Genomic DNA, 57671 nt, shown 5'->3' on the forward strand with positions numbered 1-57671 from the left:
CCCCGACCCTTCTTGTCCGTATCTTGGGACATGAAGGCGACGCCATTGACCACAGCTGGCCACCCGATAGCGTCCCACACACCCCACGACGCCGCGATGACGATCATGACGTCGAAGGACAAGTTGGGGATCGAGAACAGAATGAGACCAGTGACGAGACGCCACGCACACCACGAGCACAAAATCGAACGAATAGTGAAACGGTTGTTGATCCAGCCGCCCGGCACATAGAGGAACATCGCGATGCCGAGCCACCCCATCAGGATGCCGAATTGGTCGATCCTGATTCCGAGAGTCTCCGTAAGAGGGACGATAAGTGACCCCTTGAAAGCCTCGAATGCCGAATAGATCAGCTGACCCGCCAGTACCACCGTGAGGAACGGCACCGCCCTCGCGCCTCGCAAAAACACTGGGAGTCGGCTACCTTTTCCCGATTCAGATACGTTCGGGTCAGCTAAGGGAACAGTTGTCTCCATGGCTTTCCACTTTTTAATGTGCCGCGACAGTGCCGACCAGCAGATCTGGGACGTCGGATATCACTCCATCGACTCCCCAATTGAACAATTGGTTCGCACGATCAGCGCGGTTGACCGTCCACGCGTTGACTCGAAAACCAGCGTCCTTGAACTGCGCAACACTCCGCTCGGTAAGTGCAGAATCCTCGGGGTGGATGTAAGTGGCTCCCACAAGCTCCAGCATGGAACGCCAATCGTCATAGAGCGCCGCCGTCTCATAAAGACATGCCACGTCCCATTGCGGAGCCGCTTCCTTGAACTTGGATAACAGCACATGGTTGAACGAGCTCACAATCACCTGACGTCCAGGCTTGAGTCTTTCAAGCTCTGCGATCACGGAATCGCGTAACTGAAGCGAACTGCGAGCTCCCTCCTCGTTCGACTTGATTTCAATATTGGCGTTGACACCAGTCTCATTCATGAAGTCGATAAGGTCCGCTAACCGCGGCAGCGGCTCCCCGATGAACTGGGGCGAAAACCATCTGCCAGCGTCAATGGCAGGTAGATCCGAGGCGGTCAACTCATTATAACGACCGCGGCAATTCGTGGTTCGATCCAAGGAGCTATCGTGGATGAGTACCGCGGTACCGTCACCAATGATATCAACATCGGTCTCGATCCACTTGATACCAGCTTCCACAGCGGCTCGGAAAGCTGACATCGTATTCTCAGGCGCACGAGAACTCAATCCTCGGTGCGCAATAACTCGTTGAGTAGACATACAAGATTTCCTTGCGCATAGTAGTTGTGCCAACGTCGGCGGCACAACTGTAGCAGAACCTTGCGAAACACCATGCCGGGAAAACATTCCCAGCACGGTTCTCAACACAGATATGTCATCGTCACTTCTGGAAGCCGATGTCCTCTGCGCGCACGGTCTGGAAGGTGGAGGCACCGAAGTTCGCCAGGTTCTTCGGAACAGCAGTAAGGGACATACGTCGGTACAGTGGCAAAGTCATGACGTCATCCCAAATGGTCTTGTCAGCCTGGTTAGCCAACTCGCGGCGCTTTGAGACATCAGACTCGGTGTCGATCTTCGAAATGAGTTTCTCAACTTCTGGATCGAGGAGCTGAGAGAAGTTGGACTGCGACGGCTGCTTGGACCCCTCCGCAGCAGCGCCATAGATCTGGCGGATGTTAGCCATCGGGTACGCGGTGCCCCAGGTGAAGGCGATGACGTCGAAGGAGTGGCTGCTCAAGGTCTGGATGAAGGAATCACTCGGGGTGTTGACCAGATTGACCTTCACGCCGATCTTCGCCATGTCCTGCTTGAACAGCGCACCCTCGTTCTCGGAGGTGGGGACGCCAGTCAACTTAGCGTAATTAATGGTCAGAGTCTTGCCATCCTTGACGCGGTAGTCACCCTGCTTCTTCCAGCCGGCCTCGTCCAGACCCTTCTTAGCAGCTTCAGGATCGTAGTTGTAACCCGCAGAGTTATCCCGGTAGCCGGCCTGACCCGGCATAAACAAGTGGTTGCCCAGCATCAGAGTGTCAGGACTAACCGGCAGGCCCGCAAGGTCCGACTTGGCGATAGCGGGACGGTTGATGCCCTTGACGATAGCCTGACGCACCTTCTTATCGGACAACATCGTCGACTTGGTGTTGAAGGTGAAATGGCGCCTCTGCAACGAACCAGCCTGACGCATCTCGACATCTGGACGCTTCTGGGCAGTCCGATAGCCATCCTTAGTGGTGATGTTTGAGGCGGCGTCAATCTCCTTGTTAGCGAACGCCTTGGTCTGGGTGGCGCTATCCATCGCCTTGAAACTGACGGTATCGAGCTTCGACTTGTCGCCCCACCACTTGCCATTGCGCTTGACGGTCAGAGTCTTGGACGCCTCATCGACTTTCATCGGGATAAACGGGCCAGTGAGCCAGTCGGGGTTTAGCGTCTTCCACCCGTCGTTGAAGGTGTGGGGATCCTTGACGCCCTCCTTCGGCAGCACCGTGCTGAGGACAGTCGTCCAGTCGGGGTAGGTGGTCTTAAACGTCAGGACGACATCAGTGTCCTTGGCGCCTTTCTCCACCGAAGAAATCTGGTTGAAACCGTCGGTGCTGGCCGGCAGAAAGTCCGGAGCGAACCCGCTATTCGCCTTCCAGGTAGCCCGGTAATCGGTGTAGTCAATGGTGCGACCCGAGTTCCACTTAGCCTTCGGGTTGAGGTGCAAGGTCACGACCTGCTTACCACCCTTGGTCTCCACGTCCGTCGAGAAGATGTAATTCGGGTTCGGCTTCGGGGTGCCGTCTTCGGTGATATCGAAGTTGGTGGCACCCACGAACCGCCATATCGTTGTGCCCAAGTCAGCGGTGTCGCCGTTGACGTTCAGGGGGTTCCACTCCGTCGGCAGCTGCTCGATGGCCAGACGCAGCGTTCCGCCGTCCTTGAGTTGACCGCGGTCAACCACGTTGAGTTGAGCCATCGGGGCCGACTCCGATGTCACCCCCGACTGCTTACTTCCGCCAGACTGGTTCTTCTGTCCGCACCCGGTGAGTGCCATAACCAACACGGCCAGCACTGCCACCGGGGTCACGATTGCCTTGCGCAAGATGTCCTCCAGTGAAGTGAATGGCAGGACGCTCCTGCCATCATCCGGCCTCTGCGTCGAAAACCGGACATCACACCCTACGAAACCACCGTGAAGATCATCAAACCACCCTCAGCAAGGCAATCCGCCCCAACATCGTCGAGGAAGAACATTGGAGGGCCCGGCAACCTATGCCGAGCCCCTCCACAATCCATCAGATCTTGACGTAGCCGAAATCCTCAGCGCGGGTGGTTTGGAAAGTCGCGGCGCCGTAGTTCGTGAGGTTCTTCGGGGTTCCGGTGAACAGGAAAGACACAATCCGGTCAGCAGCCGAATATTGGCGCACCGCCGACCAGACACCAATCGCAACACTGTCGATCATGCCGATAGTCGTTCGGCAAATCACTAGACGAACCGACACACCGATGTGGGTGCCAATATAGGGAGTTGATCGCGTCACCATGTGGGGTCCAGCCCCAGTTCCAGTGGAGGAAGACCATCTTCAACCATCGCTCGTACCGCACCCATGTCGGGGTTGATGTTGTAGTTGGTCAGTGACTGATTGATCGCCTTCAAATTCGTCTGGTTGAAGGCGTTGCGCGGATCCAAGGCATACGAGGCGAGCAAGTATGCGACAACACGACGTAATTAATGAGGCGACGCACCACGTATTTGAGCACAATCGTCCTTTCTCACAGTGTGCATTGCCTGTGGCAAGCGGGCCACCGGCGAGTGTGACGACGTTCCACGCGGCAAGACTTGCCGCCACACACAGGTGTGAGGTCATCACGGCACGCGAGCCGCACGGTGTGCGTGATCACACACCTCGCCCCCGCGAGCGTCTGTTGAGATTAAATAAGTGAGGTAGGTCGTCTCTGGAATTGTGCTGTCCGTTGATAGACGACGGGAGGGATGGGAAACACTGTGTTTCCCATCCCTCCCGTCGTCAAGCGGTCGTATCTATGACGAGAAGAGGTCAGCGTTTGGTAACGCTGCCACCAGCTTTCTCGATTTTTTCCTGAGCCGACTTTGACCAGGCGTCAACCACAAGGTCAACCTTGACGGTCAACTCGCCGGTTCCGAGAACCTTGACGAGTTCGTTGTCACGCACCGCACCAACGGAGACCAGGTCGTCAACAGTAATCTTGCCGCCCTTGGGGAACAGAGCCTCGACCTTATCCAGGTTCACGACCTGGTACTCGGTGCGGAACGGGTTGTGGAACCCGCCCAGCTTCGGGGCCTGCATATGAATCGGCATCTGGCCGCCGGCGAAGAACTCGGGCACGTTCTTGCGTGCACCGGTACCCTTGGTACCGCGACCAGCGGTCTTACCCTTGGAACCCTCACCACGACCAACGCGGGTCTTGGCCTTGTGGGCACCAGGAGCGGGCTTGAGGTCATGGAGCTCAATAGCCATGTCAGTCCACCTCTTCCATGGTGACGAGGTGACGAACGGTCCGGACCATGCCGCGGAACTCCGGGCGGTCCTCCTTGATGACCGTGTCACCGATGCGCTTCAGTCCGAGGCTGCGCAGGGTCTCACGATGATTTGGCTTGGTAGCGATGCCAGACTTGATCTGGGTGATCTTCAGCTTGCTCATCAGTTAACACCCGCCTTTTCCTCCATGCGGGCAGCAGCGGCGGCCTCGTCGGCCTCCTTGCGCGCACGCAGCATGGCTGCTGGGGCGATGTCCTCAACGGACTTACCGCGGCGACGGGCGACCTCTTCGGGCTCCTCGAGCTGCTGCAACGCGTCGACGGTGGCGTGAACCACGTTGATCGCATTGGAAGACCCGAGGGACTTGGCGAGCACGTCGTGCACGCCGGCACACTCGAGAACAGCTCGGGCCGAGCCACCGGCAATAACACCGGTACCAGGGGAAGCCGGACGCAGCATCACGACACCGGCGGCCTTCTCACCGATCACCGGATGGGTGATAGTACGACCGACCAGCGGCACCTTGAAGAAATGCTTCTTGGCTTCCTCAACGGCCTTGGCGATAGCTGCGGGCACCTCTTTAGCCTTGCCGTAGCCGACGCCTACGCTGCCCTCACCGTCACCCACGACGACGAGCGCCGTGAAGCTAAAGCGACGGCCGCCCTGGACCACCTTGGCGACGCGGTTAATGGCCACGACGCGCTCGAGATATTCGTTCTGATTGCGGTTGCGATCGTTCTGGCCACGACGGTTGTCACGGCCACGACGCTCACCACCTGCACCGCCACCGCGGCGCTGGGTTCCACTCATCGTTGCTCACTTGCCTTTCGTGGGTCAGAAGTCGAGACCGGCCTCGCGGGCCGCATCGGCCAGCGCGGCGATCCGCCCGTGGTACTGGTTTCCGGCCTTGTCGAACACGACCTTGGTAATGCCAGCAGCCTTGGCGCGCTCACCAATGATGGTGCCGACGCGGGCCGCCTTCGCGGTCTTGTCTCCGGACATCTCGCGCAGCTCGGCCTCCATAGTGGAAGCCGACACCAGAGTGTTGCCGGCAACATCGTCGATAACCTGAACGAAGACATGCTTCGACGAACGGGTCACGACCATGCGAGGACGCTCGACGGTCCCGAAGATCTTCTTGCGACCACGGGCCTGGCGACGAGCACGTGCCTTGGCGCGGTCGGACAGGCTCTTGCGAACAGTCAGGGTGCTTGCCATGTCACTTACCTGCCTTTCCAACCTTGCGACGGACGTTCTCGCCCTCGTAACGCACGCCCTTGCCCTTGTAGGGCTCCGGCTTGCGGATCTTGCGGATGTTGGCCGCGGTCTCTCCCACGACCTGCTTGTCAATGCCCTGAACCGAGAACTTTGTGGGGTTCTCGACGGCGAAGGTGATTCCCTCCGGGGCGTCGACGATCACCGGGTGTGAGAAACCGAGATTGAACTCGAGCTGCTTGGGGCCCTTGGACAGCACGCGGTAACCCACGCCCTGGATCTCCAGCTTCTTCTCGTAGCCCTCGGTCACACCAATGACCATATTGTTGATGAGGGTGCGAGTCAGCCCGTGCAATGAGCGATTCTCACGCTCATCGTCGGGACGCTCAACGAGGATCGCGCCCTCATCATTCTTGCTCACGGTGATGGGTTCGCGAACGGTGAAGTTCAGGGTTCCCTTGGGACCCTTCACCTCCACGTACTGCCCATCAAGCTTCACCTCGACACCGGACGGGACGGCGATGGGAAGCCTGCCAATGCGCGACATTGATTACTCCTATCTGTCTCGTCGACGGTCACCACACGTAGGCGAGGACTTCCCCGCCCACGGACTTCTCATGGGCCTGCTTGTCAGTGAGTAGCCCCTGAGAAGTGGAGATGATAGCGATGCCCAGGCCGCCGAGTACCTTCGGCAGGGCGGTGGACTTGGCGTAAACGCGAAGTCCGGGCTTGCTGATACGACGGACGCCAGCGATCGAACGCTCGCGGTTCTCGCCGTACTTGAGGGTGAGGGTCAGGGTCTTGCCGACCTCGCCCTCCTTGGGTTCGTTGACCTTATAGTCGGCGATGTAGCCCTCGGACTTGAGGATACCGGCGATTCCCGCCTTAATCTTCGAGTGAGGCATCGACGTCTGGTCGTGGTACGCCTGGTTGGCGTTGCGCAGACGGGTCAGCATGTCTGCGATGGGGTCAGTCATGGTCATGGCTGGTTTGGCCTCTTTCTCACAACGGTTTCCCTGAATGCCGCCTCCGTGGGGACCGGCTCGGGACCTTCTGTGTTGTTCAGGTAGGTATGGGGCGGGTTACCAACCCGCCGGGGCCTTATCGGGCCCGTGGATCAGCATCCTTAGACGGACGCGCGGTCACCAAGAAGACTTGGTGACACCCGGGAGCTGACCGGCGTGGGCCATCTCACGCAGGCAGATTCGGCATAGACCGAATTTGCGGTACACCGAGTGCGGACGACCGCAGCGCTGGCAACGGGTGTAAGCACGGACACCGAACTTGGGCTTGCGGGCCGCCTTGACCTTCAGAGCTGTCTTGGCCATCAGATCCTCACTTCTTCTTCTTCTTGGCGTAGTAGGCGGGACCGCGCTTGGTCTTCGCCTTCTTCGGATCATCCTTCGCCTTGAACGGGAATCCCAGGTGTTTGAGCAGGGCCTTGCCCTCCTCGTTGGTCTGCGCGGTGGTCACGAAAGTGATGTCCATGCCACGGATGCGGTCGATCTTGTCCTGGTCAATCTCGAGGAACATAACCTGCTCGGACAGGCCGAAGGTGTAGTTACCCTTGCCGTCGAACTGGTTCGAGTTGAGACCACGGAAGTCGCGGATGCGCGGCAGGGCCAGGGTCAGCAGACGGTCGGCAAACTCCCACATGCGGTCCCCGCGAAGGGTGACGTGGCAGCCGATCGGCTGTCCCTCGCGCAGCTTGAACTGAGCGATGGACTTGCGAGCCTTAGTAACCTGCGGCTTCTGACCGGTGATGGCGGTGATGTCGCGAATAGCACCATCCATAACCTTGGAGTCGTGAGCGGCATCACCGACGCCCATATTCACCACGATCTTTTCGAGACCGGGGATGAGCATCGGGTTACGGTAGCCGAACTCCTCCTGCATGGCAGCGCGAATCTGCTCGCGGTACTGCTTCTTCAGACGAGGCATCTCGTGCGCGATAGCGTCGGTGCTCACTTGGCCTCCTCCTTCTTGAGGTAGCGGACGCTGCGCTGGGCGGCGTACTCAGAGCCGTCGGGGCGACGCTTGGTGACGTCCACGCGACGGTAACCGACGCGAGTCACGACGTCCTTGCCGTCGATCTTGGTCACGAGCTGAACGTTCGAAACGTGGATCGGAGCCTCAGACGAGATGATGCCGCCCTTAGTGGTGCCGCCCTGTGGGGGGGGCATGTCGCGACGATGATGCTTACGAATGTTCACACCCTCGACGACGACGCGCTCACGGGCCGGGTCCACCGAGAGGACCTCGCCGATGGCACCCTTGTCGTTGCCAGCGATGACCTTGACGCGGTCACCCTTCTTGATCTTGAGCGACTTCATTCAGATCACCTCCGGGGCAAGCGAGACGATGCGCATGAACTTCTTCTCACGCAGCTCGCGGGCGATGGGGCCGAAGATACGGGTACCACGAGGCTCCCCGTCTCCCTTAAGGAGGACGGCAGCGTTCTCGTCGAACTTGATGTAGGACCCGTCCGGACGGCGGTGCGACTTGACGGTCCGAACGACGACGGCCTTGACGACCTCGCCCTTCTTCACGTTTCCGCCGGGGATGGCATCCTTGACGGTGCACACGATGGTGTCACCGAGGTAGGCGTAGCGACGCTTCGATCCACCGAGAACACGGATGCAAAGAAGCTCCTTCGCACCAGTGTTGTCGGCGACCTTGAGTCGCGTCTCCTGCTGGATCATGTCTTCTCCTTTGTCCCACTGGTTCCCTCCCGGGCCTGGTAGGACTGTTGAACACGAACCCCCTGGATTTTGCCAGAGGGTAACCCGCACCTCAGGGGGTACGCGGCTGTCATCCGCGAGAGGTCCCGCCACCCTCGGGCGGCGCACGGTAACCTTCGACTCCGCAGAGTCGGGGCTCCGCACTGTGCTTAAAGGTGGGCACAGTCGCAGGACAACTTCAGCAGTTTAACTCTCGTCGCGACAAATTGCCAGTCGTCGCGTTGACTCATCAAAGATGGCCGCGTGGGTCGTGACGTGGATGGGGCCAACCCTCAAGAGCCACCACCCCCAGCATCTGGGCAGACGTGCAGGTCGTCAATATCCAGAACCGGTAACGAACCATAACGCACACGCAAGCGGCTGGCAGACAAGGTGAAACGTTGGTTTGAGATTGATCCTCTGGGCTGTGGTTGGCTCCTCCAACGCTAGCCCGCCTTAACCTAACTACGAAACGCAAGCCAAGGCGCTTACTCCCCCTGTCCCCACACACAACAAGGCGACCCACCCTTTCGGATGGGTCGCCTTGACGTCAGTGTGGTGATCGCCTCACCAACCAATCACTTAGCCTTCTCGATGATCTCGACGAGGCGCCAGCGCTTGGTGGCCGACAGCGGACGGGTCTCCATGATCCGAACGCGGTCACCCATACCGGCCTCGTTGTTCTCATCATGGGCCTTCAGACGCACGGACTTTGTCATGACCTTGCCGTACAGCGGGTGCTTGACGCGATCCTCAACCATGACGGTGATCGTCTTGTTCATCTTGTCGGACACGACGAGTCCCTCACGGACCTTGCGGCGGGTCGTCCGCTCAGCGGTGTTCTCGCTCATGCTCAGGCCTCCTTAGTGGAATCGGGATCGTCGACGATATTGAGGTTGCGCTCCTGGAGCACGGTGTACACCCGGGCAATATCCTTGCGGACCTCACGCAGGCGAGCCGTATTCTCGAGCTGACCGGTGGCCGACTGGAAACGCAGCCCGAACAGCTCCTCCTTCAGTTCACGAACCTTGTTGCGCAACTCTTCACCGGAAAGCTGGCGCAGCTCAGCAGCAGAAAGCTTCGGCATCAGTTGTCACCACCTTCACGGGAGATGAAACGAGCCTTCATCGGCAGCTTGTGGATGGCCAGACGCATGGCCTCGCGGGCCACGTCCTCCGGCACACCCGACAGTTCGAAGAGAACTCGTCCAGGCTTGATGTTGGCGATCCACCACTCAGGCGTGCCCTTACCGGAACCCATGCGGGACTCGGCAGGGTGCTTGGTCATCGGGCGGTCCGGGTAGACGTTGATCCACACCTTTCCACCACGCTTGATGTAGCGGGTCATGGCAATACGGGCAGCCTCGATCTGACGGTTAGTCAGGTACCCACCCTCGGTGGCCTGAATGCCATAGTCACCAAAGGCCAACTGGGTGCCACCCTTAGCAGCGCCGGTCCGCTTGGGATGGTGCTGCTTACGGTACTTCACTCGACGAGGAATCAACATGTCAGGCTCCTGCGTTCTCGGTCTGCGGGGCCGGAGTCTCAGCAGACTGCTTGGCGGCCTCGGCGCGACGCCGTCCACCGCGACGGTCAGGACGATCGCCCCGGCCACGACGGTTTCCACCGCGTCCACCACGACCGCCCTGGGCAGCCTGGCGAGCAGCCTTCTGGGCAGCGCGCTCCGCGCGAGTGCCGGTGACGTCGCCCTTATAAATCCACACCTTGACGCCAATGCGGCCGAAGGTGGTGCGGGCCTCGAAGAAGCCGTAGTCGATGTCAGCGCGCAGGGTGTGCAGCGGCACACGGCCTTCGCGATAGCCCTCGGAACGGCTCATCTCAGCGCCCCCCAGACGTCCGGAGCACTTGATACGAATACCAAGAGCGCCGGCGTTCATGGCGGACTGCTGAGCCTTGCGCATGGCGCGACGGAAAGCGACACGGGCAGCAAGCTGCTCGGCGATTCCCTGTGCGACCAGCTGAGCGTCAGTCTCAGGGCTCTTGACCTCGAGGATATTCAGCTGGATCTGCTTGCCGGTGAGCTTTTCGAGCTCACCGCGCACGCGCTCGGCCTCCGCGCCATTGCGCCCGATAACGATGCCCGGGCGAGCGGCGTAAAGGAAAATGGTCACGCGCTCGGAGCGACGCTCGATCTCGATGGACGAAAGACCGGCGCGCTCCAGATTCTTGTGGAGCCACTCTCGGATCTTGACATCCTCACCCACGAGCTCGGCGTACTGCTTCTCGGCGTACCAGCGGGTCTTGTGATCGGTCGTCACACCGAGACGGAAACCATGGGGATTGATTTTCTGGCCCATGTCAGGCTCCCTTCTCGGTCTCGGACTTGGCTGCAGCTGCTGGACGTCCCGACTTGGCCTTCTTACGGGCCTGACGGGCTTCCTTGGGCTCAACAACCACGGTGATGTGAGCGGAGCGCTTCAGAATCCGGCTAGCGGATCCCTTGGCGCGAGGACGGATGCGGCGCATGGTGATGCCCTCGTCGACAAAGGCCTGCGAAATGTACAGGTCGTCGGCACGCAGGCCCTCGGTCTGCTCGGCGTTGGCCATGGCTGAGGCAATAACCTTGCGAATCGGCTCGGCCGCGGCCTGCGGCTGGAACTTCAGCATGGTCACTGCATCAACGGCGTCCATACCGCGAACCAGGTTGATAACACGACGGCACTTGCTGGCGCTCATCCGGACGTGACGCGCAATAGCGTACGAGCCGGGTCGATCGCCGAGCAGGGCGGCGCGACGGCTGGGCCTCTCAGTTTTGCTCATGAATCAGATCCCTCTCGTCAGCGCCTGCGCGCCTTCTTATCGTCCTTCACGTGACCCTTGAAGGTCCTGGTCGGGGCGAACTCTCCGAGCTTGTGCCCAACCATCGATTCGGTCACGAAAACCGGGACGTGCTTGCGGCCGTCATGCACGCCGATGGTGTGCCCGATCATGTCGGGGGTGACCATGGAGCGACGCGACCAGGTCTTAATGACGTTGTGTGTGCCCGCCTCGTTCTGGGCAGTGACCTTCTTGGCCAGATGCTCGTCGACGAAGGGGCCCTTCTTCAGACTGCGTGGCATGTCTCAGACTCCCAATCAGCGCTTCTTGCCGGACTTGCGGCGACGCACGATGAGACGGCTGCTCGCCTTTTTCTTGTTACGGGTGCGACCCTCGGGCTTACCCCAAGGGCTCACTGGGTGACGACCGCCGGAGGTACGGCCCTCGCCACCACCGTGCGGGTGGTCGATCGGGTTCATGACCACACCGCGAACGGTCGGGCGAATGCCCTTCCAGCGGTTACGGCCAGCCTTACCCCAGTTGATGTTGATCTGCTCGGCATTACCGACCTCACCGATGGTGGCGCGGCAGCGAATGTCGACCATGCGCATCTCACCTGAGGGAAGACGCACAGTGGCGTATTTACCCTCGCGAGCGACCAACTGCACCGACGCCCCGGCGGAGCGACCCATCTTGGCGCCACCGCCCGGACGCAGCTCCACAGCGTGAACCGTGGTACCGACCGGAATGTTGCGCAGCGGCAGGTTATTACCCGGCTTGATGTCAGCCTCAGGGCCGGACACCACGACGGTTCCCTGGCCAACACCGTCAGGGGCGATGATGTAACGCTTCTCGCCGTCGGCGTAGTGGAGCAGAGCGATACGAGCGGTGCGGTTCGGGTCATACTCAATGTGAGCAACCTTGGCCGGCACGCCGTCCTTGTCGTAACGCTTGAAATCAATGATGCGGTAGGCCTGCTTATGTCCACCACCAATGTGACGGGTGGTAATGCGGCCTGTGTTGTTGCGACCACCCGTCTTGGGCTTGGCAACGAGCAGGGACTTCTCAGGAGTCGAGCGGGTGAGCTCGACGAAGTCCGACACGCTCGAGCCGCGACGGCCCGGAGTGGTGGGCTTGTACTTGCGGATACCCATTGGTACTTCGTTCCTTCTCTCGCGGCTCAGGCGACCGGGCCGGTGAAGATGTCGATGCGATCACCCTCGGCAACAGTCACGATGGCGCGCTTGGTGTCGGGACGCTTACCCACGCCAGTGCGAGTGCGGCGTACCTTCCCCTTGCGATTCATCGTGTTCACCGAGGTGACCTTCACACCGAAGATCTGCTCGATCGCAATTTTGATCTCGGTCTTATTAGCAGTCGGCTTGACCACGAACGTGTAGGTGTTCTGGTCGAGCAGACCGTAGCTCTTCTCGGAGACGACCGGGGCGAGGATGATGTCCCGGGGATCTCGGATCTTCAGCTCGCTCACTTGGCGTCCTCCTTCTCGGAGTCGGACTTAACGGCGTTGACGAAGCCAGCGGCCTCAGCAGCCGCGGCGGAACGGAACCACACCTCAGCGATGGTGCGCCCGTACCACGGAGATGACGGCTCGTGGAACTTCATGGAGTCCTCGTTGCCCTTGATGTCGAAACCAGCCGGCGGGTTGTCACCACGGAAGGAGTCCTCACCGTAGGGGTGCTGATCGGCAACATTGGTCTCAGGGACCTCAGGTTCAGCGGACAAGGCCTGGGTATTAGCGCTGCGGGCACCGACGAAAGCGTCGAGGCCAGCCTGGCTGAACACGATGGTCCGGGCGTTGACGACGTCATAGGTGTTGAGCTGATCGGCAGCCAGAACGTGAACCTCGGAGAGGTTACGCACCGATAACCAGTCGATTTCGTCGCTGCGGTCCAGGACGACGAGCACCTTACGAAGCTCAGCCAGACCGGACAGCACAGCCTTGGCCTGCTTAGTCGAGGGCTTGTCACCGTCAACCAGCGAGGTCACGACGAAGATGCGGTTGTCGCGAGCCATATCAGACAGGGCCCCACGCAAAGCAGCGCCCACCATCTTCTTAGGGGTGCGCTGAGCGTAGGAACGCGGCTGCGGACCGTGAACGGTGCCGCCACCGACCCACTGCGGTGCACGAGTCGAACCCTGACGAGCACGACCGGTGCCCTTCTGGCGCCACGGCTTCTTGCCGCCGCCAGAGACCTGGCCACGGGTCTTCGTAGCGTGGGTGCCCTGACGAGCAGCCGCAAGCTGGGCGACGACGACCTGATGAATCAGCGGAATGTTGGTATTCACGTCGAAGAGGTCACCGGGAAGCTCGGCCGATCCGGCCTTCTTACCCTTGACGTCAAGGACGTCGATGGTCTTGGTCTCGTTCATGCGGCATCCCCATTCTTGGCGGCCTTCTTGGCGGCACTGCGGACGACGAGCAGGGAACCCTTCGGGCCGGGAACCGCGCCGCGGACCAGCATGATCCCGCGCTCGGCGTCGACGGAGTGAACCTGCAGGTTCTGGACAGTCACGCGCTCGACACCCATGCGGCCGGCCATGCGGAGGCCCTTAATGACCTTGCCTGGCGTCGAGCAGCCGCCGATGGAGCCTGGCGAGCGGTGCTTGCGGTGCACACCGTGGGTAGCACGCAAACCACCGAAACCGTGACGCTTCATGACGCCAGCGGTGCCCTTGCCCTTGCTGGTGCCGGTGACGTCGACGAAATCGGACTCGGAGAACACGTCAGCAGCGATCTCCTGGCCCAGGGTGTATTCGGAGGCGTCGGCGGTGCGCAACTCGACGAGGTGACGTCGAGGGGTCACACCAGCCTTCTCGAAGTGGCCAGCCTCCGGCTTGGTGACGTTCTTCGCCTTGACGGCCCCGTAGCCAAGCTGGACGGCGGAGTAGCCATCAGTCTCGGGCGTGCGCACCTGAGTGACGACACACGGTCCGGCTTGGATGACGGTCACGGGAACGAGCCTATTGTGCTCGTCCCACAGCTGGGTCATGCCGAGCTTGGTGCCCAGCACGCCCTTGACAGTGCGTTCATTGGTCATGGTGCTCAACCTCACGGAAGCTTGATCTCGATGTCGACACCAGCCGGCAGGTCAAGACGCATCAGCGAATCGACTGTCTTTGGGGTCGGCTCGAGAATGTCGATGAGCCGCTTGTGGGTGCGCATCTCGAAGTGCTCGCGGCTGTCCTTGTACTTGTGGGGCGAACGGATCACACAGAACACGTTCTTCTCGGTCGGCAGCGGCACCGGGCCGGCGACCTTAGCGCCCGTGCGGGTCACCGTGTCGACGATCTTGCGCGCCGACGAGTCGATGACCTCGTGGTCGTAGGCCCGCAGCCTGATGCGGATCTTTTGTCCCGCCACAGTTGTTCCTTCTACTCGTCTCTGCCGCGTCCAAGATTCCCTGACGTGGGAGTCCGGTACGCCCAGAGGGTTCCGGCGTGAGGAGCGAACTCCTCATTGGTCCCAACCTCACGATCCCGCAGATCCGGAAACCGCAAGGTCACGTCGCTCCCCTCCGACCCACGCGCTCGGGTGTGTCGCGCATCGCAAACCGCAGAACACCACCGCTCACTAGCCGTCGAGGACCCCGTGAACACTGTGGATTTGTCGGCAGTCATCCGATACTGACCCGCTTCCATGGGCCCGGCAGCGGACTCACCTTGGTGGTGACACCTCTACCGTATGGCTGCAGTGGCCGGGCCCGACCTCGAAAGATCATTGGGCGGGGCGCACTACAACCCCGTTCGGAGCAACTTCTACAGTGTGTCACCGACAAACCAGCAAGGCAAATCAGGACCGTCAGACCCCAACAACGACTCGGCAATTGAATGGTGTTCAATTGTTATCCGGTTGCCAACGCCGAGGAGTCGCCAATGTCATCGCAAAACCCCACAACTGTGGCCTGGTGGAGTGTGCGCATGAGAGCCACTGGGACCCTCGATGACGAGCCCTATCACGTCAGCGGAGCCGAGTCACTCGTTGCACCGGGAATGATCGAGCAGACCGTGGCCGGTCTAACACAACGTGCCCTTGCGCCGGGGCATACCGTCAAAGCCCGGCAGGTGCGAGTCAGTCTGGATCAACTCGACGTCGAGCCCACCATCATTCCTGCTCTTCCCACTGAGCTTAAGGAATGTCCTGATCCCGTGGCGGCTCGCCAGTACTTTGTCGACGTCTTATCCCGCTTCGTCCCCCATCCTGCCGAAGCACTGCGTGTTCTCACCGAAGGCCCAACCATGCGAGGAGCTGCCATGGTTGAAGCGGGAACTGACCGTCGGTTAGAGGCCGACCCTCTGCGTGGGGTGCGAGTTACGAAGTTCGGAGATCTCACCGAATCGGCCCCGGGAGCGTCTTTGGCACACAAGAAACACCATCATGAAGCCGTGTTGTTGGCTAGCAAAGTCGCAGCCGCACCAGGAGTACTGGCGGAATTCTGCATTTCCGACGACCCCCATTACACCCGCGGCTACGTTTGTGTCGACGGGGTCTACACGACGGTGACCAACGTCAAAGCTGACGGCGACCCCAATGGTGGACGCGTCATCCTCGTCGATACGGCACGTGCCGACCCGACCACGATCACCACGTGGCTCGAAAACCACCCCGTTCTTATCGGCCCTGCCACGGCCAGCAGCCAGAAAGCGACCTCCTGGCATGGTCACCTCTGCGGCCGTCTCAACGCATGGCGCGCTGCTGGCCTCGAGCGCCGTCCCCGCACCTTCTGTTCTGCCCAGGATCCTGACGCCGTCACAACCGACGGGCCTGCCTTGCTGTTCTCCTCATCGGACTACCTCGGCCTGTCGACCGAGCCTAAGGTTCAGCAGGCTATGAACAACACTGTCAGAAGGCTCGGGAGTAGTTCGGGTGGCTCTCGCCTCACGACGGGCACTTCCGTAGCTCACCACCAGGCTGAACATGAGATCGCCGCATGGTTGGGATACCCGCAGGCCGTGTTCATGGCCAGCGGCTACCAGGCCAACATCGCGACCATACAGTTGCTTGCCGACCCTCACGTCACCGTCATTTCCGATGCTGAGAACCATGCCAGCCTGATCGACGGGTGCCGCTTGGCGCGAGCGCGCACCGTCGTCGTCCCCCACGCCGACCTCGACGCTATCGACACAGCCCTTGATTGCGTCACGACCGACAGGGCGCTCGTACTCACCGAAGGCGTCTACTCCATGGGCGGCGACGTCGCCCCTGTCGGCGAGCTCGTCGAGATTGCCCACCGCCATGGTGCTCTGGTTGTCGTCGACGATGCTCATGGGATTGGTACGGTCGGGCCTACTGGCCGCGGCGCGACCGAAGAACTCCCGGCATCACAACGACCCGACGTCTTGTTGGGAACAGCAAGCAAAGCTCTCGGAGTCGAGGGTGGTTTCGCATGCGTCGACGAGACTCTGGCTACCCTGATGCGCAACTGCGCACGAGGGTACGTGTTTTCCAGCGCCCCTTCCCCTGTCGTCGCGGCAGGCGTGGCCGCAGCCGTGGAGTACCTACGAACTGACACACGTCGGGTCTGTAGTCTTCAAGCTAACGTCGCCCAGGCACGTCTCCTCCTGGCCGAAGCTGACCTCATCCCGCCCTCGGCCGCCCATGATCGCGGCCCGATTATCCGGATCCCCGTGGGACCGGAATCTCGTGCTGTCGCAGCTCAGGAAGAGCTGGCTCGTCGCGGCCTCATGGTCGGTGCAATCCGCTACCCCGCAGTCGCGAGGGGCGACGCCATCCTGCGTATTTGTCTCACGGCACGTCACACTGACGAGCACATTCGGATTCTCGTCACGTCCCTCCGCGAAGTCCTTGACGGTGCTCTCAGCGACGCACCACGGTGACGTTCTTCGGGAGGTCGTAATACTGATGAAGGCGGGCCTCGGTGGATCCACGGCGGCCCGCATAGTCGGGCAACCAGTCTGGGGCGGGCAGCGCCTTCGGGACGACGACTGTGTCGCGCTCCCCACGGCGTGCCGCGTCTACCTGGGCGTTGACCGGTCGCCAGACGCTACCGTTGAGTGTTGCTCCCTCGAGCATCTCCCACGCTCCCAATGGGCCGGTACCCAGACATGACGCGGTAGTAACCATGGCCAGGACCGTCGCGAGTTGCGTCTCCGATGCCGCCATAACTCGCGCGCCAGATTCCGAGGCTGGAACACAGCTGTCGCCCTGGGCTGTGCTACCCCGCATCAGCCCGACTGCAGCCCATGCCCATATCAGCGCGCTCACGGTAAAAACCACGAGGCCGAGGAAGGACGTTCGTCCCCCTGGAGAACCTTGAATCAACGGCAGCGCATCATAACCAAACGCCGCGCCCGTCGACACCCCCACCATGCCGCATCCCGGTAAGCGAGCAACCATCACTGTGAGCACTACAAGGATCACCATCACGATGCCGAAGCACACCCCGCTCAGCACTCCGGTGGCCGAGAAGTACAGTCGAATATCTCCCACGAGCTTTCGTTGCGCGAGTACCGTAATAATTCGCAGGCTGGCCGCGGCCAGCCCGACAGACGCCACACAGAACAGGGTGAGCAGGATACCGATAGCGCGACGGTGGAATCCGCGCTTCATGACTACCAGACACATAGCGATGACTGACAGCATGATCGCAAAGAACACGACCGGGTAATTGCTGAGCGAATGACTGACGGAGTCGACGATGAATGACACTCGTTTGGGAACCTCCCCGGTTGATTTCGGGTACGGGTATGGGTCTCCCACTCGGTGACGACGTGCCCACAAACCCGGCATTCCCATTCTCGCGGCATTTCCCACAGCCGCCACGATCAGAGCCACCGCCCACCGAGTAGTCCATTTCCCAGCAGGTGTGATGAGAGCCATGGCAACAATTGCCCCGACGATTCCCGGCGCATTCAATTCATGGTGAATGCTTGCTACACATGACAGCACCACCGCTATCCACAAAACCCAGCCGTGGTCGACATTCGGCCCCCGCTGGGACCACAACAGAAGGATAGAGACGATACCGAGCGCTAGACCCCACATATAGCCGATGTTCGCGGCAATGAACATGATCGTGTCCCCACCCATATGTGGCTCGAACCCAATCACGGCCATTGGTGCGAGAAATGCACCGACGCCTGCTAAAAGGTCGGCACCGGGAGATACTACTGCCCGTAGATCTCGAATGAGGGCTCGCACCATGAGCTATAGTGCCAGCGACGCCGACACAGACGAGAGTATGAGGGGAACGCGAATCCATCCCCCCATCGCCATGGCGAGCTGCACCATCATGTCCGAGAAACGACCATTGCGCTCTACCAGATCGTAGACGGTGAGCCGCGCAAAATCCGCCCAGTCAATACGCCCGCCGGGAGTGCCAGATCGGGTGGCGAAATACAAATCATCGATATCCCACACAGGCGTTCGCCACACCAACGCCCAATAACAGGTGACGAGCGCCCAGAACCACACTATTGGGCGTCGCAGAAGTGGATGGCGCCGCAGCGCAACCCTCGTCTCCCTGTGTTCAGTCATTACTTCTGGTCTATCTCAGCCTCGAACCTTTGCATACGACGAAGAGTCGACTCCTTGCCCAGAATCTCCATCGCCTCGAACAGCGGCGGGGACACCCGCGAACCAGTCACAGCCACCCGAACCGGCGCAAAGGCTAGGCGGGGCTTGATGCCCATCTCGTCGCACAGTCGGGCGCGCAAGGCAGCTTGGATAGCGTCAGCGGAAAAATCGTCAAGTCCCTTGAGTACCTCAACAGCGGCATGCTGGATGTCGTCGGCTCCCGCCTTGAGCTTGGCCACGGAATCCTCATCGAAGACCAAGGCGTCGTCGTCAGTCAGCAGGAAGGCCAGCTTGGGCAGGGCCTCGGACAACAACGTTAATCTTTCCCGAACTAGCGGCATCGCGGCGTGGATGACACAGCGATCCTCCTGGGTCAGATCACGACCCAGAACGTGTCGCGCCTGACACATCTGGTCGGCGTAGTCGAGCACACGATCGGTGAGGACCTCAGCGTCAAGGCTGCGAATGTACTGACCGTTGAGCCAGTCCAATTTAGTGACGTCGAAGACCGGGCCGCCTGTAGAAACGTTCCCCCAATCGAACCGGGATACGAAGGAATCAAAGTCCTCCATTTCCTGGCCCTCAGCGACCGTCGGGTAAGCCAGCAATTGAAGGAAATTACGCAACGCCTCAGGCAGATAGCCTTGCTCACGGAACCACATCAGCCGAGCAGCCGGGTTCTTACGCTTAGAAATTTTGGATTTATCAGTATTACGCAGCAGGGGCATATGAGCGAACTTCGGCGCTTCCCATCCCAGCCACTTGTAAAGCAATAGATGCTTGGGCGTTGACGAAATCCATTCCTCACCGCGCACGACGGTATCGATACCCATCAGATGATCGTCGACGACGACGGCCATGTGATAGGTCGGGAACCCGTCAGCTTTGAGGATCACCTGATCGTCAGGACGAGGAGCGCGCACCGTGCCCCGGATAAGGTCATCAAACTCCAGATCGACATCCTCAGGAATAAGCATCCGAACCACCGGGGTCTCGGTGAAACCTGGCAGCTTAGCTCTTTCCTCTTTCGACATCCCCAGACACATCCGGTCGTAACCAGTCTCCGGCGACTTCGCTGCAGCACGCTCCTCACGCAACTGCTTGAGCCTCTCCTGGGAGCACCAGCAACGATAGGCGTGACCGGACTCGATGAGCTTCTCAACGAGCGGTTTGTACGTGTCTAACCGCTCAGACTGCTTGTACGGCTCATACGGGCCACCGACGAGCGGGGACTCGTCAGGAGATAACCCCAGCCACTCGAGTGTCTGATAAATCTGATCTTCCGAATCCGCCACCAGACGAGTGCGATCGGTGTCCTCGATGCGCAGCACAAACTGGCCACCGGTGCGTTGTGCCCATGCCTTGTCGAACAAGGCCATATAGGCCGTACCGACGTGAGGATCACCAGTGGGCGAGGGGGCAACGCGCGTGCGCGCGGGATGCAAATCAGTCATGATGACACGAAGTCTATCGGGATCCGCTGACAGACTCCGGTAAAGTTCCCGCCATGGCAGAACCTACTGGAAACCCGGCTGAGTCCAGCTCGGACTTCATTCATCAGGTTGTTCGCGCGGACATCCAACAGGACACCTACGGCGGGCGCGTCCAGACCCGGTTCCCACCTGAGCCTAACGGCTACCTCCACATTGGCCACGCGAAGGCCATCGTCACCGATTTCGGCGTTGCCGAGGATTTCGGCGGCACCTGCAACCTGAGACTTGATGATACTAATCCAGGCACCGAGGAAACCGAGTATGTCGAGTCGATCATTGCAGACATTGAGTGGTTAGGCTACTCCCCGGCCCACGTTGTCCACGCGTCGGACTATTTCGAGCAGCTTTACGAGTGGGCGAAATACCTCGTACGTGAGGGACTGGCCTACGTTGACGACCAGTCCCCCGAAACTATCCGTGAGCAACGCGGCGGCTACGGTAAGCCGGGCATTGAAAGTCCCTATCGCAACCGTCCTGCCGAAGAATCCCTTAACCTGTTGAGGCGGATGCGTGCCGGGGAATTCCCCGACGGTTCCCGCTGCCTGCGTGCCCGCATCGATATGCAGGCCGAAAATATGTGGCTGCGCGACCCAGTCATGTACCGGATCCGCCACCAAGCCCACCACTCCACCGGTACCGAGTGGTGCATCTACCCCACGTATGACTGGGCACATGGTCAGTCTGACGCTATTGAGGGCGTGACTCACTCGTTGTGCTCCCTAGAATTCAACAGTCATCGTCCGCTCTACGACTGGTTCCTTTCCCACTTGCCTCTGGACGGCCCTGCCCCCAAGCAGCGCGAATTTGCCCGTCTCGAGTTGACCCACACCATCACCTCGAAGCGCCGGCTCAAGTCCCTAGTAACCAACAACATCGTTGACGGATGGGATGATCCGCGCATGCCCACCCTGCGCGGTATGCGTCGCCGTGGATACCCAGCAGCCGCCATTCGAGCCTTCTGCCAGGCCGTCGGCACTACCAAGAACAACTCGGTCAAGGCCATTGAGGAGTTTGAGTCCTTCGTGCGCCGCGAGCTCAACGCCACCGCTCAGCGGCGCATGGCTGTGTTGCACCCCCTCAAGCTTGTCCTTGACGGCTGGCCGACTGACGACGACGGCAACCCGGTGGTGGAATGGTTCCAGCTGGTCAATAATCCGGAGAATCCTGACGACGGCACCCGTCGCGTCCCCTTCACCGGAGAGCTCTGGATTGAGGCCGATGATTTCCGCGAGGACCCTCCCCGCAAATTCTTCCGCCTCTCCCCCGGACATGAGGTGCGCCTGCGCGGCGCCTATCTGGTGACAGCCACCGACGTCGTCAAAAATCCTGACGGAACTATTGCTGAGGTTCACGCCAGTTACGACCCGCAATCGCGCGGCGGAACCGCCCCTGACGGCCGCAAAGTGAAGTCGACGATGCACTGGGTTTCGGCTGGCCATGCCATTCCCGTGACAGCCAACCTGTACGACCGCTTATTCAGCGCTGAGATTCCTGGGTCGCAGACCGGGGAAGCCCTTGACGATCTCAACCCACATTCCCGCGAAACACTCACCGAGGTCATGGCCGAACCGGCCCTGGCCAATGTGGCTCCGGGCGAGGTAGTGCAATTCGAGAGACTGGGATACTTCGCTGCAGATCACGACACCGCCGTGTTCCATCGCACCGTCGGTCTGCGTGACGAATGGGCCCAGCTACAAAAGCGCCAGGCCTGACCAGACAGTGTTGCCGACAAAAATCCATCGATTTGTTCCCCAACGCTCACCTCATTCGGTAACGATGGTGTCGCTTCCCAACCCGTTGGAAAGACGCCATCTATGCATGACAACCCCCTTGGTACGAACCTGTCGCGCCGCGCCCTGCTGGCCGGCTCGCTGGGAGCTGGACTCACCATGACAGCAGTTGACCGCTCCCTCGCATCACCGACCTCCACAGTTTCAGACTCCACGTTCAGCACGGCGGCGCTAACAGTGTTGGCGACGACCGATATCCACGGTCATGTCTTCGACTGGGATTACTTCGCTGACGCTGCCTTTCCGCCTTCGGATAAGGGGCGTTCCTCGGCTCCCTTGGGTGTAAGCCGCGTGGCCACGATCGCGAAACAGGTCCGCGCGGAGCAAGGCGCCGACTCTGTCGTCATGCTCGACAACGGCGACACCATCCAGGGCACCCCGCTGACATACCTTTCAGCGAAGCAACCCGAAAAGCTCGGTCACGATGAGGTCATGGCTCGCGCCTTCAACCTGGTAGGATATGACGCTGCAAATATCGGCAATCATGAGTTCAATTACGGGGTCGCAGAACTGTTCCGCTACCACAACGACCTCAAGGCCCCGCTGCTATGCGCCAACGTCATTGATGTCAAAACCGGCAAGCCCCTCACCCAGGGCAGCCTCATGCTGACCAAAAACGTTGCCGGTCACGAGGTGAAGGTTGGCATAGTCGCGGTCACTACCCCGGCTCAATGGTGTGGGACAAGGCAAACCTGGTCGGCAAGGTCGATATCGCTGATCCAGTCAAGTCCGCCGCTCGATACTCAGTACGTCTTCGCAAAGATGGTGCCGACGTCGTCGTCGTGCTCATTCATGCCGGGCTCTCCGAGGTTCAGGCTGCCCCGGTTTACCACGGGTTGCCCGAGAATAACGCCACCGTGTTGGCAAAGTCTGTTCCCGAGGTTGACCTGGTTGTCATCGGTCACACCCATCAGGACGACCCCGTTGAGATTGTTGACGGCATCTCAGGGCACAAGGTCGTCATCACTCAGCCCGACTACTGGGCTCGTTCGGTATCTCAAGTGACGATTCCGCTGAATTTCTCCGCCACCAAGGCCACGATCCGCCACGATCAGATCACGGTCAGGCCGCGTTACACCCGCGATGTTGAGGAGGACACAGAGTTCGCCTCCGACTCCCAACTACAGACCGACCACAAGGCCACCGTCAGGTACGTCAACTCAGTTGTTGCCACCTCGACGGAGACGCTGACAACTGAGCGTTCGATGGTCGAAGACACCCCGATCCTCGACTTCATCGGCAAGGTCGAGGCCGACACCGTTGCCAAGGCGATCAAGGGCGGCACATATAACGGCATCCCGGTCATCGCCCAGGTGTCACCGTTCTCCCGCACTGCGGCCTTCCCGAAAGGTGACGTCAAGATCAAGGACATCGCCGGGCTGTACGTCTTTGACAACACGTTGGCCGGAATCCTGCTTACCGGTAAGCAGCTCAAGGACTACCTGGAGTACTCCGCGAAGTACTTCAAGCAGGTCAAGAAAGGGGCCGCCGTCAATCCGGCTCCGGCCAGCGAAGGCGGCGACACTCAGGCCGATTACCAGGGCAAGCCGGTATGGGATTACAACTATGACGCCGTTACTGGGGTCACGTACTCCATCGATATTTCCCGGCCGGTCGGCGCGCGTATCCTGGGCTTGTCGTGGCAGGGTAGGCCGGTCGCTCATGACCAGAGGTTCGTGCTGGCCATCAATAACTATCGCATGAGCGGTGGCGGGGATTACCCGCACGTGACCGAAGCTCCAGTCGTCTGGGACGAGATCCTCGAGATTCGCCAGCTACTCATCGATACTGCCATGGCAATGAAGACGATCGATCCGAAGGACTTTTTCGATCGCAACTGGTTCCTCACCACGACCGGCGAGACATGGCCAAGCAGCGGCAAGCCAGGTGACGGCGGCACATCTGGTGGGTCCCAACCGGGATCTGGCTCTCCCAATCATCCGACAACCCTGCCCGGCACTGGCGTCTGACTACGTGTGAACATTGTTAAGCCTCGGCCCACCTCAAAGGTAGGCCGAGGCTCTTCTTATCCGGGCAACGTGGAAGAGTGCGATCATGGCAGGTAAAGACCGCACGTCGTCGATACTGGAAGGATGTAGCGCTGACTACCCAAATCGTCCCGTGGGTTCCTAAGCATGGGTACCCGGCTCGGCTGGCCAACCGGAGTTGGCCGGCGAAAGTACTGCGCCGTGCCAGCATCGTTGGCCTCATCTTTGCCCTGTTCGGTCTATGGACGGCTTTAACGCCCTCACTGGTTCCCCGGACGTGGTGGATGGTTGCGGTCAATGTGTGGTTATCAACACTCTTTGCATACGGGATCGGCGGATTCATTGGCCGAATCTCGCGATGGTTAGCAGAGATCACTCGGTTACATGTGACAGTGTCGACCAGCGCCGTGCGAGGGATTCGACGTAGTTGGTATGCAATCCTCACCCTTATATCGCTCGGAATGTTCATATGGTGCACCCGACAGCAACGTTCTGTATCCGACGCTGTCGGGCTGCCACGTAAGGTGTGGTTCGCGCAGACGGTCGGGGTATTGACGGGCCTCGTCTTCTTCGTCACAACAGTGCTACTTATGCGTTTCATCGCTCACGGCATCCGAACTCTGTACACCGGTGTGCACCGTTTCATCGCCCAGCCAGTTCTCGCCGTCGTTGTCGTTGCTTTAAGCGTGGCTTTACTGCTCTGGGCGACCAATAACGTCATCGTGAGAACCACCGCCAACGGCGTCGCCCATGTCATGGCACAGACGAATGCCCAAACAGCAGCCGGACGCACCCCGCCGACGTCTCCCCTGAGGTCTGGCTCCCCGGCTTCCCTCCAGACCTGGGACGGACTGGGCCGAGAAGGCAAAGACGTCGTCACCGACGGGCCGAGCGCCGCCATGATCAGCGATGTCATGGGGAAACCGGCGAAGGAGCCAATCCGGGTATATGCCGGACTCAATGCCCAACGTGATTACACCGCGGAGGCTCGTGGCGTGCTCGCTGAGCTCATTCGCACCGGAGCGTTTCACCGTAAGGTGCTCGTCATTCAGAACGGCACGGGTTCCGGCTGGGTGGAGGAATGGTCAGTGTCTGCGGTCGAATATTTGACCCGCGGCGACTGCGCCACCGCCACCATGCAGTACTCGTACTTAGGCAGCGTCGGGGCCTTCCTCCTTGACCGCGAATCACCAAAGCAGGGAGCCCGAGCACTGTTCACCATCATCTATAACTACTGGAAGACACTTGATCCGCAGACTCGTCCCAAGCTCTACACCAGCGGGGTATCTCTGGGGTCCTTCGGAGGGCAGGCAGCCTTTGCGTCGATCAATGACATGGTGTCGAAGGTCGATGGCGCTGTGTGGGTGGGCACGCCCGGTTTCACACCAATTTGGAAGGACCTCGAAAAGCATCGACGGGAAGGGTCTCCCGAAATCGTCCCAGTGATTGGCAATGGCCGGGTTGTACGTTTCATAGGCAATCCACGCGAAATCACTCATGATCACTGGGGAGCCCCCTACCCACCCTGGCGTTCACACACCCGCATTGCCTATGTCCAGCATCCTTCAGACCCAGTGACGTGGTGGTCCCCTGAGATGATTTGGGCTGAACCCGACTGGATGCGCGAGAGAGCTGGCAACGACGTCAATCCCCACATTCTGTGGACACCGTGGTCAAGTTTTTGGCAGGTAACCGCCGACATGACCCTAGCGACGACCCCACCAGGCGGCCACGGTCACAATTACCACAGCGAGTTCATCCCCATCTGGGCTGCTGTGTTGGGGATTTCCTGCGACGACAACACCGTGGCCGCGGTCGCCAAGGCAATTCCTAAGACGTCAGCCCCTCGGTAACAGGCGGGGGCTACCCGGATGTACTTTGCTGCCTATTGCCAAGTAAGCAGAATTTATCTGTATTCACATGCGACGAGGCCCGTTCCCCTAGGGGAACGGGCCTCGTGAAAAGCTCAGATCACATCACTTGATGATCTTGGTGACTCGACCAGCACCGACGGTGCGGCCGCCCTCACGGATAGCGAACTTGAGCTGATCCTCCATGGCAACCGGGTGAATCAGGTGCACAGTCATGTCGGTGTTGTCGCCAGGCATGACCATCTCGGTGCCCTCGGGGAGCTCAACAGTGCCAGTCACGTCCGTGGTACGGAAGTAGAACTGGGGGCTGTAGTGGGAGAAGAACGGCTTGTGGCGGCCACCCTCATCCTTCTTGAGGACGTAGACCTGGCCCTCGAAGTCGGTGTGGGGGGTGGTGGAACCAGGCTTGGAGAGGACCATGCCGCGAACGACATCCTCCTTCTTGGTGCCACGGAGCAGAACGCCGACGTTCTCACCAGCGCGGCCCTCGTCGAGGATCTTGCGGAACATCTCGACACCGGTAACGGTGGTCTTCTGGGTCTTCTCGTGGATACCGACGATCTCGACCTCTTCGCCAGTCTTGACGACGCCGCGCTCGACACGACCGGTGACAACGGTGCCACGGCCGGTGATGGTGAAGACGTCCTCGATCGGCATAAGGAAGGGCTTGTCGAGATCGCGCTCAGGCTGCGGGATGTACTCGTCCACGGCGTCCATGAGGTCGAGGATCGACTGGGTCCACTTCTCATCACCCTGGAGGGCCTGGAAGGCGGAGATGCGAACGACAGGGCAGTTGTCGCCGTCGAACTCCTGCGAGGTCAGCAGCTCGCGGACCTCCATCTCGACGAGCTCAATGAGCTCCTCATCGTCAACCATGTCGCACTTGTTGAGGGCGACGACGATGGCGGGCACGCCCACCTGACGAGCGAGCAGAACGTGCTCGCGAGTCTGAGGCATCGGGCCGTCGGTAGCAGCAACCACGAGGATGGCGCCGTCCATCTGAGCAGCACCGGTGATCATGTTCTTGACGTAGTCAGCGTGCCCAGGGCAGTCGACGTGAGCGTAGTGACGCTTCTCGGTCTGGTACTCGATGTGAGCGATCGAAATGGTGATGCCGCGCTGACGCTCCTCGGGAGCCTTGTCGATCTGGTCGAACGGCGACTCCTCGTTCAGCTCCGGGTACTTGTCGTGCAGCACCTTGGAGATCGCCGCGGTGAGGGTCGTCTTGCCGTGGTCGATGTGTCCGATGGTGCCGATGTTGCAGTGCGGCTTGGTCCGCTCGAACTTGGCCTTTGCCACTGGGGCTCCTTCTGGAATGTCGCCCGCTTGTGCACGGGACGCGTCATGTGGATATTCCTGGGAGGTTCCCAGGAACGTTTCTGGACGGGCCCCCGACCAGAGGTCAGGGAACTTGTCTTATTATTCTGCACGCGCCCAGGGATAGTCAAACCAGGTTTTCCCCTCCTGCTGGCCGCAACGCGCCAGCCGCTGCCACGACTGCACGCCGGATCCATGACCCGACGCGCTACGTGGCAGCGGGCACCTCCATCGCTGGAGGAAAGGGCGCTTACTGCAGATCGTTTTCTGTCCACTGGCCACCGCCACTACGGTCAGGGGGGTATCCGCCCGGCGACGGAGGCACCGGAGCGCCGGGCTGTGATGGCCATTGCTGATTCTGCGGTGTTTGACCCTGCGCAGGAATTCGGTACTGCCCGTTCTGAGCAGCCTGCTGACGCGCAGCCTCAGCACGCTTCTTACGCCATGCCCGAATAGCATCGCGCTTGAAGTAGGCCAGAACAGCAGCGGCGACAATGAGAACCCCGATAACGACCGCGGCAACGACAGGACCGGTCCGCAGGGTACTCGCACGGGTGCGGAACACCGTAGATTCGCCGGGTGTCCACGTCTTTTCGGAGCTGCCATCATCGAACTTGCCGTGATCGGTGATGATCTTTATTTCGCCTCTCGGCATCCAGTCCAGGGGGGGTGATCACGATCATCCAGTGGTTCTTGAACGTCGTCGGCTTCAGTTCGTTCTCTACGACCAGGGGAGAATCGCTCCCCGAGTACTTCTTACTGAAGGTGAGCGCGTCGTCGGCGCTCCCCCTGACCGTGTACTGGGTGGTGCTCTTGTCGGATTTTTGCTCGACCGACCAGTTCCTGACACCCCGGAGCAGTTTTTTGACCTCCTCCTTGTTGTCCCCCAGGACAGCATTGTCGAAGGTCAGATTGGCCTCGTACGAGACCTCTTTCCCCGGGTTAAGGTGTATCGCTGTACTGGTCTTCTTGGTCTCCAGCGGCACATCCAACGTCAAAGGCGCGTCGCCCCTGATGATCTGAGTGCTCGTCTGACCCTCGTCCGATGGCGCAGAAGAGTCCTCATCCACCCACTGCGAAGGGTGGGTGACCACCATCACCGGGTCCCCGGCGTCGCGGGAGCAGATAGCCGAGCAGGAGACCTGACTAGTCAAGGACAGCGGGATCACGAATGCCGCTGTTGCCCCACTGCTCGGGTCGCTCTGCTTCGCCTGTCCGGGGGAGATCTTCAAACTGCCAGACTTGTTGCCGAGAGCCTGAGCGACCCTCTTGTCGACCTCATCCAGAGAGCCGGCCTTGATGGTGACCTTCTTGCCCACTGGGTAGGTCGACGAGAGCCGTTGGCGCACATTCTCAGGCAGGTCGTCACTCTTCGCGTCGGCGGCCTCACCATTGCCATCCTTGGTGACCTGGTCTAGGAAAGCTTTGACCTTATTCTCCTTGTCAGCGCCCCAGGCCTGCTCGGAGAAGTACCAGACAACGGCACCGACGTCCTTCATGCTCTTGAAGTTCAGCTGAACGACAACCTGGTCGAAACCGTTGTCAGCCACGTGCTCGATGTCCAGCGGCGTCTGCGAGGTGAAGTTCTTGCCTCCGATCGTCAACGTCATGTTGTTCTCGGAGTCGAGGACGTTCCCAACGTTGCCGGAATCGACGATTCCGTCCTGTTCCAAACCGTCCGGCAACCACTCAAGAAGGTCATGGGACGTGAAGTTCTCCTTGCCGACGACTCCGTTAGCCAACGGGGTGTTGATGTTCTGGATGTCAGAAGTCGGATCCTTGGAGCCGCCAATGATGGCACGCACCTTGGTGAGGTAGTCCTGGGGACTAGAAAAGTCGAGCTGGAAGGAGGCAACCATCGACTTTCCCTGCATGTGCAAGCCGTTGTACGTCAGCTGCGAGGGAACATGCTTCTTGATACTTGCGTCATAGACGCTCAATGGCTTGGCAAACATCTGCTTGGCTTCGTCGGAATCGTCATTGGTGAAGGTCACCGTCAAGCTCCGGGAACCCGAACCATCGTCGTTGACCTTGAGCGTTGTACCTATGACAGCACCGCACCCCGACAACACGAAGGCCATCGCCACGCACAGTGCCACGATGCCACGTCGCATTGGCGCGCTAAGACGCCGCTCGCTCACCGTCGGACTCATGACATGATCCCCCTGCCGACCGTGCCGCAGAGCAACCAGAGTACGGCAACCACTACCGCGTAAAAGCCAGTCCCAATGACGTGCGGGACGAGCGGGAAACGAGAATATGGGGGGAATCCTCCGGTCTTGTTCACACCAGTGTAGAGAAGTAACTCACCAAGGAACTGGCACATCGCGCCGAGCGCCCCCAGCATTACAAGCCCTACCAGGACCAGTGCCCCGGAGGGCACAAACCACAGGACACTGACGACTGCGACGACGAAGGTGGAGGACAGGGTCGCAACCGAGTTGACGGTATAGGCAACCTCCCAAGTCTGCCTGGACTGACGCCACGCGTATACCATCTTGATGAAGAGCGGACGTACAGCGAACACCACGGCGACGGCCAGGAACATGGTTATGAACGCCTTCAACCATGCACTGAAGTCGAATCCGGTGATCTCATAACTCTGATTGGGGTCGTCCATACCGAACCAACCAAGGAAGCTGTGAGTAACGTGGTTGGCGCCGTTGTCAATGGAGGACATCACCCGCCACAGCAAGTTGGCATAGGCTAACCCGGCAAACCCAGCCTGAGCAAGACCAGTCCAGAGCCAGAACTTCCGGGAGGCCATGGACAGATCAAACGCTTCTAGGACATCACCTCTCCAGATCCGACGGAACACTCCCCACGCGTCAGCGAACCAGTTACTAGACGGTTGTACCGCGAGCGCCCCCTGATACGGCTGCTGCATCATCGGCGCTTGACCAGCGGCGGGCATGGTCGGCAGGGGCTGCGTGATGGTGTACCCGCCCTGCTGCGGACTCGTCTGGTAAGGGCCCGGGTGCCCAGGGTTCGGCGCCATGCCGGGCTGGACGCCAGAACGCTGGCCCGGAGCCTGCGCCGGGTAGGCAGGTGCCGTGCCAGGTTGGGGCACGCTCTGCTGCCCAGGCTGGACACCCGGATGACCCATCTGCTGCCCGGGCTGAGGACCTGGACCGTAGGGACCGGAATGGCCCTGGGGCTGCCACCCACTCTGCCAGCCTGGTCGAGGGCCATTGAGCTGATCAGGGCGAGGGCTGCCCTGGGGGCCCGTGAATCCCCCAGACTGGTGGGGCTGATTCGGGAGTGGCGGATTCGGCGGCATCGTCTGCGGCTGTCTCTGAGGCTCTCCGCCCACACTCGCCGGACCTGCAGCAGGCTGTCCGAAGCCCCCGTCGGGACGCCCGGGCTGGTCTGCCGGACCAGTGCCGCGACCATCAGCGAGAATCTCCGGCCCCGAGGATGGTTGCGGTGTCGGTGTCGGCGCTGGACGGATCACCGTCTGCGAAGGATCAATGGAATCGTAGGCGTTGTTGGATTGGTTACTAGTGGAAAGCTGATCGTGTTGTTCCTTGTCGTGACCGGATTCATCCGTCATGGAGGTCCCCTTAGTTCATGACAGGGGATTTGAATTCGTCAATCCTCGGCTCGTAATGTCAAATTCCGGCAAAAGTATAACCCTATCCGAGTCAGGTGATTACATGCGTATGCCTTGCTTGGGCTTCATGAACGTTTTGGCCCGGCCCCACATTGTGGGGCCGGGCCAAAACGTTCATGAAAAAGTGAGCTTACTTGCCTCCGTTGGCCTTGGCGATGATCTCGTCAGCAACAGACGACGGGCACTCGCCATAGGAATCAAACTCCATGGAGTATGAAGCCTGTCCGGAGGTCTTTGAGCGCAAGTCACCGACGTATCCAAACATCTCGGACAACGGAACCAAAGCGCGTACGACCTTGTTTCCGTGCTCCTCAACCATCTCTTGGATCTGGCCGCGGCGGGAGTTGAGGTCGCCGATGACAGTACCGAGGTAATCCTCAGGAGTCGTCACCTCAACAGCCATCAATGGCTCGAGCAGACCCGGGTTAGCCTTGCGAGCGGCCTCCTTGAAAGCCATCGAGCCGGCGATCTTAAACGCCATCTCGGAGGAGTCGACCTCGTGGTAAGCACCATCGAGCAAGGTAACCTTGACGTCCTCGACCGGGTAGCCAGCGAGGACACCGAACTGCATAGACTCCTGAACACCGGCATCAACCGAGGGGATGTACTCCTTGGGGATACGGCCACCGGTAACGGCGTTGACAAACTCATAGCCGAACCCGGGCTCTTTCGGCTCGATCGCGATGATGACGCGGGCGAACTGCCCGGAACCGCCGGTCTGCTTCTTGTGTGTGTACTCGTACTTCTCGACAGGCTTGCGCAGGGTTTCGCGGTAGGCGACCTGCGGCTTGCCGATATTTGCTTCGACGTGGAACTCGCGCTTCATACGGTCGATGAAGACATCCAGGTGGAGCTCGCCCATACCGGCAACAATGGTCTGACCGGTTTCCTCGTCAGTGTGGACGCGGAAGGTCGGGTCCTCCTCGACGAGACGCTGGATAGCGTTCGAGAGTTTCTCCTGATCCGCCTTCGACTTCGGCTCGATAGCCTGCTCGATCACGGGGGCCGGGAAGGTCATCGACTCCAGGATGATGGGGTTCGTCTGGTCACACAGGGTCTCGCCGGTGGTGGTGTCCTTGAGGCCCATGACCGCGCAGATCATACCAGCCCCAATGCTCTCGATCTCCTCGCGCTTATTGGCGTGCATCTGGTAGATCTTGCCGATGCGCTCCTTCTTGCCCTTGGTGGCGTTGAGCACCTGGTCGCCAGCATGGAGAACGCCGGAGTAGACGCGCACAAAGGTCAGCTTGCCCAAGTGCGGGTCAGAGGCAATCTTGAAGGCCAGAATCGACAGCGGCTCGTCATCACATGGGCGACGCTCAAGCTCGACGGACTCGTCACCGGGCTTGAAACCGGAGATGGCGGGAACGTCAGTCGGGGATGGCAGGTAATCGACGATGGCGTCGAGTAGCGGCTGCACACCCTTGTTCTTGAAGGAGGTACCACAGGTGACAGCGGTGAAGGCGGAAGCCAACACACCGCGACGGATGGCGGCCTTGACCTGATCGACGGTCACGGCATCGGGGTCCTCGAGGTAGAGCTCCATGAACTCTTCGTCGTTCTCAGCGACAGTCTCGAGCATCTCGGCTCGGGCGGCCTCGGCCTCGTCCTTCATGTCGGCCGGAATATCCTCGGTCTCGTAATGAGCACCGAGTTCAGTCTCGCCACGCCACGTCTTGGCATTCATCTCGACCAGGTCGACGATGCCCATGAACTGGTCCTCGGCACCGATCGGCAACTGCAGCAGGACCGGGATAGCGTGCAGACGCTCCTTAATGGTTTTGACGCAGTGGTCGAAAGAAGCGCCGGTGCGGTCCAGCTTATTGATGTAGCAGATACGCGGCACGCCGTACTTAGCGGCCTGACGCCACACAGTCATCGACTGCGGCTCGACGCCCGCCACACCGTCGAATACGGCAACAGCACCGTCGAGGACACGCAGGGAACGCTCCACCTCGACGGTGAAGTCCACGTGCCCGGGGGTGTCAATGATGTTGATCTGGGTGTCATGCCAGAAGGTGGTGGTCGCGGCGGAGGTAATGGTAATGCCGCGCTCCTGCTCCTGTTCCATCCAGTCCATGGTGGCGGCACCGTCGTGGACCTCACCGATCTTGTAGGACTTGCCGGTGTAGTAAAGGATGCGCTCGGTCGTCGTCGTCTTGCCGGCATCGATGTGGGCCATGATGCCGATGTTGCGAACCTTGCTCAGGTCAGTTTTGGCCACTGTGTTTGACCTCGAATCTTGGAGTAAGTGGTCTTCGTATGATGCTCGACGCAGATGAACCTGTGGTGAACCGCAGGTTTTCTGGGCTGGACGTGATGGTGCCCCCTCCCCGGACGGGAAGGGGGCGAACGATCACCAGCGGTAGTGGGCGAAGGCGCGGTTGGCCTCAGCCATCTTGTGAGTGTCCTCACGGCGCTTCACCGAAGCGCCCAAGCCGTTGGAGGCGTCGAGGATCTCGTTCATGAGGCGCTCAGCCATGGTCTTCTCACGACGCTCGCGGGAGAAATTCACCAGCCAACGCATCGCCAGAGTGGTCTGACGGGCAGGCTTGACCTCGACCGGCACCTGGTAGGTGGCACCGCCGACGCGACGAGACTTGACCTCCAGCGAGGGCTTGATGTTGTCGAGCGCGCGCTTGAGAGTCTGTACCGGATCAGTGTTGTTCTTGGCCCGGCAACCCTCCAGAGCGGTGTAGACGATGTTCTGGGCGACAGTCTTCTTGCCGTCGAGAAGGATCTTGCTCACAAGCTGGGAAACGAGAGGAGATCCATAGACGGGATCGACCATCACTGGGCGCTTCGGCGCGGGTCCCTTACGAGGCATGAATCACTTCTCCTTCTTGGCGCCGTAACGGCTACGGGCCTGCTTGCGACCCTTAACACCCTGGGTGTCGAGGGAGCCGCGGACAATCTTGTAACGCACACCCGGGAGGTCCTTCACACGACCGCCACGCACAAGCACCATGGAGTGCTCCTGGAGGTTGTGTCCGACACCGGGAATATAGGCCGTGACCTCAATGCCCGACGAGAGGCGCACACGGGCGACCTTTCGCAGCGCCGAGTTCGGCTTCTTCGGCGTCGTGGTGTACACGCGGGTGCACACGCCACGACGCTGCGGCGAGCCCTTGAGGGCAGGCGTCTTGTTCTTGCTGATCTTGTCAGTGCGGCCCTTGCGGACCAGCTGCTGGATTGTAGGCACCGGCTGGTATCTCTTTCCGTCTGGTGGGTTCGGAATTCCCTGGCTTCGCACTCCGCCATCGCTGCGTCGGGATCACCGCTGCCCTCGCTGCAGATTGGGAGTGCCGTGCGAACTCCGCACGGGCAAACCTTCTCGCAGCAACTCGAGCGGTCGTGAATCGCCATGCCAGGGCACGCACAAGCGTCCGGACGAACCGGACATGCCTTAACAGGGTATCCCCCTGCATTGCGAGGGTCAAACCTGACAACGCTACGACAAAGCACGCCAGGGAAACCCCGTAAGCACCGTCGGGTGAGAAACCACTACCGGTATTCTTAGGCGCCGGTCTGCGGAAGGGACATCGGACGGCCCGCGGGGGCACCCATGCCGCCCGCAGCAAGGAAGTTCCCCCGACCGTTAGCCCAGCCAGGGAGCGTACCGTTAACCTGAATACTGCCCCTGGCATGGAGCGACGGGAACACGATCGGCGGAATGCTCACCGCACCACCCTCAATCTTAGGAAGAATAATGGGGCGTCCGCTGATATCGGGCAGGGTGATTGTGCCGCCTTTAATGTCAGGAAGGGTTATCGTCCCACCCTTGATGGTCGGCAGAATGATAGGACCGGCGCTGATATCGGGAAGATAGATGGTGCCACCGTGGATTTCCGGAGGCACGATACCGTGATGGCGAGGTGACCAGGTGATTCCGCTTGATGGACGATTAGCCAGACGAGAATGCGCAGTTGCCTTGGACGTCGGCACTGGAATCGGGGCGCTCTCCGCTCGCGCATCTGGGGTCGTCACCGCGAAAACTGCCATTCCCAGGCACGCCGCGACCGCACCCGCCAGAACTGTTCGCTTCATACCGTCATCCCCTCGCAATACCAATGGTATCCTTATGCCTTCGAGTCTACGACATCAGGCGGATGGGCAACAATTCGATGTTGTCTCAGATAGTGAAGAACCCCGCGTCCTCAGACGCGGGGTTTCACAGACAAGAAGAGCAACTCAAACTGTCAGACACCAGTATGAGGCAGAGTACCTAACCCACCAGCGACACGCACAACACCCTGATCACTTCCATCAGTAACGCCAGTGGCCGCCGACGTAGTAGCAGCACCCGGAACCGGCTTGACAGTAGCCTCACCGGAAGTCGGGGCCGGGGTCGGGGTAGGAGTCGGCTTCGGGGTAGGAGTCGGAGTCGGCGTGGGAGTAGGAGTCGGCGTCGGCTTAGGAGTGTCGCCACTCAGCAGGTAACCGGCCCCATGATCCAAATGCACACGAACCGTCCGAGCGGTGTTTCCATGATCAGTGAACGTCAAAGTGTAATCACCCACGGGAACATTGCCGGGGAAGGTGAAATCAGAGGTCTCGCTGGCCCACTGGTACCAGATCCTCTGCGAATCCAGCAGATCACCATAATCCTTGGTATCACCATCACGAACCAGCGATGCAGACAGCGTATCGCTAGAGTTAAAGCCCTTAGTGACCATCCGGACATACTCGTCGGCCGCCCACTTGGTGGGGTTCATGGTCGCCTTAGTTCTGTAGGACGTGAAAGAGGAACTGCCACTATCCGAAACGCGCTCACCAGAAACATTGGCACAGTACGCCCAAATGGTGTACGTGCCCGTGGAGGTCGGAGTGTAACTAACCCGCTGCTGTTCATCCTTCACAGTAGTCCACGTCTCCGGAGGCGCCGATTCACCCTTAGCGACACCCCATTTAATCTGCGACGCCCCATCCATATCGCACTTGTCAAGCCGGAAGTTGAGTGGCTTATTCACATCAACATGGTCGGGAGCGTCGATACCAAAATAGTCGGGCAGCGTTGCGTGGGCCGACGCAGCACCAGCGAACGGAGTAAGTGCAAGAGCCAGCCCAGTCAAGCTCGCCCCAATGACATGCTTCTTCACGATCGGAAACCTTTCAGTAAGCGCCATACAGCGCCGCAGACATTCTTCTGACAGCCACGGATCGGGCAACTGCGCTAGAAATACTGCCCCCCCCCCCCCCGCGATTTTGTCAACATCATTCATAAAATAGGTAGCAGAACACAAATGCCCCACCCCAAAACCCCAACCCCCTCAAACAAACCTGACACCACGAACCACAGACAAGCCACACGACACACAGGCCCAGCCACCGCGAACACGGAGACCAGACCTGTCCGTACAGTGGTAGCTTGAGCTAGAAATGGCTGCGGCTTATGCGCCCGCTCAGATGCCCGTCTGCGGCAAACCAGTGATCGTCAGCTGTGGAGTCCTCGTGGCATCCCGGGAGACCGCACCAGAATCCATCGTCGGCATCGGCGTAAACGGCTCAGGAGCTGTCTTCTCATCCACCCTCTTGACAAGCTGGCGAGCACTGACCACCGCAGATGACTGACTACCGCTTCGGCCACCGACGACCCACGTGTACCTCACCGGCTCAGAGACAACGGCCTTGCCATCAATCACCTTGACCGGAACTCCCCTCAGACGGACCTTCATGGTGTAGGTACCCGGCTTCCCAAACAACCAGTTAGTGTGGACATGGCCCGGTTTCTTCTGCGAGATGAACTCCCCCGAGGCCAGCACCCATGAGCCAGACGCCAGCGGGGAACGTAGTTTACCGATCCCCTGCATGAACATGTACACCTTCCCCGGCCCCTTCACATCGACAAACTCGAGGTCAACAGCCCCGAAATCAGGTGCAACGCCATAGGTGTCCCAGCCCGGGAACAGTACCTCCTGTTGATTGTCGCCATTTTGGGCCAGAAGATACCCCTCGGGCGCGAAGCGGTCGTGCATGCTCTGGGGTAATTTCCGGTAGGCATTCTCCCCGACGCGCAATGTCACCGCCTCGGGTGCCCGGTAAATGGCCTGGCCACTGCGGTCATCCTTGATGACCATCGACAGCTTGCGGTTGCGGGCGATACCAGCGAAGACGTCAAGATGACCTTGGGTAATCTCGACCTTAGTGTCATCAATCTTCGGCGTTGCCGCGTCGTGGGGCGCACTGGACGGCTCTTCCGACGGATCGCGCAACGGCTCAGCGGAAGGCTCGTCCGAGTCGTCAGAAGCACCAGGCCGCTTGTCGTCGTCGGACTTCAGCACCTCCCACGACAGGGTGAACGGCTGCGACGAAACTTCCTTCCCGTCAATCTTCTTACCGACAGCAACCCCACTCATGGTGTATTTGCCGGCGCGAGTGAAAAACCAGTGGGCATGCTGATGACCCTTAATCGGCAATGAAGCCCCTTTGACAACCTGATATGTGTCACCGGCAAGGAAGGTGCCAAGCTTGCCGTTCTCGTCTGCCTCAGGTGAATTACCGACGAGGTACATCTTGCCTGGACCCGTGATCGAGGTGAAGTCAACGCGCAATGCGTCGAACCCATTCTTTGTGAAGCCCGGAGCATTCCAGCCAGGTTCAAACCATTCGGCGGTATTCTCACTGCCGGTGTAGTAGCCCTCAAGAAGTGACTCACTCAGCCCCGTGAGCCTGTACTGCCTGCCGTACGTGTCCGACTGGATTTGGAATTCGACCTCGTTTGGCTCATACATCCGCGAGTGGAGCCCATTGGCAACCTTGACGACGGGGACACCGCTGTCAGTGGTGATGTAAAAGGCGTCCGTGTGATTTTTACTCAAGACCACCTTTGCGTCCGTGGCCCATGACATCGGCGCAAACAGCGACGCAATCACGGTCATGAGGACGGCTAATAGCACCGGCCTTCGTAGGTTTTTCTTAGTCTGCATATCACTTCTTTCCAACGCGACGGGTGGTTCATAGACGGGCAGTCCAGGAGTCACCTACGCATATCCCTGGCGAGAGAACCACCATCATGCTACATGATATTGATAGTCTTTCGCATTAATAGCTCAAGCCTCCACCCCACGAAGCTCCAAGGCCCTGCTTACAACCTCCCGCCTCATGCAAAAAGCCTCTCCTCCCTCACATGAGGGAGGAGAGGCTCGCAGTCGGCGTTGATAAACCTCAGCCCAGATCGCCCAAGTCCAAGTCATCCAGCGGAACAGCCTCGCCCGATCCCGAACCGAAGTCGTAATCGAACGGGTCATAGTTCATCGTAAACGCAGCAGCCTTGGCCTCCGCAGTCGGCTCCACCCGCATATTGCGGTAGACCTCCAAACCAGTACCGGCCGGGATGAGCTTACCGAGGATGACGTTCTCCTTAAGACCAACCAAGGTGTCCGTCTTGCCATTGATCGCGGCATCAGTGAGAACCTTAGTGGTTTCCTGGAAGGAAGCCGCCGACAACCACGACTCGGTAGCCAACGAAGCCTTGGTGATGCCCATCAGCACCGGCCGGCCCTCGGCCGGACGACCTCCCTCAGCAACCGCCTTACGGTTAGCAGCCTCGTAAGCACCGCGGTCCACGAGCTCACCTGGCATCATCTGGGTGTCACCCGACTCAATGACGGTGATCCGGCGCAACATCTGGCGAATGACAATCTCAATGTGCTTCTCGTGGATACCGGCACCCTGGGTGTTGTAAACCTTCTGCACCTCCTTGACGAGGTACTCCTGCACCCGACGGACACCGGAAATACGCAACACATCCTGCGGATCGGCGGTGCCACCCATGAGCTGCTCGCCAGCGGCGACTCGCACACCGTCGCGGATAACGCGGTGGGTACCGTCGAGATCAAACTCGAGACGGGCACGGCGCGGCACGACGTACTCGACGTCGTCCTCACCGTCGTCACGTACCAATACGAGCTTGCGGCGGTTGTCGGATTCGTCGATACGGATGACACCCGCAGCCTCAGCCAGCGGCGACTTACCCTTCGGGCTACGGGCCTCGAAAAGCTCGACGACACGGGGGAGGCCCTGGGTGATGTCGTCACCAGCAACACCACCGGTGTGGAAGGTACGCATCGTCAGCTGGGTTCCGGGCTCACCAATCGACTGAGCGGCGATAATGCCAACAGCCTCACCGACGTCGACCAGATGACCGGTCGACAACGAACGTCCGTAGCAGCGAGCGCAGCAGCCCTGGGCAGCAGTGCAAGTAAGCACAGAGCGCACCTTGATCTGCGAGATTCCAGCCGCGATGAGCCGAGAAATCTCCTCATCACCAAGGTCAGAGTTGGCCTCCACCACAACATTGCCGTTAGCATCGACGGCGTCAGCAGCCAGGCAGCGGGCATACACCGCAGTGTCCAGCCCCTCAACACGCACCAGATTGCCGTTGCCATCGTCAACAGCAATCGTCTTGGGCATACCGCGGGTAGTGCCGCAATCGTTCTCCCTCACGATAACGTCCTGGGAAACATCGACCAGACGACGAGTCAGGTAACCCGAGTCCGCGGTGCGCAGAGCGGTATCGGCCTGTCCCTTACGACCACCGTGTGTGGAGATGAAGTACTCCAAAACCGTGAGGCCCTCACGGAAGTTCGACTTAATCGGGCGAGGAATAATGTCACCCTTCGGGTCAGCCACCAGGCCACGCATAGCGGCAATCTGGCGCATCTGCGTCATACTGCCTCGAGCACCCGAATCCACCATCATGTGAATCGGGTTGGTCTGGGTGAAGTTAGCCTCCATGGCGGCGGTCAGCTCGGCAGTGGCCTCGGTCCAGATCTGGATCAGATCCTGACGACGCTCCTCCTCGGTCACGGCGCCACGGTCGTACTCACGGTCGACCTTGGCAGCGCGAGTCTCATACCCAGCCAGGATCTCCGGCTTGGTCGGCGGAGTCTGGACATCACCGATGGAAACGGTCACGCCGGACAAAGAACCCCACTTATACCCGATGTCCTTAAGGTTGTCGAGGACGTGCGCCACTTCGAGCTGGGTCATGCGCTCGCTGAGGTCATTAACGATCTTGCCGATCTGCTTCTTGCCAACCAAGAAATCAACGTACGGGTAGTCGTCCGGAAGTACCTCGTTAAACAGCGCCTGTCCGAGAGTGGTATCGAGGATCACCGAGCCGTCGGCGCGAACCGTCTCGTCGTGCGGCGGCACAATGCCCTTAAGGCGCAGCTTGATCTTGGCACCAATCTCGAGCTCGCCAAGATCGTGGGCCATAATGGCCTCCGCAAGCGAGGTGAAGGCACGCCCCTCACCCTTGAGACCGTCAAGGGCCATCGTCAGGTAGTAAGCACCAATGATCATCTCGTGCGAAGGCAGAGCGACCGGGCGACCATCAGCTGGCTTGAGAATGTTGTTCGTCGACAACATGAGGACGCGGGCCTCAGCCTGGGCCTCAGGGCTCAACGGCAGGTGCACAGCCATCTGGTCACCATCGAAGTCGGCATTGAAGGCCGAGCAAACGAGCGGGTGCAGCTGGATAGCTTTACCTTCAATGAGCTGAGGCTCGAAGGCCTGAATACCCAGGCGGTGCAGCGTCGGTGCGCGGTTCAGCAGAACCGGATGCTCCTTAATGACCTCCTCGAGGACGTCCCACACCACCGGACGTTGACGCTCAACCATGCGCTTAGCAGACTTCACATTCTGAGCGTGCTCAAGGTCAGCCAGACGCTTCATGACGAAAGGTTTGAACAGCTCCAACGCCATCGTCTTCGGCAAACCACACTGGTGCATCTTGAGCTGCGGACCGACGACAATGACCGAACGGCCGGAGTAGTCGACGCGCTTACCAAGCAGATTCTGACGGAAACGGCCCTGCTTGCCCTTAAGCATGTCCGACAGCGATTTCAGCGGGCGGTTACCCGGACCGCTCACCGGACGCCCACGACGACCGTTATCGAACAGCGAGTCGACAGCCTCCTGGAGCATTCGCTTCTCGTTGTTAACGATGATCTCCGGGGCGCCAAGATCAACCAACCTCTTGAGGCGGTTGTTTCGGTTAATGACGCGACGGTAAAGGTCGTTGAGGTCCGAGGTGGCGAAGCGGCCACCGTCGAGTTGCACCATCGGGCGCAGGTCCGGCGGGATGACCGGCACGCAGTCCAGCACCATAGCCTCCGGCGAGTTACCGGAATCGAGGAAAGCCTGCACCACCTTAAGGCGCTTAAGGGCGCGGGTCTTCTTCTGGCCGCGACCAGTCTTGATAATCTCGCGCAGCTTCTCAGACTCACTCTTGAGGTCGAAATCGTGCAGACGACGCTTAACCGCCTCGGCACCCATCGAGCCCTCAAAGTACTTGCCGAAGCGCGACTTCATCTCGCGGTAGAGAATCTCGTCACCCTCAAGGTCCTGAACCTTGAGGTTCTTGAAGCGATCCCACACCGCGTCCAGACGATCAATCTGGCGCTGAGCGCGGGTTTCAATATGCTTGAGCTCCTTCTCGGCACCGTCCTTGACCTTGCGCCGCACGTCAGCCTTGGCACCGTCGGCCTCGAGCTGAGCCATGTCTTCCTCAAGCTTGACCCGGCGGGCCTCCAGCTCGGAATCACGACGCTGCTCCAGCCGCGACCGCTCGGTCTGCACCTTGGCCTCCAGCGACGGAAGGTCACGGTGGCGAGCCTCATCGTCGACGGCGGTGATCATATAGGCCGCGAAGTAAATGACCTTCTCGAGGTCCTTCGGAGCGATATCGAGCAAGTACCCCAGACGGGAGGGAACCCCCTTGAAATACCAGATATGGGTCACCGGGGCAACCAGCTCAATATGTCCCATACGCTCACGACGCACGTTGGAGCGGGTCACCTCGACGCCGCAGCGCTCACAGATGATGCCCTTGAAGCGGACGCGCTTGTACTTGCCGCAGTAGCACTCCCAGTCCCGGGTCGGTCCGAAGATCTTCTCGCAGAACAGGCCGTCACGCTCGGGTTTGAGGGTGCGGTAGTTAATGGTCTCGGGCTTCTTGACCTCGCCGTGGCTCCACGCACGGATCTGGTCGGCCGTGGCCAGGCCGATCTGCAACCGGTCGTAGTAGTTGGTGTCCAGCACGATTGTTCTCTTTCCCCCACTCTGGTGGGTGGTAGCCCCTCCTCGTCAGGAAGGGTTCCAGTCGGGGTGTCTGTGTGAGTCGGGTTGTCCGGGCCCGTCCCCACCCCCGTCAAACGGACTGTGTTCAGGGGTCGGGGGCAACGCCGTCACCCCCGACATATGGGCAGGTCAGTCGGCCATAGCGTTGTCGGCACCAGGACGACGCCCAATGTCGATACCCAGACCAGACCGGGTGTCTTCCTCAGAGCCGCGCAAGTCGATCTCTTGGCCCTCCGAGTTGAGCACCTCCACATTCAGGCAGAGTGACTTCATCTCCTTGACGAGCACCTTGAAGGATTCAGGGATACCCGGCTCAGGAATGTTCTCGCCCTTGACGATCGCCTCATAGACCTTGACACGGCCTGGAACGTCATCGGACTTGATAGTGAGCAGCTCCTGCAAAGCCCAAGCGGCGCCATAGGCCTCCATGGCCCACACTTCCATCTCACCGAATCGCTGACCACCGAACTGGGCCTTACCGCCAAGCGGCTGCTGGGTGATCATCGAGTACGGGCCGGTGGAACGGGCGTGGATCTTGTCGTCAACCAGGTGGTGCAGCTTCAGCATGTACATGTAGCCGACGCCCACCTTCGAGGGGAAGGGCTCGCCGGTACGGCCATCGAAGAGGGTCGCCTTACCGTCGGTGTCAACGAGCATCTCGCCATCGCGGGTTGGGTGGCCGTACTGCAGCAAACCGGTGATCTCCTGCTCGGTGGCACCGTCGAATACCGGGGTGGCCAGACGGGATTCCTCAGGAATATCAATGAGGCCAACCTCGCGCAGACGCTCGGCCCAATCACCCTCGGCCTGGGTGATATCCCAGCCGGAGTGAGCGATCCAGCCCAGGTGCATCTCAAGAACCTGCCCGACGTTCATTCGGGAGGGCACACCCAACGGGTTGAGGATGATGTCGACAGGGGTGCCGTCCGGCAGGAACGGCATGTCCTCGACAGGTAGAATCTTCGAGATGACGCCCTTGTTACCGTGGCGTCCGGCCAGCTTGTCACCGATGGAGATCTTGCGCTTCTGGGCGACGTAGACGCGAACCATCTGGTTAACGCCCGGCGCCAACTCGTCACCGTTCTCGGTGTCGAAGATGCGCACCCCGATGACAGTGCCTTCCTCGCCGTGAGGAACCTTAAGGGAAGTATCACGGACCTCGCGGGCCTTCTCACCGAAGATCGCGCGCAGCAGACGCTCCTCAGGGGTCAGCTCGGTCTCGCCCTTCGGAGTGACCTTGCCAACCAGGATGTCGCCAGTGCCGACCTCTGCACCGATACGCACGATGCCGTTCTCGTCAAGGTTGGCCAGCATATCCTCGGAAACGTTCGGAATATCCCGAGTAATCTCCTCAGCACCCAGCTTGGTATCACGAGCGTCGACCTCGTGCTCCTCGATGTGGATCGAGGTGAGAACGTCATCAGAGACGATCCGCTGGGACAGAATGATGGCGTCCTCATAGTTGAGGCCTTGCCAAGGCATGAATGCGGCCAACATATTGCGACCGAGGGCAAGCTCGCCGTTGTCGGTCGACGGGCCGTCGGCCAGCGGGGTGCCAACCTCAACGCGCTGCCCCACCTTGACCAGCGGACGCTGATTAATGCAGGTACCGGCATTCGAGCGGCGGAACTTTTCCAGCTTGTAGGTCTGGTAAGTGCCGTCGTCGCAGGCGATGTCGATAAGGTCAGCGCTCACCGACAGCACCGAACCGGCCTTCTCAGCAAGAGTGACATCACCGACGTCAACCGCACAACGGTATTCCATACCGGTTCCGACGAATGGAGCCTCAGTGCGCACCAGCGGCACAGCCTGACGCTGCATATTCGCGCCCATGAGGGCTCGGGAAGCATCGTCGTGCTCGAGGAATGGGATGAGAGCAGACGCCACCGACACCATCTGGCGCGGGGACACATCCATGTAGTCGACCTCGGAGCTGGGAACCTCGTCGGCCTCACCGTGGCGCTGGCGCACCAGCACACGATCGTTGGCGAAATGGCCATCGTCATCAAGCTTCGCGTTGGCCTGGGCAATGACGTGACGATCCTCTTCGTCAGCGGTCAGGTAGACGACCTCATCGGTAACATGCCCGTCAACGACCTTGCGGTATGGGGTCTCGATGAACCCAAAAGCATTGACGCGAGCGAAGGAAGCCAGCGAACCAATCAGACCAATGTTCGGACCCTCAGGGGTCTCAATCGGGCACATACGACCGTAGTGCGACGGGTGAACGTCACGGACCTCCATGCCGGCACGGTCACGAGACAAACCGCCGGGGCCCAAGGCCGACAGGCGACGCTTGTGGGTCATCTCGGCCAGCGGGTTGTTCTGATCCATGAACTGCGACAGCTGGGAGGTTCCGAAGAACTCCTTGATCGCCGCCGTCACTGGGCGGATGTTAATCAAAGTCTGCGGGGTGATGGCCTCAATGTCCTGCGTAGTCATGCGGTCACGCACGACGCGCTCCATACGGCTCAGACCGGTACGCAACTGGTTCTGGATCAGCTCGCCGACGGTACGCAAACGACGGTTACCGAAATGGTCAATGTCGTCGGGCTCAACGACGATGTCGTCCTGTCCCTCCCGCGGCAGAATCGCGGTGCCCTCGTGCAGGGCGCACACGAAGTGGATAGCAGCGACGATGTCGTCGACCGTCAGAACCTGCTGATCGAAGGGCAGGGACAGACCGAGCTTCTTGTTGATCTTGTACCGACCAACCTTGGCCAGGTCGTAGCGCTTCGGGTTGAAGTAGTAATTCTCGAGCAGCTGCTGCGCGGCGTCACGGGACGGCGGCTCGCCAGGACGCAGCTTCTTGTAGATGTCAAGGAGAGCTTGATCCTGAGTCTCGACGCCATGGTCCTTCTCAAGGGTCTGACGGATCGACTCATGAGTGCCGAACTCCTCGAGGATCCGGTCGGCAGTCCAACCGAGGGCCTTAAGGAAGACGGTCACGTTCTGCTTGCGCTTACGGTCCAGACGGACGCCGACGGTGTCACGCTTGTCGATCTCGAACTCGAGCCAGGCGCCACGCGACGGGATCACCTTACAGGTAAAGATGTCCTTGTCGGAGGTCTTGTCGGCAGTCTTTTCAAAGTAGACACCGGGGGAACGCACCAACTGGGACACCACGACACGCTCAGTGCCGTTGATAATGAAGGTGCCTTTGGAGGTCATGAGCGGAAAGTCACCAATAAAGACCGTCTGAGACTTAATCTCCTCGGTCTCATTGTTCATGAACTCCGCAGTCACGAACAGTGGGGCTGCGTAGGTGGTGTCGCGGTCCTTGCACTCGTCAACGCTGTACTTAGGATCTTCGAAACGGTGATCCCGGAAAGACAGGGACATCGTCTGGGAGTAGTCCTCGATCGGAGAGATCTCCTCGAAAATCTCCTCGAGCCCGGACTTGGTATTAATGTCGGTACGCCCCTCTGCAAGGGCGGCGTCCACACGGGACTGCCATATCTCGTTGCCAACGAGCCAGTTAAACGACTCGACCTGAAGATCGAGAAGGTTGGGAACTTCCAACGGCTCGTGAATCTTGGCGAATGAAATTCGTCCCGACTGGGGCGAAATGGCGCTGGTGTTCTTCGACGCGGTACGCGTGGCGGCCAATGTGCGGTCCTTCCGAGAACTCCTACAACCGACCTGTCGGCCGGTCTGGGGGCATGACAAACCGCCCATGTCAAGCATGGGCGATCGCTGGCAATGGTGCAATGAGCTATTGTAATACGCCTTATTACTTTACCGCAAGTCCACGCCAGCTAGCCTTCACCACGGAGGGAACTCTATAAGGCAACGATCTCCTCTTCACTGAGACCTGGCCGTGATGGGGGTTTACCTGCCAAGCACGTGGGGCCACCCTCAAAGAGGAGTGGCCCCACGTAATGAACTTTGTAAGCAGTCACATGCTCACTTGAGGGTGACGGTGGCACCGGCGGCCTCAAGAGCCTCCTTGGCCTTCTCGGCGTCCTCCTTCTTGGCCTTCTCGAGGACCGGCTTCGGGGCGCTCTCGACGAGGTCCTTGGCGTCCTTCAGGCCCAGGCTGGTGAGGCCACGGACCTCCTTGATGACCTGGATCTTTTTGTCGCCGGCCGACTCGAGGATGACGTCGAACTCGTCTTTCTCCTCCTCGGCAGGAGCGGCCTCGCCACCGGCAGCCGGAGCACCGGCAGCAGCGACAGCCACCGGGGCGGCGGCGGACACGTCAAAGGTCTCCTCGAACTGCTTCACGAACTCAGAGAGCTCGATGAGGGTCATCTCCTTGAAAGCGTCAAGGAGCTCTTCGTTGCTGAGCTTCGCCATGATCGGCGTCCTTTCACTCGTTGGTGTTGTCCTGGGCGGCGGACGCCTCAGGGGTCTCGGTTGTCTTGGGCTCCTGGTCGGAAGCCTCTCCAGCTCCACCGATCACAGACGGCTCGGCAGCAGCCTTCTCCTGCAAAGCACCCAGGCCGCGGGCGGCCTTCGACGGCAGGGCGTTGAAGACCACAGCGGCCTTCGTGAGGTTGGCCTTGAGGCCACCGGCGAGCTTGGCGAGGAGGACCTCGCGGGACTCGAGATCGGCGAGCTTCTTAACCTGGTCGGCGTCAAGGACGTTACCGTCCATCACACCGCCCTTAATGACCAGGAGCGGGTTGTCCTTTGCGAAGTTCTTCAAACCCTTGGCCACGGAGGCCACGTCACCGTTAATAAAGGCGAGGGCGGTGGGGCCGACGAGCTGGTCGTCGAGTCCCTCAATACCCGCCTCCTTGGCGGCAATGCGGGTGAGGGTGTTCTTCGCAACGGCGTAGGTGGCGTCACTCCCCAGTGAACGGCGCAGATCCTTGAGCGCCGACACGGAGAGACCGCGGTACTCGGTCAGCACGGTGGCGCCGGCCGAAGAAAACTTCTCCTTCAGCTCGGCGACCGCAGCGACCTTGTCAGGCCTAGCCATTGGGTCTCCTTCCCACTTCTCGTACGTCGCGCTGGCAGCTGGACTGCTAGCGCCGGAGCCGTAGGGAGGACAAAAAGAAACCCCGGTGCGCAGGCGCACGACGGGGTAATAAATCATCTCGGCGTTCACCTGCGCGGGCCATCCATCGCTCCGGATGCTTGGCGGGAAACCCCGACCAGCGGTCTACGGCAACTCATACAGAATAGCTGGCTGTAGGTGGAGTGCCAAATTACCGGATAAGACAGCTCCAATCGCCCCAATAACATGTCCATCTGTGGATGCGCCCAGAACCCCCCCCCCCCAGTGTGATGACGCCATGACCACCATGGTCACGTCCACACGTTTGGCTGAGGCACACCTGGGCAGGCGGTGGCTCGCGGAAGACGCAAAGACGGCCCCCGCAACGTCGTTGTGGGGGCCGTCAACAGTCAGTCAGTCTGCGTCGCGAGCGGCGACAGGATCGATCTGCACACCGGGACCCATCGTCGAAGAAACGGTAATTTTACGCAGGTAACGACCCTTAGCGGCGTTCGGCTTAAGACGCAAGATCTCGTCGAGAGCAGCGAAGTAATTCTCGGCCAGCTTCTCCGACCCGAAGGACACCTTCCCAATAAGGAAGTGAAGGTTGGCGTAACGATCGGTACGGAACTCGATCTTGCCGCCCTTAATATCGGAGACAGCCTTAGCGACATCCATGGTGACAGTACCGGTCTTAGGGTTCGGCATCAGGCCACGCGGACCGAGCACGCGTCCCAGACGGCCAACTTTGCCCATCATGTCCGGGGTAGCAACCACGGAGTCGAAGTCCAAGTACCCGCCCTGGACCTTGGCGATGAGATCGTCGTCACCGACCTCGTCGGCGCCCGCCTCGCGGGCAGCCTCGGCCTTCTCACCGGTAGCAAAGACGAGGACCCGTGCCGTCTTGCCAGTGCCGTGAGGAAGGTTGACGGTACCGCGAACCATCTGGTCGGCCTTCTTGGGGTCGACGCCGAGACGGATAGCCACATCGACGGTCTCGTCGAACTTGGCCGACGCGCCGGAAGCCACCAGGGCCAGAGCCTCCTCCGGGGAGTACAGCTGGTCGAGGTTCACCTTCTCAGCGGCTGCGCGATATGCCTTGCTGCGCTTCATATCTGGTTCCTTTCACCAGGTGTGGTGAGGGCAGCGCGTGCCCCTCCACAAAAATTGTTTGTGGGAAAACTGTCTGCGGGTTGGGCGCCTCAGACCTCAACCTCGACGCCCATGGACCGAGCAGTACCAGCCACGATCTTCATGGCCGCCTCAATGTCGTTGGCATTGAGGTCTGGCATCTTAGTCTCGGCGATCTCACGGACCTGATCCTTGGAGATCTTGCCAACCTTGTGGGTCGCCGGGTTCTCCGTGCCCTTCTTAATTCCGGCAGCCTTCTTAATGAGCTCAGCAGCCGGCGGGGTCTTGAGGACGAAGCTGAACGTGCGGTCCTCGTAGATGGTGATTTCGACCGGGACGATGTTTCCACGCTGTCCCTCAGTCTGAGCGTTGTAGGCCTTGCAGAACTCCATGATGTTGACACCATGGGGGCCAAGAGCCATACCAACGGGCGGGGCCGGGGTGGCCTGTCCCGCTTGCGGTGCGACCTTGACGACGGCCGCTACTTTCTTCTTAGCAGGCATGTTGGGTCCTTCTTTCGGTGGTGACGACACCGGTCGGTGCCGTCAGTGTGAGTCCGAGTGTGACGAGCACCCGGACGCAGACGCACCGGCCAAGTCTAAGCAACTCGGCCGGTGGGGCCAAAATCAGGTTCAGATCTTCTCAATCTGGTTGAACTCGAGGTCCACCGGGGTGGAACGGCCAAGGATCTCAACCAGAGCCTTGATGCGCTGGTTATTCGTGTTGATCTCCGTGATCTGGGCTGGGACACCAGCGAAAGGACCATCAGTGATCTGCACCGATTCGCCGACCTCGTAATCGGCAACCTCAACCTTTGGCTTAGCCTTCGGCGAGGAAGTTTTGTCAGCGTTCTCACGACTAATCCTGGCGACAACCGACGGCGTCAGCATCTTGACGACCTCATCAAAAGTTAACGGGATCGGAGTGGTGGATTGCCCGACGAACCCGGTCACCGACGGGGTGTGGCGCACGATACCCCACGAGTCGTCAGTGAGGTCCATCCGCACCAGCACGTAACCAGGCAAATACACCCTGGTGATCGTACGGCGCGCGCCGTTGCGGATCTCGACGACCTCCTCGGTCGGGACGACCGTTTCAAAGATGTAGTCCTCCATGTTGAAGTTCTGCACCCGAGCGTCCAGGTTCTGTTTCACCTTGTTCTCCATGCCGGAGTAGGTGTGCAGCACGTACCACTCGCCGAACTTCGAGGACAGCTCACCGCGCAACTCTTCAATGGCAGCGTCAACGACATCCTGATTATCAGCATTATCAGCTTCAGAAGACTCATTCTCGTCGGCGTCTTGCTCATCGTCAGCAGCCTGACCGATGCCGAGGTTACGGGCGATGTCATCATCTGAGGCCTCGGCAGGCTCGTCGTCACCAAGATCAAGGTCGATCTCGGGCTCCTCAGCAGAGTCCTCCTCGCTGAGGTCCCCAAGGTCGATCTCGACCTCGTCGTCCTTCTCCTCGGCGGTGTCGGGGGTTAACGCGTCAAGGTTAATCTCGACGTCGTTAGTTTCACTGAAATGGGGGCTGTCACTCACAGGTCAATTCTCCAATGTGATCGTCAGTGGCCAAAGAGCTTGATGACGACCCATCCGAAGACGACGTCCAAGCCACTGACGTAGGCGATGATGAGCAGAACAAAGACGAGGACGACGAGGAAGTACTGTCCCAGCTCGTCGCCACTAGGCCACTTGACCTTGCGCAACTCAGCAACCGACTGCTTAGTGAAGGTCACCGGGCCAATGCGTTGCTTGCCCTGATCGGCGGGCTTATGGTGAGAACGCTCCTTGCGAACCGGAGCTTTCGTCAGCTTACGCTTCGGCTCGGGGCCAGCAGACTTAGCCGCAGACGCGGTAGCGGGCTCCTCATCAGCCGCGCTAGCTTCCTTGCGCACGGGCTTGCCGCGGCGGGCTGGTTTGCCAGCAGAATCCTTCTTGCGCACCGGCCGGGAAGAACGAGCTGACGCAGCGACCTCCTCCGCTCCTTCGAGCTGGTCGGGGTCGTCAATAACCATATCTTCGGGATCGGCCTTATCGGGAGTCTTATCGACGACATCGTCTGGGGTCGTCAACTCTTCAGCCTCTGGGTCGACAACGTCGTACTCGTCAGTCTCCGGAAGGTTGTTGGATGCCAGATCCTCGCCCCTTGGAGACAGCTCGCCCTTGACGGAAGGATCGTCTCCGTCGCTGAGGTTTCGCTTCTCGTCGGTCACGCTATTCCTTCGGGTCCTGCCTGACGGTTGGTGCCGTGGACCAGGACTTCGCCACGGCTGCGCACCAGGGATACGCCCCGCACATGCGTCTCGCAGGGCACGAGGGACTTGAACCCCCAACCTGCGGTTTTGGAGACCGCTGCTCTGCCAATTGAGCTAGTGCCCTTCGGCGATGCCTGGGTGACAACGCCAGCACAGGGAGTATAGGAGAGAACTCGGTCCCGCGTCGAATTAGGCACGATAGAAGCCTACAGAACTTCCGTCCAACCATCCATCGGGTGGTGGCCGCAGTCATTTCAACTACGCGGTCGTCGTGGTCCACGAACATGCCCCTTCCTGCTGCCAACTCAGCGCAGTCGTTGGGCATCAGAAATATGACAGCGGCCGCGCACCGTTACCGGGTGCAGGGCCGCTGTAAGCCTTTCATCAGGCTGCTTTTGTAATCGGCTTCAGCCCTTCAGCAGCTTCTCGCTAGCTGCGAGCAAGACGCAAGTCGACACACCCTCCATGGCCGCACGCAGCTCGTCCATGCCAGGAAACGACGGGGCCAGACGAATCGTGCGATCGTGCGGATCGCGGTGCAACGGGTGAGACGCTCCAGCTGGTGTCAACGCGATACCAGCTTCCTTGGCCAGGGCAACAACTCGTGACGCGGTACCGTCCATAACGTCGAGGGTGATGAAGTAACCACCAGTCGGGTGAGTCCAGGATGCGACACCACGTCCGCCCAGACGATGAGTGAGGACCTCATTAACGACAGCGAACTTCGGGGCAAGGATCTCGCGATGGGCACGCATGAGCTTGCGGACCCCCTCAGCGTCACGCAAGTACTGCGCATGACGCAATTGATTAACCTTGTCAGGGCCAATCGAGCGGACTGCTGCGTGTCCCAGGTACCAGTCGAGGTTGGCCTTAGAAGAAGCCAGGAAGGAAACGCCGTCACCAGCGAAGGTGATCTTGGACGTTGAGGCCAGCTCGAAAACACGGTCCGGGTTGCCCGCTTCCTCAGCCCACTGGAGCACCGGCAGGGCAGGGTGCTCAGTGTCGGTGAGGTGGTGCAGGGCATAGGCGTTATCCCACCAGATACGGAAATCTGGCGCTGTCGGCATGGATACCAAAGCCCGGACTGTGCGCTCGTCGTAAATGGCGCCATTCGGGTTGGCGTACATCGGCACGACCCACATGCCCTTGACCAACGGATCGGCAGCTAGCTTCGCAACCTCGTCGACGTCAGGGCCATGCTCTCCCAGCTCCACTGGGATCATGTCAATACCCAGATGCTCGCAGATGGCAAAATGCCGGTCGTAACCGGGAACGGGGGCGATGAACTTGACGTTCTGGCCGGACCAGGGTTTCTGTCCGGCAATACCGTGAACGAAAGCGAACATCGCCAGATCATGCATGATCGACAAACTGGAATTGTCGGCAGCAATGATGTGGTCGACGTCGACGCCCAACAACTCACCGAAAATACGGCGAATCTCAGGGAGACCTCGGTTACCGCCGTAGTTACGAACGTCGCGGCCGTCCTCGGCATGAGAAGAGACGTCAATCGTCAGTAAGTCTGCGTTGAGGTCAAGCTGAGCTGGAGAAGGCTTGCCACGGGTGATGTTGAGACAGACACCACGGGCGACGAGGTCGGCATGCTCGCTGCTCAGCTGCTGATGCAGGGCGGACAGGTCATCGTGGGACAGGTCAATCAACGGGGTGGTCATGCTCCTAATTCTGTCCCCTCGCCAGTTCAGGACAACACGCGACCCTCCAGCCCTGCTGCAGTAAGGCTTGAAGGGTCGTGGCGTCTGGCAATGCTAGGACGCGTCAGATCGTGCAGCCGATCAAGCGCGGCTCGGGCACCAAGGTGATCCCATAAACGTCGCGGACTCCGTCAATAACAGTGCGTGCGAGGGTGGTGAAGTCGCCTGAACTGGCACCGCCACGATTCGTCAAAGCCAGGACATGTTTGGTCGACAAACTCGCTGGCGCGTCCTCAGCCACTTTGAACCCCTTACCATAACCGGCGTGGTCAATAAGCCAGGCCGCACTCGTCTTGACCCGACCGTCGGACTGGGCGAAGGCCGGGGCCCCTTCCGGAACCTGGTCCGGAGACACCAGGGGGTTGGTGAAAAAGGACCCGGCACTCCAGGTGTCATGGTCATTGGGGTTGAGGACCATCCCTTTGCCGGCACGGACCGCTAACACCGTCTCACGCACCTGGGAGGTATCGACCCTCTCCCCCGGCTCTACCCCCAAACGTCGCGCTAATTCGGCGTAGCGGACTGGCAGAGAGCGGGTACCGAGGTTGAATTGCATGGTGACGTCGAGGACGACGTAGCGATCGGGCTCAGCCTTGAAACGGCTAGAGCGATACCCGAAATCACATTGGTCAGCGGTAAAAGTGCGCTGAGTATCGTCGACGCGGTCCCACGTACGCACCCGCGCGATAAACTCCCCCACTTCGACGCCGTACGCACCGACGTTCTGGATGGGCGTCGACCCGACGAGACCGGGGATGCCAGAGAGAAACTCCGGGCCGATCCATTCCTGCTCAATGGCATGGACAACGAAATCGTCCCAAACCTGGCCTGCGGCGACCGTCACCAAGGCACCCCCACACGATGACACCTCCGCGGACAGTCCCGAGGTAGCGACGCGGACGACGGTGCCGTCGAACCCATTGTCACCGACGAGGACATTCGAGCCACCGCCGAGCACCAGGCACGGCTCGCCGCGCCGATCACAGTCACGAACAGTTGCCAAGAGTTCGTCGTGGGTCGTCGCGATGACAAGGTGACGCGCCGGGCCACCCACCTTCAAGGTCGTCAGGGGGGCCAGCGGCACGTCCTCGCCACCGGACAGACAAGTCGTCGTTCCAATGACCTCGTGATGAATCGTGCTGCAGGCCTCAGTGGGGTCGTCGTCCTCGTAGGGGCCAATGACCGTGGTGCTCATTGCTCCCCCTGCCTTACGACCACCTCGACCCGGCCCAGGACCGATTGGCCATCGCACTTGACGTCGACAGCCAGAGTCGCCGCCTCCTCGCTGACCTTGCGCACCGTGGCGGCGACCTCGATAGCGGTGCCCCCCTCGGTATCCGGAACCTGGACCGGTCGGGTGAAGCGCGCTCGCTGCGAAACCACCCGCTCAGGGCCGCCGACCCAATCGATGACAGTGCCAAGAGCCGCACCCATAGTCCACATACCGTGGGCGATAACTCCGTCCATGCCGGCCTCGCGGGCAGCTCGATCACTGTAGTGGATGGGGTTAAAGTCGCCGGATGCGCCTGCGTAACGGACCAGAGTAGTCCGAGTAACGTTGATGGCTCGCGGGCCGAAAGTCTGCCCCTCCGACAGCTGTACGCTCATGCGTTCCCCTCTGGACGGGTATGCCACAACGTTGAAGTGGCATTGCCCAAGTGCTCGCCGTCGACGTGATCCAACGAGACGTTAATGCCGATGATGTCGGTATTGCCTCGGGTACGCACAGAAGTGATAGTGAGGGCGGCTGTCACCTCGTCGCCTTCATGAAGCGGACGGATCCAGTGAAAGGACTGGTCAGTGTGGATCATGTGCTCCAGGCGCAGGTCAAGCTGCTCGTCGTCGAACAACGCCTCCCACGCCCGAGACGCCAACACCATCGCGAAGGTGGGCGGAGCAATGGGGTCGTCGCCTCGATAGGCCGGAGCGTTATCCCCCAAAGCAGTGGCAAGCTCCCGGATTTTCTCTGCGGTAACAAGGTACGGGTCTGTCGTCGGGTAGGTGCGCCCAACGTCATGAGAACTGATCGACATGTCGTCAGGCTATCCCAGACCCCGCCGCCACAGAATACCTCGGAGCATTTAATTGCTCACACAGCAATTGCTCATAACACACAGCACGAGGGGCCGCCTCTAAAGCAGCCCCTCGTTTAAGGTTCTTGGGTTCAGGTCCCGGTCTCAGCGGGTCTCGCGGTGCGCGGTGTGCTTGCGGCAGCGCGGGCAGAACTTCGCCATCTCCATGCGATCAGGATTGTTTCGGCGGTTCTTCTTGGTGATGTAGTTGCGCTCCTTGCACTCGGTGCAGGCGAGCGTGATCTTCGGGCGAACGTCGCCGGACTTCTTGGCCATCTTTCCTACTTTCGAGCCGTATGGAGTGTGCGCTCCCGAGTTTCCCCGGTTAAATTGGTAGCGGGAGCGGGAATCGAACCCGCGACACAGCGATTATGAGCCGCTTGCTCTACCCCTGAGCTACCCCGCCAATGTGATCCTCGGCACCGCATCTTGGCCCGGCCCACCGGGCGAGTGGGGCCGATTCACACTCAGAGCCCCCAAGCAGAATCGAACTGCTGACCTTCTCCTTACCATGGAGACGCTCTGCCTACTGAGCTATAGGGGCAACGGATGAGAAAACTACACGAGCTTTCGACCGTTGGCAAATCAGAACCCGAGTCTCCTCAACCCCCGGGATTAAACCCCGAAACCGGCTTTCAGTCGAACCGAGCCGTCCCGCCTCATCACATCTCCAACCGACCAATGTCAGCCCGAGACCCGGTTATGGCGAAACCAACCCCCCGAATCCATCCGACCCGGGGGTTGCGTGGCAGGTGTTGGATTCGAACCAACGTAGGCGAAACCGACGGTTTTACAGACCGCTCCCTTTGGCCACTCGGGCAACCTGCCGTGCTGGCGTTAACCAGCGATCGATAATATTAGCAGGCAGGCCGCAGTCATGACCAATTGGTATGTGAATCAGGCCGCACTCGTACCACCCACCACCAGAGACGTCACCGGTTGCACGAGATCGCCCAGGACAACCGCCTCCGTACTCCGCGTGTGACACACTCCTGCATATGCGCATCGCCAGCTTCAACATCAACGGTATCCGAGCTGCCCTGAAGCGGGGATTCTCCGAGAGGATGGAGGCTCGTGACTGCGACGTAATCGGACTGCAAGAAGTGCGTTGCCGTCCTGCCGACCTACCCGAAGGAGCCTTCGGCGACCGTCACGTCTCCTGGGCACCCGGCTCGCTGGCCGGACGCAACGGCGTCGCTCTCCTCACCCGTACCGCCCCGGCCGAGGTCCGGTCCTGGGGAACCCACCTCGTCATGGCACCCGGCCAGGCTCCTACACCCGCACAGGCACTCACAGGCAACACCGACGGCCTCCCCACCGAATTGCTGCCCTTCGCCGACGAGGGACGTTACATCGAGGTCGACCTGGCCGATACTCCCCTCACCGTCGCTTGCCTCTACCTGCCCAAAGGCGCCACCCCGGATCCAGCCAACGAGAAAACCATCGCCAAGCAGGACCGCAAAATGGCCTTCCTGACAGGGTTCCGCGACCACCTAGTCCGACGCCGCCAAGAATGCACCACCCAAGGCCGTCACTTCCTCGTTATGGGTGACTTCAACATCGCCCACGAAAACGCCGACCTCAAGAACTGGAAAGCCAACCAGCGCAATGAGGGATTCCTACCCGAAGAGAGGCAGTGGTTTGACACCATCCTGTCCCCCGACACCCTCATTGACGTTGTGCGCGCCCAGCACCCCGACACCAACGGGCCCTACTCGTGGTGGAGCTGGCGCGGCAAGGCCTTCGTTAATGACGCGGGCTGGCGTATCGACTACCACCTGGCGTCACCAGAGTTGGCGAGCAAAGCCATCACGGCCGAGATTGATCGTGACCCCTCCTACTCCGAGCGCACCTCCGACCACGCAGCAGTAGTCGTCGACTATGACCTGTAAGTCAGGACGGGTCGAACATCCCCTCAACCTGACGAGCGGGCACGTCAGCCACGCTCTCGTGGGACCAATGCGGGTTGCGGTCCTTGTCGACCAGCTGGGCGCGCACCCCCTCACAAAAGTCCGAATTGCGCATAAAGGACCGCCCCAGAGCACGATCAGTCTCCAACACCTCGCCAAGACCTGACGCGGATTCAGCCCTCACGACAGCGGCCAATGCGACAGCTACCGACAACGGACAGCGCGTCGCGATGTGCTCAGCCGTCTTACGCGCGGCCGGCTCGGGACGATCAGCCAATCGACGACACACCTCGACGGGATCATCAGTGTCATAACACTCCTGAATCCACACCGCATCGCGCGCCAACTGACAAGCGACCGGATCGACGTCAACGGGCTCGCCGTCGGCGTCGACGACCTCATCTACCAAACCGGCCCACAGCGCCGAAGCCGCATCGATGAAGGCCCCGGTCATGGCTATATGGCGGCCGACAAGGCGCGGGGCCCGAGAGAGCTCGAAACACGCACCCACGTCAGGCCATAGACCAATACCCGTTTCCGGCATCGCAAGGACGAGGTCGTCGCGAGCCTCGACCCGCTTAAGGCGCAGTGCCAACCCAAGCCCGCCGCCCATGGAAATGCCATGCAGATGCGCGGTCCCCGAATGCACCTCAGCAATGGCAGCGTCAACGTCGTACTCACCATCCAACCAGTCACCAGCGGCCTCGGGATCCTTTAATACCAACGATCTGAGCTCGCGAATGTCAGCTCCCGAACAGTAGCCGCGCTCTCCCGCACCGGATAGATCGATGCTGCGCGGCGATCCCTTGACGGCCTCCCCAATAGCCCCCAGCATCTCACCAGATAACGAGTTGATCGCTCGGGGACGGTCCAAGATGATCGTGACATCGTCGGTACCGCTGATCTTCACCTCATCCATATCCCCAGCCTGCCACGTCAAGAACTCGCGTCGTCACTTTCCGCTCCCAACAACCACGGCTACCGCCATCGAACTATCCGCTGCATACCGGGCGCTCTAACAGTCAATGGACCTTGTGGGGTGCGGAACGTGAACGTCTTTGTGCGTCCACCCTTGTCCCAGGCTGTGTTCGTGCCACACCAGGCGGGCCGCCAGCACCAGGACCAGCGCAACACCAAGAGCTGCGGCACTATTGCGCCAGGACAGGTTGACCGCATCGAAGGACAACATGATGACGGTGGTCCACACCGCAGGGCGAACGAAGCGGGCAGCTTCGTCGATCAGGGGCAGTAGCAGCGCCCCCCACAGCACATACCAGGAATGCAGTGCTGGGGCACATAATGCCACGGCAAGAAATCCCAGCGCCAGGAAAGACAGCGGCTTGCGCGGTAGCAACCGGACGGCCATGACCACCAACAGAAACACACCGACGAGCATGCCAATGGCCTGAGAAATCGGAATGACAGCTGCCGCTGCTTGATGTGCGCCAAAGGAACCAAGCACCATTCGCACACCCATGCCGACCAGAGTGAAGGGCGACACCGTCAACACCATACCGGGAACGTTGACGGCGTGGTACCAGCCAAACCCTAAACCCGATGCCCACGAAATACCCGAAAAAACAGCCACCGAGATAGTGAGGGACCCTACCGTTCGCCCCAAAGCCGGGAAAAGGTGGCGCGGATGCCACGACGCCATAGGATGACGGATCAGCGGCAGAGCAACTGCGACCATAAATGCCGGCTGTTTGACGGCCGCCGCGCCCCCGACAAGTACCGCG

58 protein-coding genes, 4 tRNA genes and 1 pseudogene (2 of these 63 only partly in view) are annotated in these 57671 nt (G+C 60.1%); 6 read left to right on the top strand and 57 right to left on the bottom strand.

Translation table 11 applies throughout. The annotated features are described in order from the left end of the window. From CPA42_RS09765 to rpsJ, 26 genes are all read right to left on the bottom strand, one after another. A protein-coding gene (locus CPA42_RS09765; RefSeq protein WP_002516079.1) for an MFS transporter crosses the window boundary here: on the bottom strand, nt 1-410 show its 5' portion. Its footprint begins 949 nt before the window's first position; 410 of the gene's 1359 nt are visible here — the first part of the coding sequence; its start codon is at nt 408-410; the stop codon falls past the left edge of the window. A 79-nt stretch (nt 411-489) separates the two neighbouring features. Beyond that, nucleotides 490-1236, bottom strand: coding sequence for a glycerophosphoryl diester phosphodiesterase (locus CPA42_RS09770; protein WP_002516074.1), 747 nt, complete (start codon nt 1234-1236; stop codon nt 490-492). A 121-nt stretch (nt 1237-1357) separates the two neighbouring features. After that, on the bottom strand, nt 1358-3061 hold the full coding sequence (locus tag CPA42_RS09775; RefSeq protein ID WP_002516080.1) for an ABC transporter family substrate-binding protein: 1704 nt from the start codon (nt 3059-3061) through the stop codon (nt 1358-1360). A gap of 193 nt (nt 3062-3254) precedes the next feature. Further along, nucleotides 3255-3422, bottom strand: a complete 168-nt coding sequence (locus CPA42_RS12770; protein ID WP_002519644.1) for a hypothetical protein — start codon at nt 3420-3422, stop codon at nt 3255-3257. Nucleotides 3423-3542: 120 nt separating this feature from the next. Next, a complete protein-coding gene (locus tag CPA42_RS12950) occupies nt 3543-3827 on the bottom strand; it encodes a hypothetical protein (protein WP_002519645.1) in 285 nt (94 codons plus the stop codon). A 189-nt stretch (nt 3828-4016) separates the two neighbouring features. Beyond that, complete coding sequence (gene rplO / locus CPA42_RS09795) at nt 4017-4457, bottom strand: 50S ribosomal protein L15 (protein ID WP_002516008.1); 441 nt, start codon at nt 4455-4457, stop codon at nt 4017-4019. A gap of 1 nt (nt 4458) precedes the next feature. Beyond that, complete coding sequence (gene rpmD, locus CPA42_RS09800) at nt 4459-4641, bottom strand: 50S ribosomal protein L30 (protein WP_002514851.1); 183 nt, start codon at nt 4639-4641, stop codon at nt 4459-4461. After that, nucleotides 4641-5288, bottom strand: a complete 648-nt coding sequence (gene rpsE, locus CPA42_RS09805; RefSeq protein ID WP_002516004.1) for a 30S ribosomal protein S5 — start codon at nt 5286-5288, stop codon at nt 4641-4643. Before rpsE ends, rpmD begins: the two co-directional genes overlap by 1 nt. Nucleotides 5289-5312: 24 nt before the next feature. Beyond that, entirely contained in the window at nt 5313-5696 is a 384-nt protein-coding gene (gene rplR / locus CPA42_RS09810; RefSeq protein ID WP_002514853.1) for a 50S ribosomal protein L18, read from the bottom strand. 1 nt (nt 5697) lies between these two features. Next, complete coding sequence (gene rplF / locus CPA42_RS09815; RefSeq protein ID WP_002516006.1) at nt 5698-6240, bottom strand: 50S ribosomal protein L6; 543 nt, start codon at nt 6238-6240, stop codon at nt 5698-5700. A gap of 28 nt (nt 6241-6268) precedes the next feature. Then, nucleotides 6269-6676 carry a 30S ribosomal protein S8 gene (rpsH, locus tag CPA42_RS09820; RefSeq protein ID WP_002514855.1) on the bottom strand — a complete coding sequence of 136 codons (408 nt, stop codon included), beginning with the start codon at nt 6674-6676 and terminating at the stop codon, nt 6269-6271. 159 nt (nt 6677-6835) lie between these two features. Then, nucleotides 6836-7021 (bottom strand): type Z 30S ribosomal protein S14, encoded by a 186-nt coding sequence (locus tag CPA42_RS09825; protein WP_002515981.1) that lies wholly within the window; start codon nt 7019-7021, stop codon nt 6836-6838. Between the two features lie 7 nt (nt 7022-7028). After that, a complete protein-coding gene (rplE, locus tag CPA42_RS09830) occupies nt 7029-7661 on the bottom strand; it encodes a 50S ribosomal protein L5 (RefSeq protein ID WP_002517568.1) in 633 nt (210 codons plus the stop codon). Next, nucleotides 7658-8026: a 50S ribosomal protein L24 gene (gene rplX, locus CPA42_RS09835; RefSeq protein WP_002516087.1), complete on the bottom strand. Its 369-nt coding sequence runs from the start codon at nt 8024-8026 to the stop codon at nt 7658-7660. The genes rplE and rplX overlap by 4 nt, the downstream gene beginning before the upstream one ends. After that, the gene (gene rplN, locus CPA42_RS09840) at nt 8027-8395 is read right to left on the bottom strand and encodes a 50S ribosomal protein L14 (protein ID WP_002514859.1); all 369 of its coding nucleotides are present in this window, start codon (nt 8393-8395) and stop codon (nt 8027-8029) included. A 596-nt stretch (nt 8396-8991) separates the two neighbouring features. Continuing rightward, nucleotides 8992-9264, bottom strand: a complete 273-nt coding sequence (gene rpsQ / locus CPA42_RS09845; protein WP_002516022.1) for a 30S ribosomal protein S17 — start codon at nt 9262-9264, stop codon at nt 8992-8994. Nucleotides 9265-9266: 2 nt separating this feature from the next. After that, the gene (gene rpmC, locus CPA42_RS09850; protein ID WP_002514861.1) at nt 9267-9500 is read right to left on the bottom strand and encodes a 50S ribosomal protein L29; all 234 of its coding nucleotides are present in this window, start codon (nt 9498-9500) and stop codon (nt 9267-9269) included. Then, nucleotides 9500-9919, bottom strand: a complete 420-nt coding sequence (gene rplP, locus CPA42_RS09855; RefSeq protein WP_002516060.1) for a 50S ribosomal protein L16 — start codon at nt 9917-9919, stop codon at nt 9500-9502. The genes rpmC and rplP overlap by 1 nt, the downstream gene beginning before the upstream one ends. A gap of 1 nt (nt 9920) precedes the next feature. After that, nucleotides 9921-10730, bottom strand: a complete 810-nt coding sequence (rpsC, locus tag CPA42_RS09860) for a 30S ribosomal protein S3 (RefSeq protein ID WP_002515984.1) — start codon at nt 10728-10730, stop codon at nt 9921-9923. 1 nt (nt 10731) lies between these two features. Then, complete coding sequence (gene rplV, locus CPA42_RS09865; RefSeq protein ID WP_002515971.1) at nt 10732-11193, bottom strand: 50S ribosomal protein L22; 462 nt, start codon at nt 11191-11193, stop codon at nt 10732-10734. Between the two features lie 17 nt (nt 11194-11210). Then, complete coding sequence (gene rpsS / locus CPA42_RS09870; RefSeq protein ID WP_002516048.1) at nt 11211-11492, bottom strand: 30S ribosomal protein S19; 282 nt, start codon at nt 11490-11492, stop codon at nt 11211-11213. A gap of 15 nt (nt 11493-11507) precedes the next feature. After that, nucleotides 11508-12344, bottom strand: coding sequence for a 50S ribosomal protein L2 (gene rplB, locus CPA42_RS09875; RefSeq protein ID WP_002514866.1), 837 nt, complete (start codon nt 12342-12344; stop codon nt 11508-11510). 26 nt (nt 12345-12370) lie between these two features. Beyond that, nucleotides 12371-12679, bottom strand: a complete 309-nt coding sequence (gene rplW, locus CPA42_RS09880; RefSeq protein WP_002514867.1) for a 50S ribosomal protein L23 — start codon at nt 12677-12679, stop codon at nt 12371-12373. Beyond that, nucleotides 12676-13581, bottom strand: a complete 906-nt coding sequence (gene rplD / locus CPA42_RS09885) for a 50S ribosomal protein L4, sunset domain variant (protein ID WP_002516089.1) — start codon at nt 13579-13581, stop codon at nt 12676-12678. Before rplD ends, rplW begins: the two co-directional genes overlap by 4 nt. Next, entirely contained in the window at nt 13578-14249 is a 672-nt protein-coding gene (gene rplC / locus CPA42_RS09890; RefSeq protein WP_002516019.1) for a 50S ribosomal protein L3, read from the bottom strand. The genes rplD and rplC overlap by 4 nt, the downstream gene beginning before the upstream one ends. Nucleotides 14250-14260: 11 nt before the next feature. After that, nucleotides 14261-14572 (bottom strand): 30S ribosomal protein S10, encoded by a 312-nt coding sequence (gene rpsJ / locus CPA42_RS09895; RefSeq protein WP_002514870.1) that lies wholly within the window; start codon nt 14570-14572, stop codon nt 14261-14263. Nucleotides 14573-15129: 557 nt separating this feature from the next. Here rpsJ and CPA42_RS09910 point away from each other — a divergent pair. Further along, nucleotides 15130-17046 carry a 6-carboxyhexanoate--CoA ligase gene (locus CPA42_RS09910; RefSeq protein WP_002525155.1) on the top strand — a complete coding sequence of 639 codons (1917 nt, stop codon included), beginning with the start codon at nt 15130-15132 and terminating at the stop codon, nt 17044-17046. On the opposite strand, the gene CPA42_RS09915 is transcribed toward CPA42_RS09910, so the two are convergent. The 3 genes from CPA42_RS09915 to gltX form a co-directional block, all read right to left on the bottom strand. Continuing rightward, nucleotides 17027-18286 carry a hypothetical protein gene (locus tag CPA42_RS09915; RefSeq protein WP_002519647.1) on the bottom strand — a complete coding sequence of 420 codons (1260 nt, stop codon included), beginning with the start codon at nt 18284-18286 and terminating at the stop codon, nt 17027-17029. The two genes, CPA42_RS09910 and CPA42_RS09915, sit on opposite strands and share 20 nt — an antisense overlap. Before the next feature lie 90 nt (nt 18287-18376). Further along, nucleotides 18377-18706: a hypothetical protein gene (locus CPA42_RS09920; protein WP_002519648.1), complete on the bottom strand. Its 330-nt coding sequence runs from the start codon at nt 18704-18706 to the stop codon at nt 18377-18379. Continuing rightward, nucleotides 18706-20124: a glutamate--tRNA ligase gene (gene gltX, locus CPA42_RS09925; RefSeq protein WP_002519649.1), complete on the bottom strand. Its 1419-nt coding sequence runs from the start codon at nt 20122-20124 to the stop codon at nt 18706-18708. The genes CPA42_RS09920 and gltX overlap by 1 nt, the downstream gene beginning before the upstream one ends. A gap of 128 nt (nt 20125-20252) precedes the next feature. Here gltX and CPA42_RS09930 point away from each other — a divergent pair, with 128 nt between their 5' ends. The 4 genes from CPA42_RS09930 to CPA42_RS09945 all read left to right on the top strand — a co-directional run bounded on the left by CPA42_RS09930 (nt 20253) and on the right by CPA42_RS09945 (nt 25869). Further along, nucleotides 20253-21950 carry a glutamine--tRNA ligase/YqeY domain fusion protein gene (locus tag CPA42_RS09930; protein WP_002516014.1) on the top strand — a complete coding sequence of 566 codons (1698 nt, stop codon included), beginning with the start codon at nt 20253-20255 and terminating at the stop codon, nt 21948-21950. Nucleotides 21951-22052: 102 nt separating this feature from the next. Further along, the gene (locus tag CPA42_RS13610; RefSeq protein WP_002519650.1) at nt 22053-23033 is read left to right on the top strand and encodes a bifunctional UDP-sugar hydrolase/5'-nucleotidase; all 981 of its coding nucleotides are present in this window, start codon (nt 22053-22055) and stop codon (nt 23031-23033) included. Further along, the gene (locus tag CPA42_RS13615) at nt 22925-23998 is read left to right on the top strand and encodes a 5'-nucleotidase C-terminal domain-containing protein (protein WP_306387962.1); all 1074 of its coding nucleotides are present in this window, start codon (nt 22925-22927) and stop codon (nt 23996-23998) included. Before CPA42_RS13610 ends, CPA42_RS13615 begins: the two co-directional genes overlap by 109 nt. Before the next feature lie 77 nt (nt 23999-24075). Further along, nucleotides 24076-25869, top strand: a complete 1794-nt coding sequence (locus tag CPA42_RS09945) for an alpha/beta hydrolase (protein WP_002516036.1) — start codon at nt 24076-24078, stop codon at nt 25867-25869. Nucleotides 25870-25992: 123 nt separating this feature from the next. On the opposite strand, the gene tuf is transcribed toward CPA42_RS09945, so the two are convergent. From tuf to CPA42_RS10075, 26 genes and pseudogenes are all read right to left on the bottom strand, one after another. After that, nucleotides 25993-27186: an elongation factor Tu gene (gene tuf / locus CPA42_RS09950; protein ID WP_002514878.1), complete on the bottom strand. Its 1194-nt coding sequence runs from the start codon at nt 27184-27186 to the stop codon at nt 25993-25995. Between the two features lie 268 nt (nt 27187-27454). After that, nucleotides 27455-29357, bottom strand: a pseudogene (locus CPA42_RS09955) (hypothetical protein). Continuing rightward, nucleotides 29354-30310: a hypothetical protein gene (locus CPA42_RS09960; protein WP_002519655.1), complete on the bottom strand. Its 957-nt coding sequence runs from the start codon at nt 30308-30310 to the stop codon at nt 29354-29356. The pseudogene CPA42_RS09955 and the gene CPA42_RS09960 overlap by 4 nt, the downstream one beginning before the upstream one ends. A 637-nt stretch (nt 30311-30947) precedes the next feature. Next, nucleotides 30948-33041 (bottom strand): elongation factor G, encoded by a 2094-nt coding sequence (fusA, locus tag CPA42_RS09965; protein WP_002515958.1) that lies wholly within the window; start codon nt 33039-33041, stop codon nt 30948-30950. 132 nt (nt 33042-33173) lie between these two features. Further along, the gene (gene rpsG / locus CPA42_RS09970; RefSeq protein ID WP_002514883.1) at nt 33174-33644 is read right to left on the bottom strand and encodes a 30S ribosomal protein S7; all 471 of its coding nucleotides are present in this window, start codon (nt 33642-33644) and stop codon (nt 33174-33176) included. A 3-nt stretch (nt 33645-33647) separates the two neighbouring features. After that, nucleotides 33648-34019, bottom strand: coding sequence for a 30S ribosomal protein S12 (rpsL, locus tag CPA42_RS09975; protein ID WP_002514884.1), 372 nt, complete (start codon nt 34017-34019; stop codon nt 33648-33650). 314 nt (nt 34020-34333) lie between these two features. Continuing rightward, nucleotides 34334-34864 (bottom strand): hypothetical protein, encoded by a 531-nt coding sequence (locus CPA42_RS13620; protein WP_002515948.1) that lies wholly within the window; start codon nt 34862-34864, stop codon nt 34334-34336. A gap of 152 nt (nt 34865-35016) precedes the next feature. Then, complete coding sequence (locus CPA42_RS09985; RefSeq protein WP_024513582.1) at nt 35017-35943, bottom strand: hypothetical protein; 927 nt, start codon at nt 35941-35943, stop codon at nt 35017-35019. A 276-nt stretch (nt 35944-36219) separates the two neighbouring features. Next, a complete protein-coding gene (locus CPA42_RS09990) occupies nt 36220-37743 on the bottom strand; it encodes a choice-of-anchor M domain-containing protein (protein ID WP_002515977.1) in 1524 nt (507 codons plus the stop codon). A 238-nt stretch (nt 37744-37981) separates the two neighbouring features. Further along, a complete protein-coding gene (locus CPA42_RS09995) occupies nt 37982-41863 on the bottom strand; it encodes a DNA-directed RNA polymerase subunit beta' (protein ID WP_002517572.1) in 3882 nt (1293 codons plus the stop codon). 168 nt (nt 41864-42031) lie between these two features. After that, nucleotides 42032-45511, bottom strand: coding sequence for a DNA-directed RNA polymerase subunit beta (gene rpoB / locus CPA42_RS10000; RefSeq protein WP_002516035.1), 3480 nt, complete (start codon nt 45509-45511; stop codon nt 42032-42034). A 297-nt stretch (nt 45512-45808) separates the two neighbouring features. Next, the gene (gene rplL, locus CPA42_RS10005) at nt 45809-46201 is read right to left on the bottom strand and encodes a 50S ribosomal protein L7/L12 (RefSeq protein WP_002514890.1); all 393 of its coding nucleotides are present in this window, start codon (nt 46199-46201) and stop codon (nt 45809-45811) included. A 13-nt stretch (nt 46202-46214) separates the two neighbouring features. Next, a complete protein-coding gene (rplJ, locus tag CPA42_RS10010) occupies nt 46215-46829 on the bottom strand; it encodes a 50S ribosomal protein L10 (RefSeq protein WP_002516081.1) in 615 nt (204 codons plus the stop codon). A gap of 432 nt (nt 46830-47261) precedes the next feature. Beyond that, nucleotides 47262-47960 carry a 50S ribosomal protein L1 gene (gene rplA, locus CPA42_RS10015; protein ID WP_002515965.1) on the bottom strand — a complete coding sequence of 233 codons (699 nt, stop codon included), beginning with the start codon at nt 47958-47960 and terminating at the stop codon, nt 47262-47264. Nucleotides 47961-48049: 89 nt separating this feature from the next. After that, the gene (gene rplK / locus CPA42_RS10020; protein WP_002516066.1) at nt 48050-48481 is read right to left on the bottom strand and encodes a 50S ribosomal protein L11; all 432 of its coding nucleotides are present in this window, start codon (nt 48479-48481) and stop codon (nt 48050-48052) included. A 129-nt stretch (nt 48482-48610) separates the two neighbouring features. Next, the gene (gene nusG / locus CPA42_RS10025) at nt 48611-49522 is read right to left on the bottom strand and encodes a transcription termination/antitermination protein NusG (protein WP_002516053.1); all 912 of its coding nucleotides are present in this window, start codon (nt 49520-49522) and stop codon (nt 48611-48613) included. A 23-nt stretch (nt 49523-49545) separates the two neighbouring features. Next, nucleotides 49546-50196, bottom strand: a complete 651-nt coding sequence (secE, locus tag CPA42_RS10030; protein WP_002515969.1) for a preprotein translocase subunit SecE — start codon at nt 50194-50196, stop codon at nt 49546-49548. Between the two features lie 93 nt (nt 50197-50289). Then, a tRNA-Trp gene (locus CPA42_RS10035) sits at nt 50290-50362 on the bottom strand. Nucleotides 50363-50645: 283 nt separating this feature from the next. Continuing rightward, entirely contained in the window at nt 50646-51911 is a 1266-nt protein-coding gene (locus CPA42_RS10040) for an aminotransferase class I/II-fold pyridoxal phosphate-dependent enzyme (protein ID WP_002516082.1), read from the bottom strand. A 103-nt stretch (nt 51912-52014) separates the two neighbouring features. Next, nucleotides 52015-53145 (bottom strand): UDP-N-acetylmuramate dehydrogenase, encoded by a 1131-nt coding sequence (locus CPA42_RS10045; protein WP_002516000.1) that lies wholly within the window; start codon nt 53143-53145, stop codon nt 52015-52017. After that, nucleotides 53142-53558: a MaoC family dehydratase gene (locus CPA42_RS10050; protein WP_002517590.1), complete on the bottom strand. Its 417-nt coding sequence runs from the start codon at nt 53556-53558 to the stop codon at nt 53142-53144. Before CPA42_RS10050 ends, CPA42_RS10045 begins: the two co-directional genes overlap by 4 nt. Next, entirely contained in the window at nt 53555-53983 is a 429-nt protein-coding gene (locus CPA42_RS10055) for an FAS1-like dehydratase domain-containing protein (RefSeq protein WP_002514899.1), read from the bottom strand. The genes CPA42_RS10050 and CPA42_RS10055 overlap by 4 nt, the downstream gene beginning before the upstream one ends. A 144-nt stretch (nt 53984-54127) precedes the next feature. Next, nucleotides 54128-54298 (bottom strand): 50S ribosomal protein L33, encoded by a 171-nt coding sequence (gene rpmG / locus CPA42_RS10060; protein ID WP_002514900.1) that lies wholly within the window; start codon nt 54296-54298, stop codon nt 54128-54130. A 55-nt stretch (nt 54299-54353) separates the two neighbouring features. Further along, a tRNA-Met gene (locus CPA42_RS10065) sits at nt 54354-54428 on the bottom strand. A 65-nt stretch (nt 54429-54493) separates the two neighbouring features. Beyond that, nucleotides 54494-54566: transfer RNA gene (locus CPA42_RS10070), tRNA-Thr, on the bottom strand. 202 nt (nt 54567-54768) lie between these two features. Next, a tRNA-Tyr gene (locus tag CPA42_RS10075) sits at nt 54769-54850 on the bottom strand. A 170-nt stretch (nt 54851-55020) separates the two neighbouring features. On the opposite strand from CPA42_RS10075, the gene CPA42_RS10080 reads away from it, so the two are divergent. Continuing rightward, nucleotides 55021-55914 carry an exodeoxyribonuclease III gene (locus CPA42_RS10080; protein ID WP_002515952.1) on the top strand — a complete coding sequence of 298 codons (894 nt, stop codon included), beginning with the start codon at nt 55021-55023 and terminating at the stop codon, nt 55912-55914. 1 nt (nt 55915) lies between these two features. Here CPA42_RS10080 and CPA42_RS10085 read toward each other — a convergent pair whose 3' ends face one another. Together CPA42_RS10085 and mptB are read right to left on the bottom strand one after the other, a co-directional pair. Continuing rightward, nucleotides 55916-56851, bottom strand: coding sequence for an enoyl-CoA hydratase/isomerase family protein (locus CPA42_RS10085; protein ID WP_002515985.1), 936 nt, complete (start codon nt 56849-56851; stop codon nt 55916-55918). A 96-nt stretch (nt 56852-56947) separates the two neighbouring features. Beyond that, on the bottom strand, nt 56948-57671 hold the end of the coding sequence (mptB, locus tag CPA42_RS10090) for a polyprenol phosphomannose-dependent alpha 1,6 mannosyltransferase MptB (RefSeq protein ID WP_002515964.1). The gene runs 857 nt beyond the window's last position; only the last 724 of its 1581 coding nucleotides appear in the window; the start codon falls outside the window, past its right edge; its stop codon occupies nt 56948-56950.

The organism is Cutibacterium acnes (assembly GCF_003030305.1).
In the GTDB taxonomy this organism is placed as follows: Bacteria; Actinomycetota; Actinomycetes; order Propionibacteriales; family Propionibacteriaceae; genus Cutibacterium; species Cutibacterium acnes.

Excerpts from the sequence above, each read along its gene's own strand:
- rplL (WP_002514890.1), bottom strand. The coding sequence starts at position 46,201 with ATGGCGAAGCTCAGCAACGAAGAGCTCCTTGACGCTTTCAAGGAGATG.
- rplD (WP_002516089.1), bottom strand. The coding sequence starts at position 13,581 with ATGAACGAGACCAAGACCATCGACGTCCTTGACGTCAAGGGTAAGAAG.
- rplB (WP_002514866.1), bottom strand. The coding sequence starts at position 12,344 with ATGGGTATCCGCAAGTACAAGCCCACCACTCCGGGCCGTCGCGGCTCG.
- rplR (WP_002514853.1), bottom strand. The coding sequence starts at position 5,696 with ATGGCAAGCACCCTGACTGTTCGCAAGAGCCTGTCCGACCGCGCCAAG.
- CPA42_RS09915 (WP_002519647.1), bottom strand. The coding sequence starts at position 18,286 with ATGGCCGTGATTGGGTTCGAGCCACATATGGGTGGGGACACGATCATG.
- rplA (WP_002515965.1), bottom strand. The coding sequence starts at position 47,960 with ATGAAGCGCAGCAAGGCATATCGCGCAGCCGCTGAGAAGGTGAACCTC.
- rplN (WP_002514859.1), bottom strand. The coding sequence starts at position 8,395 with ATGATCCAGCAGGAGACGCGACTCAAGGTCGCCGACAACACTGGTGCG.
- gltX (WP_002519649.1), bottom strand. The coding sequence starts at position 20,124 with ATGGCCTTGTTCGACAAGGCATGGGCACAACGCACCGGTGGCCAGTTT.
- CPA42_RS13610 (WP_002519650.1), top strand. The coding sequence starts at position 22,053 with ATGCATGACAACCCCCTTGGTACGAACCTGTCGCGCCGCGCCCTGCTG.
- rplF (WP_002516006.1), bottom strand. The coding sequence starts at position 6,240 with ATGTCGCGCATTGGCAGGCTTCCCATCGCCGTCCCGTCCGGTGTCGAG.
- CPA42_RS09825 (WP_002515981.1), bottom strand. The coding sequence starts at position 7,021 with ATGGCCAAGACAGCTCTGAAGGTCAAGGCGGCCCGCAAGCCCAAGTTC.
- rplO (WP_002516008.1), bottom strand. The coding sequence starts at position 4,457 with ATGGCTATTGAGCTCCATGACCTCAAGCCCGCTCCTGGTGCCCACAAG.
- CPA42_RS09920 (WP_002519648.1), bottom strand. The coding sequence starts at position 18,706 with ATGACTGAACACAGGGAGACGAGGGTTGCGCTGCGGCGCCATCCACTT.
- CPA42_RS09910 (WP_002525155.1), top strand. The coding sequence starts at position 15,130 with ATGAGAGCCACTGGGACCCTCGATGACGAGCCCTATCACGTCAGCGGA.
- rplV (WP_002515971.1), bottom strand. The coding sequence starts at position 11,193 with ATGAGCAAAACTGAGAGGCCCAGCCGTCGCGCCGCCCTGCTCGGCGAT.
- rpmC (WP_002514861.1), bottom strand. The coding sequence starts at position 9,500 with ATGCCGAAGCTTTCTGCTGCTGAGCTGCGCCAGCTTTCCGGTGAAGAG.
- CPA42_RS10045 (WP_002516000.1), bottom strand. The coding sequence starts at position 53,145 with ATGAGCACCACGGTCATTGGCCCCTACGAGGACGACGACCCCACTGAG.
- rpsC (WP_002515984.1), bottom strand. The coding sequence starts at position 10,730 with ATGGGCCAGAAAATCAATCCCCATGGTTTCCGTCTCGGTGTGACGACC.
- rpsG (WP_002514883.1), bottom strand. The coding sequence starts at position 33,644 with ATGCCTCGTAAGGGACCCGCGCCGAAGCGCCCAGTGATGGTCGATCCC.
- rpsS (WP_002516048.1), bottom strand. The coding sequence starts at position 11,492 with ATGCCACGCAGTCTGAAGAAGGGCCCCTTCGTCGACGAGCATCTGGCC.
- CPA42_RS12770 (WP_002519644.1), bottom strand. The coding sequence starts at position 3,422 with ATGATCGACAGTGTTGCGATTGGTGTCTGGTCGGCGGTGCGCCAATAT.
- rplP (WP_002516060.1), bottom strand. The coding sequence starts at position 9,919 with ATGTTGATTCCTCGTCGAGTGAAGTACCGTAAGCAGCACCATCCCAAG.
- rpmG (WP_002514900.1), bottom strand. The coding sequence starts at position 54,298 with ATGGCCAAGAAGTCCGGCGACGTTCGCCCGAAGATCACGCTCGCCTGC.
- rplX (WP_002516087.1), bottom strand. The coding sequence starts at position 8,026 with ATGAAGTCGCTCAAGATCAAGAAGGGTGACCGCGTCAAGGTCATCGCT.
- rpmD (WP_002514851.1), bottom strand. The coding sequence starts at position 4,641 with ATGAGCAAGCTGAAGATCACCCAGATCAAGTCTGGCATCGCTACCAAG.
- CPA42_RS10050 (WP_002517590.1), bottom strand. The coding sequence starts at position 53,558 with ATGAGCGTACAGCTGTCGGAGGGGCAGACTTTCGGCCCGCGAGCCATC.
- rplJ (WP_002516081.1), bottom strand. The coding sequence starts at position 46,829 with ATGGCTAGGCCTGACAAGGTCGCTGCGGTCGCCGAGCTGAAGGAGAAG.
- CPA42_RS10085 (WP_002515985.1), bottom strand. The coding sequence starts at position 56,851 with ATGGATGAGGTGAAGATCAGCGGTACCGACGATGTCACGATCATCTTG.
- CPA42_RS12950 (WP_002519645.1), bottom strand. The coding sequence starts at position 3,827 with ATGACCTCACACCTGTGTGTGGCGGCAAGTCTTGCCGCGTGGAACGTC.
- CPA42_RS09770 (WP_002516074.1), bottom strand. The coding sequence starts at position 1,236 with ATGTCTACTCAACGAGTTATTGCGCACCGAGGATTGAGTTCTCGTGCG.
- CPA42_RS13620 (WP_002515948.1), bottom strand. The coding sequence starts at position 34,864 with ATGAAGCGAACAGTTCTGGCGGGTGCGGTCGCGGCGTGCCTGGGAATG.
- CPA42_RS10040 (WP_002516082.1), bottom strand. The coding sequence starts at position 51,911 with ATGACCACCCCGTTGATTGACCTGTCCCACGATGACCTGTCCGCCCTG.
- CPA42_RS09990 (WP_002515977.1), bottom strand. The coding sequence starts at position 37,743 with ATGCAGACTAAGAAAAACCTACGAAGGCCGGTGCTATTAGCCGTCCTC.
- CPA42_RS09930 (WP_002516014.1), top strand. The coding sequence starts at position 20,253 with ATGGCAGAACCTACTGGAAACCCGGCTGAGTCCAGCTCGGACTTCATT.
- rpsH (WP_002514855.1), bottom strand. The coding sequence starts at position 6,676 with ATGACCATGACTGACCCCATCGCAGACATGCTGACCCGTCTGCGCAAC.
- CPA42_RS10080 (WP_002515952.1), top strand. The coding sequence starts at position 55,021 with ATGCGCATCGCCAGCTTCAACATCAACGGTATCCGAGCTGCCCTGAAG.
- rplC (WP_002516019.1), bottom strand. The coding sequence starts at position 14,249 with ATGACCAATGAACGCACTGTCAAGGGCGTGCTGGGCACCAAGCTCGGC.
- rplK (WP_002516066.1), bottom strand. The coding sequence starts at position 48,481 with ATGCCTGCTAAGAAGAAAGTAGCGGCCGTCGTCAAGGTCGCACCGCAA.
- rpsE (WP_002516004.1), bottom strand. The coding sequence starts at position 5,288 with ATGAGTGGAACCCAGCGCCGCGGTGGCGGTGCAGGTGGTGAGCGTCGT.
- CPA42_RS10055 (WP_002514899.1), bottom strand. The coding sequence starts at position 53,983 with ATGTCGATCAGTTCTCATGACGTTGGGCGCACCTACCCGACGACAGAC.
- CPA42_RS09960 (WP_002519655.1), bottom strand. The coding sequence starts at position 30,310 with ATGGGTCATCCGGGTGTCCAGCCTGGGCAGCAGAGCGTGCCCCAACCT.
- CPA42_RS09985 (WP_024513582.1), bottom strand. The coding sequence starts at position 35,943 with ATGGCGCTTACTGAAAGGTTTCCGATCGTGAAGAAGCATGTCATTGGG.
- rpsQ (WP_002516022.1), bottom strand. The coding sequence starts at position 9,264 with ATGAGCGAGAACACCGCTGAGCGGACGACCCGCCGCAAGGTCCGTGAG.